The sequence below is a fragment of the Methanobrevibacter woesei genome (assembly GCF_003111605.1).
Taxonomy (GTDB): domain Archaea; phylum Methanobacteriota; class Methanobacteria; order Methanobacteriales; family Methanobacteriaceae; genus Methanocatella; species Methanocatella woesei.
This window is the reverse complement of sequence record NZ_MZGU01000004.1, coordinates 632,127-689,797: the sequence shown is the minus strand read 5'-3', so window position 1 is coordinate 689,797 and position 57,671 is coordinate 632,127. Positions and strand designations below refer to the sequence as shown.

The following is a 57,671-nucleotide window of genomic DNA, read 5'->3' as shown; positions in this document are numbered from 1 at the left end:
TATTCTCCTTGTGAGAAAATTGATTTCATTCCATGGAATATTCCAACTTTTCCATTATTAATTGCAGCTGCATTGTAAGGTGTATCTATTCCTTTTCCACCAGCTTCACATCCAATAAGCTTTACATCTTCATCTTCAATAAAATGGTAGAAGGCACCCATTGCATTACTTCCACCACCAACACATGCTATAACGGCATTTGGTAATTTACTTTCTTTTTCAAGTATTTGCTGGCGAGCTTCCTTACTTATTACTGATTGGAAATCCCTAACAATCATTGGAAATGGATGTGGACCCATTGTAGAACCGATAACATAATGAGTATCATGAACTCTTGAAATCCATTCTCTGAAAACCTCATTTACAGCATCTTTTAGTGTTTTTGTTCCTGATGTTACTTTATGAACTTTTGCACCTAAAAGTTCCATTCTATAAACATTTAATGCCTGACGTTCAGTGTCAGTTTCACCCATGAATATTTCACATTCCATGTCTAGAAGAGCTGCAGCTGTTGCAGTAGCTACTCCATGCTGTCCAGCACCAGTTTCTGCTATTACTCTTGTTTTTCCCATTTTTTTAGCTAGTAACACCTGACCTAAAACATTATTGATTTTATGTGCTCCTGTATGGTTCAAATCTTCTCTTTTTAAGTAGATTTTCGCACCGCCAAGGTCTTCACTCATTCTTTTAGCATAATAAAGTATGGATGGTCTTCCTGCATATTCCTTTAGCAATGTGTTTAGCTCTTCTACAAATTCTGGATCATTTTTATAATGATTGTACTGCTCTTCCAGGCAAATAAGTTCATTCATTAAGGTTTCAGAGATATATTGACCACCATACTGTCCAAATCTTCCTCTACTCAAATTTTTTACCTCCATTATTTCCTTTATTTTGCTTTCATTCTTAAATCCATTAACTTCAACAGAACTGCTTAAATCTATGGCAAATGGTTTAAATTTATCAATAGCTTGGGAAATATTTTTACTGTTAATTCCACCAGCTAAAAAGAAAGGTTTTTTAATATTATTTTTAATTAAATCCCAGTTAAAGGTCTTTCCACTACCTTTACCACTGTCAAATAACAAATAATCATCCTGAGATTTATCATATTGAGAAATATCAGTTTCATCTTTAATTTCTATTGCATTTATTATTTTTAGTTTATTGTTGGTTTTATCTTTTAATGATTGGATATATTCTTCATCTTCACTGCCATGAAGCTGAGCTATATCAATAATGCCCCTATTAAATAATTCAATGATTTCTTCTTGAGGATTATCTACAAATACACCAACAGCTTTAATATCAGAGTTTAAATTGTCTTTCAATTGCTCTGCTAAGTCATGATTAACTTGGCGAGGACTTTCTGCAAACACAAATCCAATAAAATCCGGTTTATATTTGTTTACAATTTCTATATCTTCTAATCTTTTAAGTCCACAGATTTTGATTTTAACCATGCTTAAACTCCCTGATTAAAGATTTCTTATCATCACTTTTCATCAAAGTTTCACCAATTAAAACTGCATCAATATTATTTTCTATTAATTTAAGAGTATCTTCTTTTGTTTTAATACCACTTTCAGAAATAAATAAAATATCAGATGGCACTAATCTACATAGCTCAATGCTATTATTAATATTAACAGTAAAATTTTTTAAGTCCCTATTGTTAACACCAATAATTCTTGCACCTGCATCTAAAGCTCTTTTAATTTCTTTCCTATCATGAGTTTCAACAATAGCTGAGAGTCCTAATAAATCAGCTATTTCAAGATAATATCTTAATTCATCATCAGATAAAATAGATACAATAAGTAACACTGCAGAAGCCCCAATAATTTTAGCCTCATAAATCATGTATGGATCTATTGTAAAATCTTTTCTTAAAATAGGAACATCCACTTCACAAGCAATTTCCTTTAAATAATCATTACTGCCCTTAAAAAAGTAAGGTTCTGTTAAAACAGAAATAGCTGAAACACCAGCAGTTTCATATTCCTTTGCAATATCCAAATAATCAAACTCTTCTGCAATTAAACCTTTTGAAGGAGAAGCCTTTTTAACTTCAGCTATTATAGATAAACCTTCACTAGCTAATGCTTTTTCAAAGGGAAAGTCAAAATTAATTTCTAAATTAGCTACCTCTTCTTTCAAGTCATCAAATGGTTTGTTTTTCTTAGCTTCTTCAAGTCTTTCTTTAGTTTTTAAAACAATTTCATCTAACATATTAATCAGAGATTTGTGTATTTAATAAAGTTATCTAACTGTTCTTTTGCCTTTCCACTATCTATTATTTCACAGGCAAGTTCAACTCCTTCTTCAAGAGAGCTAACCTTACCTGCAACATATAACCCTGCAGCAGAATTAAAGACAACTGCATCCCTACATGGGCCTTTTTCACCATTTAAAATATCCAAAGTAATTTGAGCATTGACTTTTGAATCTCCACCTACAAGATCCTCTTTTTTGCATCTTTTAATTCCAAAATCTTCAGGTACCAATTCATAATCAAAGAGTTTACCATCTTTAATTTCACAAACTGTTGTATTAGCACTAACTGATATTTCATCTAACTTGTCTTGACCATAGACAACCATTGCAGATTTTACTCCGAGGTTTTGAAGAACTTTTGCTAAAGGTTTAACATAAGATTCATCATAAACTCCTAAAACCTGCATTGTAGCACCTGCAGGGTTTGTTAGAGGACCTAAAATGTTAAAGATTGTTGGAATTGACAGCTGTCTTCTTACACTAGCTACATACTTCATAGCTATATGATAGTTCTGAGCAAACAGAAAACAGAGATTAATCTTTTTTAAGACTTCTAAAGATTTTTCTGGCTTAATATTGATATCAACACCAAGTGCTTCCAATACATCAGCAGCACCACATTTACTTGAAGCTGCACGATTTCCATGTTTAGCTACTGGAACACCTGCAGCTGAAATAACCAAAGAGGAAGTTGTTGAGATATTAAAGGAATTGGAACCATCACCTCCAGTACCGACGATTTCTAAAACTTCTTCATCATTTAATAGTCTTATACAGTGAGTCCTCATAGCTTCAGCAGAAGCAGTTATCTCATCAATTGATGCTCCTTTAATTGATAAAGCTGTTAAATAAGCACTCATTTGCACTTCTGTTGTAAATCCACTCATGATTTCATCCATTGTATCATAAGCTTCACTGTAAGTTAAATCATTTCCTTTGGAAAGTTTTAAAATTGAATCTTTAATCATTATATTTCCTCCTTAATTAATTCTGAGAAATTAGTTAAAATTGACAATCCATCTGGAGTTAGAATAGACTCTGGATGAAACTGAAGACCATAGACATTGAATTTCTCATGTTTAACTGCCATTATTTCTCCATCATCACTTCTAGCTATTAACTTTAATTCTTTAGGTAAAGTTTTATCTTTTAAAGATAAAGAATGGTATCTTCCAACTGTAATTTCTTTATTTAAACCTTCAAAAATCAAATCATCTGATAAACTAATAATTGAAGATTTACCATGCATCAATTCTGATGCATAAGAAATTACACCTCCAAAGGCCATACAGATTGACTGATGACCTAAACAAACTCCTAAAATTGGAATTTTATCATAGAACTCTTTTACAATATCTATACAAAGCCCTGCATCTTCAGGCCTTCCAGGACCTGGAGATAAAAGAATCATTGATGGGTTTAACTTTGAAATCTCATCTAAAGTGATCTTATCATTTCTAAAAACCTTTATATCATCATCAATTTGACCAATTAACTGATATAAATTATAGGAAAAGCTATCATAATTATCTATAAGTAAAATCATTCTATCCCTCCATCAGCTAGTTGTAATGCTCTAATAACAGCTGCTGCCTTATTCATACATTCTGAAAACTCCAAATTAGGGTGACTATCTGCAACAATTCCTGCTCCAGATCTTATAAACACTTTGTTATTTCTTGCAAAAGCTAGCCTAATTGAGATACATGTATCAATATTTCCACTTAAATCAATATATCCAATAGCTCCACCATAAATTCCTCTTTTATTGTTTTCAAGCTCATTAATGATTTCACAAGCCCTTATTTTTGGAGCACCAGATAATGTTCCTGCAGGAAGAATAGAATCAATAGCTGAAAGCTCATCTAAATCCTCTCTTAAAGTTCCTGTTACTGTTGATCCAATATGCATTACATGAGAGAACTTTTCAACAGACAAATATTTCTCAACCTTAACAGAGCCTATTTCAGATATTCTGCCAATATCATTTCTTCCCAAATCAACAAGCATATTATGCTCAGCAAGCTCTTTTTCATCAGATAATAATTCCTCTTCAAGTAATGAATCTTCTTTTTCATCCTTTCCTCTTGGTCTTGTTCCAGCTAGTGGAAAAGTGTACAGTTTCCTGTCTTCAAGTTTAACTAAGGTTTCAGGAGATGCACCAACGATTTCAATATCATCACTTGAGAAATAGAACATATATGGTGAAGGATTGGTTGTTCTTAAAACCCTATAAGTATCAAATAGACTTCCACTTATGTCTGCTTCTATTCTATTGGATAAGACAACCTGGAAAATATCTCCTTCTTTGATATATTCTTTAGCTTTCATAACCATTTGACCATATTCTTCACGGGAAAATACTGGTTTAAAATCAGATTCTAAAGTTAATGGCTGAATCTTAGCCTTTTCACCATTTTTAATTAAATCAGCTATTTCACTTAGCTCCCTGCATGCATTCCTGTAGTTGTTTCTTAAATCATCAGTTTTTATATTGACTATAATCACTATTTTCTGGCGGAAGTTGTCAAAAGCTATTACCTTATCAAATAGCATTATATCTATATCTTTAAACTGATCCTGATTTTGGGCATCTAAATTCAGGGAAGGTTCACTGTATTTGATGTAATCATAGGCAAAATATCCTACAAAACCTCCAGTAAATGATGGAAGATTATCAAATTTTGGAGATTTATTTTGTTTGATTAAATCTTTAATTATTTCTCTAGGATTATCAGTTTCAATTGTAGTTACTTCACCATTAGCCAGTTTTTTACTGTCTTTAAATTCCAAATCTCCTTTAATTTGAACTATACCATCTTGACATGTAAATTCAAGTATTGGATTAAAACCTAAAAAAGTATATCTTCCCCATTTCTGTGAATCCTCTACACTTTCCAACATGTAGCAATGGTTGCTAATTCCTTTTAAAATCTTTAGTACTTCTATTGAAGTAGCTATATCTGAATACATTTCATATGCAATTGGTATATTCTTATACTCCTTGTTTTTTGCAATTTCCTGAACTTCTTCAAAACTTGGGGAAAACATTTTAATCACTTAAATTCTTTGTATATAATAATTATATTAATGTACTATTTAAAACCTTGCTGTCAATATTTGTACATTATAAAAATTAAATCTAAAAAATCAATAAAATTTACAAATAAAAAAAAAAAATTAAATTAAAGAAAATTCATGGAAACTGATAACATCATTATGATTTAAATCATACTTTTCAAATTCGCTGATAATCATTTCTTCAGGAGAATAACCATTCCAAAAAGAATCTTCACCAATTATGAAAATAAGTTCCTCAAATTCATCAATAGTAATGTTTCCATTATTATCAATATCAGTTTCATTAAATTCATCCACTATTTTTGTAGTTGTATTAAATAAGTCTGTTAATTCCTTTTTATCATAATCTTCTAAAGAAAAGTGATTTTCATCAATATCAGATAATGATAAAGCATTAACAGGCAATATCATAACTAAAAAAAAACTAAAACCATGAAAAATTTAACTTTCATAATTAATATTCATTTGTTTAGAAGATATATAATTTGTTATTAAAAATATGTTTAAGCAGTAGTTAATTTTAATCCAACAATCCCAATAATAACCATAGCTATAAATCCAAGACGTACAAAGCTTGTTGATTCATTGAAAAATATCATACCAATGATAATAACTCCAATAGCCCCAATTGCAGTCCAACATGCATAAGCAGTTCCCATAGGAATGGTTTCAAAAGAAAAAGATAAAAGAACAATACTAATAATCATGAAAACAATTGTAAGGAGTATATACTTAACTTTGCTAAAACCATCTGAAAGCTCTAAAGATAAAACCCACAACATCTCAAATATTCCAGCTATTATAAGATAAATCCATGAATTCATTATTATTTAATATTAAATAAAAATATATTTAATTTTATTGGAAATCTGATTAAAAAATAAAAAAAAAGAGAGTTATAACTTACTATACTCTTCATCACTTACAGGTTCACACCATTCATTTTCAGTGTTTTCTCCTGGAACCTCAATAGCTAAATGGCTAAACCAAGAATCTTTAGTAGCTCCATGCCAATGTTTAACATTAGGTGGAATAACAACAACATCCCCTGGAGCTAGTTTTTGAGCATCTTTACCTTCTTCCTGATAATAACCTTCTCCACCAGTTACAAGTAAAATTTGACCTCCACCATTGGTGGATTTATGAATATGCCAATTGTTTCTGCATCCTGGTTTAAAAGTAACATTTCCAATTGGAATTGGTTCCATTGTAAGCATATTTAAGTAGCTATCTCCTACAAAAAAGTCAGCAAAAGCAGTATTAGGTTCTCCTCTTTCAAAAATAATTCCATTTTTCACATTTTCATTTACCATTTTATCACTTCAATTTTAATTTCCTGTAATTTCATTAACTATAGCTAGTGCATTTAATGTTCTTGGAAATCCTATAAAAGGACATAAAACAGTAACAGCACCAATTAATACATCTTTATCATTACCAACCATTAAATTTCCTGCAGTATGGCCTCTAAGCTGATTTTCACAACCACCTAAAGTAGCTATTATTGAAAAGGTTATTAATTCCCTATCCTGATTTGATAAACCTTCTCTTGTATAAAAGTCACCAAAACAGTATCCACTTAAAAAGTCCTGAAAATAGATTTGATCATTAGGACTTGTTTTTCTCATTTCATCAATTTGGTCTTTTCCAAAGAAAGAACATTGAATTTCATAACCTTTTTGCCATCTATCCTCTTTAGTTGTTGTTGATTGACCATTTAAAGGCAATTCAATATTATTTTCTTTAAATATGTTATTCAATACTTCCAAAAAATCAAAAGCTATTCCAAATCCAACATATGGAAAAGATTGATATGTTAATTCTTTTAATTCAACAGGACTTAAAATTTCATCTTTTAAAGCTTCTTTAACCATTATTTTAAAAGGATTAACAGCATGATTTGTTATTAAAGATGAAATTATTACAATCATCCTGTTTCTAACATCTAAACTAGTATTTTCCAATACTTCACCAAATGCAAAATCATCAAATAATTCTACAAATTCATTATCATTCTTTCTAATATTTTCATATAATTCTTCATGTGACATAACAGAACCTCAATTATTCAAAGTAATCAGCAACATCTCCCATATATTCCGGAATATCTAACTGCTGAGGACAGGAATCGACACAATTTCCACAAAAGGTACAATCAGATGCATAAGCAGCTATTGATGCATATTCATTATATTCATCCAGATATTTAGAGAACTTAAAATGATTTTCTCTTAAATCTGCATTATATAATTCAAAGAATTTAGATATAGGAATATTGTCTTCACAGTTTTCAGCACAATAATTACAGTAAGTGCAAGGAATTATATTAACTCCTTTAATAATACCTGCAACATCTTGAAGGATTTTATGTTCCTTCTCATCTAAAGGTTCAAAATTATCCATTGTTTCAATGTTTTCTTTTACATCTTCAATTGAATGCATTCCACTGAAAACAATAGAAACATCTTTCAAACCAGCTACAAATCTTAAAGCCCATGAAGGAACAGACATTTCTGGTTTGGATGTTTTTAATATATCTTTAGCTTTATCTGGAACATTAACTAAAGTTCCTCCTTTTAAAGGTTCCATAACCATAATTTCCTTATTATATTTCCTACAGATTTCATAACATTTTCTTGATTGTACAGCTGAACTTTCCCAATCCAGATAATTAATTTGAAGCATTACTACTTCAATTTCAGGCATTTCATTAAGCATTTCCTCTAAGAATTCAGCATCATCATGAAAAGAAAACCCAATATGCTTTACTTTACCTTCTTTTTTTAATTTTTTAACATATTCATAAGGATTGAATTTACGAATTGCATTTAAATTTCTTTTAGCTATATCATGGATTAAATAATAATCAAAATATTCAACACCACAACGTTCTTGCTGTATATTAAAATATTTTTCCATATCCTCTTCTTTTTTAAGAAAAAATGTTGGTAATTTATCTATTAAAATAAAATCTTCACGTGAATATCTCTCAACTAAACATTTCTTTAATGTTTCTTCACTTTTACCACTATGGTAAGGATATGCAGTATCAAAATAATTGTAACCCTTTTCAATGAAATAATCAATCATTTCACAGGTTAAATCCAAATCAATACCCTTTGAAAATCTACCATTTTCTGGTAATCTCATAGCTCCAAAACCTAATTTTTTCATTTTTCACTCCTAAATACTTTTTCCAAGCTCATAAGCCTCTGTTGGATAGTTAGAGTTTTCAATATCGCTTCTAACAGTACAGTAAGTTGCAAGAATTATTCCTTTATCCTCCCAGCCCATATATTTTTCAACAACAGTTTTATAATGATCTACTAAGGCCTGCATTGTCCAGTCATTTCCATCTGCAGATGTTGCAAGTAAAATACAGTCTTTTTTATTTGCCATTATTTCACTATTATGTGCATAGAATCTGTCAATTACCATTTTAATCTGTGCTGTCATTCCAAAGTAGTAGAGAGGAGTTACAAAAACAATCATATCATCATTTATTAAATGAGGATTTAGTTTTTCCATTGAGTCTTTGTAAATACATCCATCACCTTTAAAATGACAGTGCTCACATGCTTTACATGGATGTAAGTCCTCAAAAGCTGCATCAAAACGGAAAATTTCATGTCCTGCTTCTTCAGCTCCTTCAATAAATTTATCAGCCAATAATGCAGAAGTTCCTTTTTTATGTGGACTTCCAGTTATAACAGTTATTTTCATTTTTTATTCACCTTTTAATACTAATTTTCAAATGTTAAGTGTGTTATGTAATAATTAAATTAAAATAATATATATAGTTTTTGTAAATTTATAAATATATATAAAAAATTTTAAAAAAAAATAAGGAAAAAATTAGAATAATAAATCAGGATTAGACAAATAATATTCTACTTTTTCATAAAACAACTTGAAATGCCATCCAAAAATAAAGATATGACTAGCTGTAAGAGAAATTGAAATTTTACCATCAACCAGCTTTCCCCAACTAATAGCAGGCATCAACTGATTAGGTGAAGCAATAATATTGGTCATTGAATCAAAATCAATCCAAGGAACACAAGAAAAGTTAGCTATTCCTTCAATATCCCTCAATTCAGGCTCGACAAGATACAGGTTTTCTTCAATATTCTCTTTTTTATTTTCAAGATAGCTGTTCCATTCAAGAATATCTTCAAACTCACTTGAAGGTTTAACTTCAATTTCACGAATAGAATGATCATCCTGCATGATAGGAGTTACTGCATTAATAAAATCATATTCAACAACTTCACCATCAATAATCCTATATTTAAACTCTGGAATCTCATTAATAGCTTTTAACATGCAGGCTAAAGTTAAATTAAAGAAAGAAATATTATTTTCTTTAGCTTTTAAGTAAGTTTTATAAGCATCAACTTTAACAGTCATTGAATATCTAGATGTTAAGAAATCTTTAAATGGTAAATCATCAACAGTTATGTTATCTACTTTTTTATACATTTAAATCCCTAAATCATTTAAAAATGTGTTTTATAATATATTTAGAAGATATATTCTATAAAAAGATTATTAAAAAAGAGAAATAATTAGTTATTTTAATTAATAGAAAAAAACATTTTTAAAAAAGAAGATGTAAAAATCAATGAATAAAAAAAAGAAATATAAATACTAATTTCAGAAAAATGCTAATGACTTAAAACTACTTTATACATTTATAAATAGTCAACTTTCAAAATTTAATTAAAAAATTTTTAAAATGCTACAAATAACACTGTTTTTAAGACAATATAAATTTTATAAACTTATTTTACAGAAGATTTTTATTTATGGACTATTGAATTGATAATACATATAAAAAAAAAGAGGAAAATATAAATTTTCCTTAAAATTAATCTTTTCTCATAATACAACTACCAACAAGAACCAATACCATTAAAATAGCTAATAATATCGGATTACCAGTTTTTAACATTCCAACAGAAGATTTAGTTAAAATATTTTCGTAAGAATCAGCAGATTCATCAACAACATCATTCACTGAATCTTCATCATCATCTGAAGTTATATTTTCTGGAGTTTCAGGATCAACATCTGGAATAGCACTAATAGATATATTATCATAGTTGTTTTCAAGGACTGGATCAAATACATCACTAGTTATATTGACAGCATAATCTAAACCAGAATTAATGTTGAATTTACATACAATTTCCATATAAACCTCTTCATCAACATCTAATTTAGGAATAGACCAGATTAAAGATTCTGAATCAAAGTTTCCTTTAGTTATATTAAATGCAATAATTTCACCAGATGGTAAAAATAAACCAACGGAAGTACAGTTATATGCTGTATCTGGTCCATTATTAACAACTTTAATTGTAAATATAACATTTCCACTGGAATCAGTTTTATTATCAATAATAGTAATCTCTAAATCTGCAATTGGTTCTTTAACATTAACAGTTACATTATCTTTTTTATCATTAACAACAACAATATTGGTTAAATTACCTGCAGCTATTGTTTTAATATCTACAGTTAAGTTAAGAGTTCCTTTAGAGGCAATATTTAGAATCCAAGTAACAATCCTATTATTTTCATCATATACCCCGCCATTAGAAGCACTAATAAATTCAAACCCTTCAGGCAATACATCTTGAACGATAATATTATCTGCATTAACATCAGCAGTATTTTCAACAACAATTGTATAACTTATCTCATCGCCAACAGTGAAATCTGAAGCATTAGCAACTTTATCAATATTTATCTCAGGAACAGTGACAGTAACATTAGCAGTTTTATTATTTACACTAACTACATTAGTTAAATTACCATAAGATAAAATTTTAACATTAACAGTTAATCTTTGAGTTTCAAGTGAATTTAAATTTAAAATCCAAGTTATTGTTCTTGTATCTTCATCATATACTCCACCATTAGAAGCACCAATAAATTCAACACCAACAGGAAGAACATCTGTTACAACAATATTTGATGAACTTGTAGTTCCAATATTTTCAACAGTTACTGTATACTCAATATTGTCTCCTAAATTAGGATTTGTGTCATTTACATCTTTGCTAATTGTATAATCTATTACATCAACATTTAATGATGCAAAATTATTAGATAAATTGGAATCTTCACTACCATTAATAGCTTCTGAACTAGTAGTAATCCTAGTTATTGTATTAGGAGTAACTATAATTTCAAGAGCAATTATTTCTCCAACATCTAAATCTCCAATAGTCCATACCCCACTATTTGAATCATAAAATCCTTTTTCTGAACTTGATGAAACATAACGAAGATATTCATCTAAATCAACAGTTACATTAACATTTTTATCAGCATGAGGACCATTATTTGTAATTGTTATAATGAATTTGATTGTATCTCCCATTACTACAGCAGATGCATTACTTTCAATATTAATTTCTAAATCAACAAGATTTAATACTTCAAATAATGTTTCATTTGAAATAGATTTATAAAAAAAGTCTTCATAATGATTTACTTTAATAATGTACTTTCCTGGTTCAAGTCCTTCTAATGAAAAGTTTATATCTCCATAAATATCAGTGATAAAATGGTTTTGCTCATAAATTTCCTCACCTGTTTCAATATTTTTAACCACCACATCAATTATTTGACAGTTTTCTCTTGAGTCCTGATATAAAAGAGCACCATTTTCACTATTTTCAGCACCTAGTACTGGATGAATTTCCTTATCAGTAGTTGTTTTATTTTGAACAACACCATTAATATTTGTCATATAAGTTACATTATAGAAGTAAATATCCTCTACATTTCCTAAGTTATATATTGCATTAGCAATATTATTTCCACCTTCCAATACAGCAGTTACATTAACAGTAACACCATATTTGTTTTTTGAATCTTCCACAGTAATTGGCAATGCATAAGTATATGCTTGATTTCTAAAGAAAGTAACATTTGTTAATATTGTTTCAGATGCCTGTGTGTAAATAGCTGAACCATTAACTGCATTATTGTATCTAAAATCCGTGTTAGTGTATGTATCCCCATAACCAATTGTATAAACAGCCCCTCCATGCCCATTACTTAAATCAGCAGATGGATAAGAAGTTGCATGATTAAATCTAAATAAAGAATCAGATACATTTAAATTGTCTCCAATAACATATATTGCTCCACCATTTCCCTCAGCAGTATTATTAAAGAAAATTGAATTTTTAACAGTTGTATTATTACCAATAATACCAATTGCTCCAGCTTGAGCAAAAGTAACATCAGATGCAAATGCATTGTTTGAAGTGAAATTACTATTATCAATATCAATATTATTTCCAACTACCCCTATAGCACCTGCATGAAAAGCACTATTGTTTTCAAAAGTTGAATTATAAATTTCTACATTGTCTCCACTTATAAAACCAGCACCACCATGATCTTTAGCATTGTTATTTTTAAATGTTGAATTGATTACAATTACACCATTATCTTCAATATTAAAAGCTCCACCATTCATATTAGCAGAGTTTGATATAAATGTGTTATTTGTAAAAGTTATTCTACTTCCTCTAGTTGATACTGCACCACCATTATTAGCTTTATTGCCCTCAAAATAACAATTTTCAATATTAATATATTGACCAGGAGTATTATCAGTTGTAATAGCACCTCCCCATGTAAGTGCAGTGTTGTTAATAAAAATTGAATTAGTTAATTCACCAGAAGCATGAAAAGAAGTTGCTCCTCCTTTATCTGCATGATTTCCAATAAATATACAGTTATCTACTTTACTGTTAGGCCTGAAACATAAAGCCCCTGCATGAGAACCATTATTTTGTGAATATGCATGGTTATTTATAAATGTACAGTTAGTACAGTTACCATAAAGTTGTAAAGCTCCACCATATGCCTCTGAATCTACAGTTTCTACAACATTATTCTCAAAAACAGAATTTTCTATAATATTTCTATAGCTATCTGGGTAAAATGATACTCCAACAGCAGTTCCATGTGCACTGTATACATAATTATCATAAACATTACAATTTATCATAGAACCACGAAGGTAAGCTACCCTTGCACTTGTTCCTTCACTTGTATTTAAACCAGTGGTATTAACACGATTATTGCATAATGTTGAATTAATCAAATTTACAATACAGCTATCACTTGATGCAATATGTATAGTGGCAGTTGCCTGAGCATGGTTTGATAACACTTCACAATTCATTATGATACAATTAATGAAAGTAATATCAGTTCCTCTAATAATTGCAGCTGCACCTCTTGCATCATCCTCATCAATACCAATAAATCCATTAGTTATAATCAAATTCTTCAATATTACACTATCAGACCTTATCTCCATTACTCTTGAAAGACTGTCTGCATCAATAGTTGACATTTCATCTCCAGTTCCACCATTATCCGGATTTATAGATCCATCAATAGTGATATTGTCCTTATTAATATCCAACTGTTGACCATCACCAACAAAAGTATGGTTATTCAAATAAATGTAAGTGTCTCCAGGATTATCATCTATAATTTCTTCAATATCCTTAAATTCACCATCTTTAGTTATATCTACAGTAGAAGCAAATGAAAAATTCATAAACAGGAAAATACATAAAATCGCTACCGTGATAACACCTATTTTTCTTAAATTCACTTGTTTTCACCTCTTTAATGTTCTCCATCAAATCCAATATTAATTATACAATTTTTGATGTTAATTTTATGTATGATACATTGTTATTAATATGTTTTATTTTTAAATTTCATTAAATTATATTATTATATTCATATTTTATCCAATTATAATAAAAAATAAATATTAAAGTAGTATTTTATGTAGATATTTTTTATTAAGTAAACAAGTGTTTAAAATTAATTTAATATTAACTAAAATTAGGAACAATAATTAGAAATTATAATAAAAAAATTAATAAAAAAAATATTTTAATAAAAAATTAAATTTTGCTACCTAAAGAGCAATATATTATTATATAATATAGAAATTTTTTTGTAACAAAACCTTATGCAATATAGAAATTAACTATTTTTTGATAAAAAAAAAATACTTTATAAAACTTTCAAATGAAATAGTTTCATAGAAAAGTATTTAAATGAAAATAGGTTTTAATAATATTAAAGAACACTTTCATATGAAAGAGTTTCCTATGAAATAAAGGTGTGAAAAAATGAACGTGACATCAAATTTAAAATCAATAACAGGAGATCCAAAAAAAGCTATAAACAAACTGGCTTTCCCAATGATATTAAGTATGCTACTTATGTCATTAAACAATGTAGTAGACAGCATCTGGGTATCCGGTCTTGGAGCAGGACCTTTAGCAGCAGTTGGATTTGTATCTCCAATATTTATGATATTAGTTGGATTTGGTAATGGTATTGGAGCAGGAGCAAATTCTTTAATATCTAGATTTATTGGAGCTAAAAACTACAAAGAAGCAAATAACACAGTAATCCATACAATAATATTATCCATTATACTCTCAATTGCATTTCCAGTTGTACTTTTAATATTTTTAGAACAAATTTTACAAGCAATGGGTGCCGGAGAAGTTATAGGATATGCAATGGAATATGGAGTAATAATATTAATCGGATCATTTTCAATGTTATGTCCAGCAATCTTTGGAAGTATTTTTAGAGCAGAAGGTGCTGTTAAAAAAGCAACTTACCCATTAGCATTAACTGCTATTTTGAATATAATTTTAGACCCAATCTTCATTTACACATTTAATTTAGGAGTTGCCGGAGCAGCAATAGCTACAGTATTATCTTCTACTATTGCTCTTTTATTATTAATCTACTGGTTAGTAATTAAAAAAGACACATTTTTCTCAGTTACAAGAGAAAATTATAAACAGAAATTCATCATATACAGAGAAATTCTATCTGTTGGAGTTCCAGCAAGTATTGAACAGTTAATATTATCCATAGTATCAATTGTAAACAATTACTTAATTACAATAACAGCTGGAACCTTAGCAGTAGCAGCATTTACAGCAACATGGAGATTAATATCCATTGGAATTATGCCTGCAGCAGGTGTTGGAACAGCAGCAATAACAGTTGCAGGAATTGCATATGGAGCTAGAAACTATAATAATTTAAAAACTGTTATAAAATATTCATCAATGCTTGCATTAGCAATGTCTATAATTGTATGTGTGATATTTTATGTATTTGCAGAACCAATTTCATTTATATTCTCATACTCATCAACTAGTTCAAACTTATCCCCATTAATCACTGATACATTAAGAATTCTATGTATATTCTTATTAGCTATTCCATTTGGTACAGCAGCTTCATCAGTATTCCAAGGACTTGGAAAAGGAACATTTTCACTTATATTAACAGCTATTAGAGAATTTTTACTTGTAATCGTATTTGCAGTTGCATTTATATTCCTATTTAATATGGGAGAACATGGAGTATATTGGGGAATAAACCTTGGAGCAATTATAGGTTCACTAGCTGGATTCATATGTATCATTTTATATGTCAATAAGCTCAAAAAGAATAGTGTAAAACATGACTAGGTGTTTAGATGGAAGAAAAAATACCCTTACAACTTGCAATTGTTTATCTATTTAGATCCCATACAAATTATCTTAGAAAAACCTTAAAAAACACAGGAATAACAATAGGACAATTTCCAGTTGTAGTTGAAACACATAAACATGAAACAATTTCACAAAAAGAATTGGCGGACATTCTCTTTTTAAGTGAAGGAACCATATCCAAGACTATAAAACAGCTAGAAGATAAGGGAATTATTGAACATGAAGTAAACCCAGAAAACAGAAGACAGAATAAGATTTCATTAACAGAAAAAGGCAGTGAAATAGCTGAAAAAGTAAAATATACTGAAATAAACTGGGAAAAAAAAGTAATTGAAGAAATACCCCCTGAAGAATTAGATAATTTCTTTGATAATTTAAAAAAGATTACTAATAAAGCTGTGAATTATTCTCTTAAAGAATAATAATTTTACAGCTATTTTTTTTTATTTTGATTGTTTTCCCGAAATATGCTCAATATCTATTTCAACAATTGAGAATCTATTTATTGAATTTTTTATTGTTTCCTGCCAGCTACCTTTCTGGTTTGGAGAATATTTTTCACAAAGATAAAGAATAGTTTTTGCTTTTTCTTTATTATCCTCAATAATTCTTGCCTTTCCAAATAGGATAACACTTCTATAATCTGTTGTGAATTTATCTGGAATAACTTCTTCACTATCAACAACACAAAAAGAAACTTTATTATTTTTCTTTATTGCATCTAATTTATGGCCCTTAGTAGCACAGTGAAAATAAATCTTATTATTTTTGTATGCGAAGTTTAAAGGTACTGCATAAGGATAATTGTCATCTCCATAAACAGCTAGTACACCTGAAGGTGCATTCCTTAAAATATTAATGCATTCTTCTTTAGTTAAGCTATGATTTTTTCTTCTCATTTCTCTAAACATGTGGTTCACTTTATAAATTTTGTCTGATTTTTATTTATTTGTTTCTGCTACATCCCCAGATATATATTATAATCCTAAAATAGTCTGATTTTTATTCTGATGCTGTGAAATTATCAATATTTATTGTGTAATTTCAATCCTAATATAGTCTGATTTTTATTATATTGATGACCGTGCAATATGCTTCAATGGTAGCTAATTTCAATCCTAATATAGTCTGATTTTTATAACAAGCATATTTCTGTGAGTTGATGGCTTCTTTTACATTTCAATCCTAATATAGTCTGATTTTTATACTAATATTTCACTTCAAATCTGTCTAAAAGGAAATTTCAATCCTAATATAGTCTGATTTTTATAATCCACTCTCCCAATCAAAAAGGAGGTCATAATGAAATTTCAATCCTAATATAGTCTGATTTTTATTCTGCATTCATCACTACAATATTTCCTCCTAGCATTATTTCAATCCTAATATAGTCTGATTTTTATCTTCCTTAATCTGCTCCACCAATTCTGGATCTGTATTTCAATCCTAATATAGTCTGATTTTTATGACCAATATCAACTTTATCATTGTATCTTCTGTAATTTCAATCCTAATATAGTCTGATTTTTATTGGGTCGTCATTCTTTTCTCCTTTTCTGGATTTGATTGATTTCAATCCTAATATAGTCTGATTTTTATGAGATCCACATTTGTAAAAGTGATTTTGTTTTCACCATTTCAATCCTAATATAGTCTGATTTTTATAATGTAATGTTGGAGCATATTGAAAAAGAATGGAATATTTCAATCCTAATATAGTCTGATTTTTATCTGAAACACGAACTATTTCATCACAACTTTTCAACATTTCAATCCTAATATAGTCTGATTTTTATTTCGTCCTCCTCGGATTCGATAACCTCGTTTATTAATTTCAATCCTAATATAGTCTGATTTTTATTAGCTAAGAGGTTTGTTACTTTTTCCTCTAATGACACTATTTCAATCCTAATATAGTCTGATTTTTATATCACCCTCAAAAGATTTATGGTTAGTATTCAAATTTCAATCCTAATATAGTCTGATTTTTATTAGAAAATTCGCAGATTTAAACACATCACTTGAATAATTTCAATCCTAATATAGTCTGATTTTTATCTCCATCTTAGATTCCTCCCTCTTCTTCTTGATTTCAATCCTAATATAGTCTGATTTTTATTTCCTCCAAGACCACTATATTTTTCTTTGCCGAATATAATTTCAATCCTAATATAGTCTGATTTTTATTTAACACCAGGGATAGGAGTATAATCCTCTTGACTTGATTTCAATCCTAATATAGTCTGATTTTTATTGTGCCATCATGGAAATATCCATTGGATGTACAAATTTCAATCCTAATATAGTCTGATTTTTATAGGCAGGATTTTTCCTTTAAATAGCTTAAAAACAATTTATTATTGTTTAATTTGATACTTAAAATTTTTGATTAATGATTTGTATTAAATTTTAAATAGGTAAATAAATTTCTAAAAATGTTGTATTTTGTTAAAAATGAGATTAAATAAAAGATCTATATAAAATAAAGATAATTTAATAGGAATAACTGGTTTAAAATATTAATAACTGAATATTCTTAAATTAGAATAATCCAAAAAATAACAATTTAATAAATACTATTAATAAAAATGAATAAACGAAGAATAATAAAGTCTTTAATTAATAAAAATATAACTAAAATTAATTATTTTATTAAAAAAATTTGTATTTTAAAGAATAAATTAAAAATAACTACAAAATTTCATCAATGGGTGATTTTTCCACACCTAAAACAGTTCTTTCAACTTCAGAAAAAAATTCAAATGGATAAATAATTATTGAATCTTCTTCTTCATCAATTATATCTAACAATCCATTTTTGATCTTTTGAAACTCACTTCTTGATACTTCACCTTCAAAAACTGAATTTTGAATCCAAAATAAATGTTGTCTTAAAAAACTTTTAACTTTGTTTACCCTTTCAACTTTTATATCATAAACAATAATAACATACATCTTTTACCACCATATAACAAAGGGATTGTATTTTTTTATACCTAAAATATGTTTTTTAAGTTTATATGCTTCTAATCTGATTAAACGTTGATATGAAACCTTTTTATTTAAATCTTTATGTTTAATAGTCTTTTTTAAACGTTTATTGTATTCTTTTATAAATTTATTTCTACCAGAATCATTTAATAGACAACAATTTAAATCTTGGTTAAAATCTTTTTTTGTAATCATCCTTTTATTAACTAAATAAAAAATTAAGCGGTCAACAAAAATAGGTTTAAAAATCTCACTTAAGTCTAGAGATAAAGAAAATCTGCGCTCAAAAGGCTCATGAAGATAAGAAATTGTAGGATTTAACTGAGTATTATATATCTCTGTTAAAACTGTTGAATACATCATTGAATTTCCAAAACTTATTAATGAATTAATCATGTTTTTTGGAGGCTGTCTAGATCTTCCTTCCATTTTAAATTCTTCAGGTAAAATTTCATCAAATTTAGAATAGTATTCTGACATGATTCTTCCTTCAACATTCATTATTTCAGTTATTTTATTTGTTTTGGTTAATTCCTTTAAAATTTCATTAACATTATTTTCAATTTTATAATATGATAATACTTTTAAGATATTGTTAGCTGCACCTTCAACAAATAATTTAGCTAGTTCTAAACGTTTAGATTGATTTAAATAATATTCTGCTTGTCTTACTAACAGGTCTCCAGATAAAAGTGTTTCACGAGGATAATATGAACCATTATAAAACCCATAATAGTTAAAAAAATGAATAGGAATTCCTTTTTTAGCTAAAAGACTCATTACCTGAGAAGAAAAAGTTATTTGACCATAAGCGTAAATAGAATAAATTTTATTGATTGGAATGGGTTTTTTACCTTTATTATTTACAAAATACAATGTATTTTCTTTTCTTTTTAATATTCCATCTGACAAAATATAATAATTTTTCCTAAGCATATTAACCCCACATCTATGAAAAACAAAACTCAAAATAAGCACATTTAGAACAAATTCTTGATTTTTTAGGCATTGGCATTGGTTTATTAATGATATCTTCAATATTTTCAATAATTTTCAGCAAATCTATTTCATTTTCTTCTGTTAATTCAATAGTTTTCTTTTTTCTAATACTGGGATAATTCAAAAATCCTTTAATATTTTTTATATCCTTTTCATTCTTTAGATAGAACATATAATATAACAATTGATAAATATGAGACTCTTCCATTTTCTGAGTTTTCTTAACCTCATGAATCTCAACAGAATCATTAATTTTAATGAAATCTATATTGATTAAGTCATCGATAAGAAACTCTTTTTCTTTTTTGAATGAATCTTCATGTAATTGCTTACCTAAAGCAACATTATCTGATTCATGTTCTAATCTAATATTGTGTGAAAATAGCCATAATTTAGTTTTGCAAATAAAATAATAATTAATTTGAGTTCCATTAATATTTAGAATTCAAAATACCCCCTAAAGAATAGTAGATTCTTCATTTGAAAGCAATAATCCTAAATCTTCATCATACTCAACATCAATGAAGTAATTATTTTTTTCTTCTTCAACATTTCCTTCATTCATCAATTTAATAAATTGACCTTTTCTAATTGAAAGACAAAAACTTTGAGCCTCAAAATACTCATTATTTTTAAGTTTATCCAAATATTCTTCTTTAAATTTTATTGGAATAACTTCATATGAATTAAATAATTTATAAAAAGTATTAGAGTCTTCTGAATTAATAAAAGGAACTAATTCATGATAATAATAATTAAAAGCATTAGTTACCTTATTAAAAATCTTTTTATCATTAAAATCATAACCCTCACTATAAACCTCATCAATTTTTTCCTGTATGATGCTTTCTTTTAGAATATTTACTTCATTTAAACTGTTCAATGTTTTAGAAACTAAATCTTGATTATAAATATATTTATCTTTTTCAGACCCTTCAGTAAATATATTGACTGGTTTAATAATATTATTTTCCCATCCTCTACGATTTACTCTTCCAAATCTTTGGATAAGAGCATCTAAAGGCGCTGGTTCAGAGTATAAAACATCATAATCAATATCCAATGACACTTCAATAGCTTGTGTACCTACCAATAAATCTAAATTGTCTAATTTTTCTTCAATTTTTTCCCTATCCCTTAATATAAATCTACTATGTAACAATGCAGAATTTTTGATATTGTTTAGCTTAAACCATTCATAAATCTCTTGAGACCTATCTACCGTGTTACAAACAATTAAAACCTTTTTACCATCTTTAATATCAACTAATATATTATTTAAATAACTCAAAATATTTCCAGATAATATATTTAGTTTATGCCTAGTAAAAGAATTTAATTCATCTTGATCTAAAGATATAACGTTTTTAATATCTAATTCACTACAAAAAATATTTTTTAAAAATGTAGGTAAAGTAGCAGACATTATAAATATATTCAAATGAAACTTATTTTTCAATATTTTAAGAATTTGTAAAATTAAAGCGGTAACCCTGGCATCATATGCATGAATTTCATCCAAAATTAATAAACTATTATTTAGTTCAGTAATTCCCATTTCAAAACCTTTAACACCAAAGAATAATTTAATTATCTGAAATGGAGTTATTATTTTATAAGGTCTGTAAATTTTATTTGTTAAAGACTGAATTGTTCTAACTTTATCTTTAGATTTGTCATCATTCAGATATTTATAAATAAAATATGATGATTTTCCATGGGATAAACCGACTAATTCATCACTACCTAAATCATTAATTAAACGTTTATACATTGCATTAATACTTGCTGTATAAGGTAACATAAAAAAAATTCTTTTTGAAAAATTTTTATTTTGATTAAAATCTGCCCACAAAAGAGAGGCTTCAGTTTTACCACTTCCAGTTGGAGCAATTAACAGAGCATCCCCTTCTGTATTAGCAGCAACAGCTTGTGTTTTTCTTAAATCATTAAAATGATACAAATCAGCATTTTTAACAGCATTTAGAATTCCATATTTTGATCCAGATGCCAAATAATCACAGGCATTGATAAAACCTTTTAAAAAATACCCATAGGTACCATGTAACTCATTATAATCTTCATTTTCAGTGTCAATAAAATATTTTAAAACAGTCCCTTTGTAAACACTTCTTAATTCATCAAATGATATTTTATTAGGAATTTTTAGTTCATATCCCAAATATTCTTTACTCCACTTAGGAATCAGTGCAAAATAAGATATTAACTCATCAAAATTAGGTTTTAATTGATTTAATTTTTCTAAAAACACCCTTTCATCATCTGATGTTTTCATTCTGTATTTTCTTCTTAAAAAAGGAACATCTTTATGATGGGTGATTATCCCTAATCCAATAGCATTAACATAAAATTCTGAATAGAAATCTTTTAAAGAAACTATGAAAGTAGCTGATAAAATTTCATGCCTATAATCCCAATATTTATTATATTTCAACGATTCTTGAAAACCAACAGCTGCTTTACCAAAATCGTGAAAGAATAGAGAATAAAAAAGATGTTCCCAAAAATCTGGAACACTACAAATTTCAGGAACATTGACATAACTTTCTTTTATACTTTTAAAAACTTTTAATGTATTTTCCGTATGTTCTATTAATGATTCATTAGGTTTAGCTAAAATAACCATAAAAACACCTATTTATGAATCCATACACCCCACTCATATTCTGTATCAAAATAACATTCCTCAGAATAATTAAAAAATTGATTCATTAATATAAATGGCTTTGTACCAATTGTTTTCCTTGGAATAGAATCAGTAAAATAAGTAGGTAATGCTTGAATAGTACCAAAAGCACCTTCCGTATCTAAAGGCAAAATTGTTTTTCCTAAATTTACATTAGATTTTAATTCAAGATTAACTTCCTTTATTTCAGATACCATTGCTAAATCCGAAGACCTACCTAAAAGAATTGGATATGCTGGATGATTAAAATATTCTTTATAATCTAAATTATCTAAATACAAATACAATTTTGGGTTAAATAAAAATTCCCTTTTGGTAATATTAGATTTATTTCCTTTCAATGCTTTCAATTCATATATTGTTTCCAAATCAACAGCTTTTGAATCATACTCAAAAATGAAACCTACATGAACATCATTAGGAGTAACTAATTCACCTTTAACTGCAGATAACAAACCATAAATTGTACTTAATGGAGGAACAGGCAATGTAGGTTGAAATCCACTTATAAAAGATGGAAATCTAAATGATGCAGTCCAACCATTAATAATAACCCTTAAAAATTTCATTTAAATCAACTTAGGAATTTCCTCAGCAAATTTATTAGCCATTTCTTTTATAGTTCCAACATGAATATTTTCTTTATCCTTAGCATATTCCATAATTTCCTCTTGAGTTTCTTTTAAAAATCCAGTTCTAGTACCTATAAATATATCTGATTTAATAATATCTCCATATTCTTTAACTACTTCATCAAAAGCATTTAAATCAAAAACAACTTCACCATTTTCCTCTCTGACAATATTCATAAAAATATGGTTACCCCCATCAATTGCTGTAAGCACCAATATTTTAGGAGAAACATCTGTTAAATGAGAAGAAGATTTTGCACCTCCAGATAAATAAGGTAATGAATTAATAACCTCTTGTGCTCTTCTAACTCTTGTTTCATCATCCAGAATCCATGCATCCTCTTCATTAGTTAATCCTTTTTCTTTAGCTAGTTCAACTAATTTAGGATACATATTACGATACCCTGTTTTTTCAGTTTCATTAAATACTCCTAAACATCCTAAATCAAGAGAAAATATGCCTTTTAAAACAGTTGAATAAAATTCATGTTCGAAAGGAACAGGATCTCCTTCTTGACGAGCCATAACACCAAAATCATTTGTAGGATTTTGACCAATAACAGAAACCAAAGGAGAATTCTTTAATGGAGCAATTCTTGTTACAGTTCCATCTTTATTTTTCTTTAAAGCTCTCATATATCCAAATACATCATCATCTGGATAATCAATAGGGTTTGCTTCAGTAAAAGCTATCTTTTTTTCACGGCTAATCGGAGACATTTCCCAATCAAATTTATTTTTTAATGTGTCTCTCCACCAGTATCTTAAAGCCTGACCAGAAACATAAGGATATTTTACCCTTCCTTTTTTAATTGTTTTAACTCTTACTACATTATCAGTTCTATCTCCTGCATCAGATCCTGCATTATTAAGTGCTGAATGTGGAGCATCAATTAATATTAACCCCAATATTGTATTTGACATTATTCTTCCTCCTCAAAAAACTCATCTTCATATTCTTCAACATATTTATTTTTTACCATCCAATCGTGTAATTTTTCATATATTCTAAAGAGTAGTAAATCTTGGGTTTCTTTCCAATTTTCATTACCTTCAGGAAATATGTACATTACATAATCATCAAATGTGAAAAGTAATTCATTATCTCCATTACTAATTTTATTTTTAGATACTTTTCTTAAGGTATTTCTAAAAGTATTATAATTAGATGCTTTTTCTAAATTATATAATGTTTTTTTGCTATTTTTATCTTTAATATAATAAGCTAATTTATCACCTAACTCTTTAATTGCATCTATCCTTTTTTCATCCATATTACGAACCTCTTTAATATAATGTTTCACCAACTTCCAAGTACAATATGTTTTTTTATATTTTGAACTATAAAAAAATCTTAAAATTGAATGATTATTAAGCAACCCATTATAGATATTATTTGATTTATTTTTAAAATCATTTTTATCATTAACTTTATTCCATTTTACATTGTTATATTCCTTCTTAATTATGTTCTTCCAATTTTTATATTCATTTAAAGGGATTTTAGTTAAAAAATGAAAAATTGGATTAGGTAACGAAAAAATTTCTAATTCAGACCCTTTATTAAAATTAGTAAAATAGTAAAAAGTCAATGATGGATTTTCATCTCCCCATAAATCATCTAAATTAATTATTTTATCTAGAATATTAAATATTGCATTAATTGGATTTGTGTAATTTTCATTATAACATCCCGTAAAATTGTCAAAAATAATTTGTTTGTTAATATTATTAATTGCATCTTTAGCCCAATAATCCATTACTTTTTCAGAATTTGAATGTAATAACAAAAATTGTTTTTTTTCATTTTTAGCATATGTTGGACAATTATACATAATTAATGGGGCAAATTGGATTAATATCGCACATAAAGAACAATATTCAACACCTTCATTTGCAAATGAAAAATAATTTTTTAATGAACCAGAACCAGATAAAGGAATATAATCTCTTTTAAAAGTTTTAACAGCATCCCGTCTTCCACATGAAACACATGTTCCATTATAACTAACCTCTGAAATTGACTCAATCAAAGTAAGCAACTCATTAAAATACAACTCATTTAAATTATCTTTTTTTGTTGTTTTTGGATTAACTAGAACATTATTCGGAAAAATAGAATATAAATTTTTTTTCCAAGCAGGAGTAACATAAATATCCGAAATATTTAATGCTTCCTCTTTTAAATCATCTTTTGTTATTTCATTAATCGGTTTTTTCAGTTTTCTTTTTAATGCAAAAATTCCTGCATCAACAAAAGGATTACCCGTATACTTTAATGATAAGTTGTTTGACATAATACCTCCTAACTAATTTACACCAAATTGGTCTGATTATAATACCTACCATATATTTCAAAAACAATATGATCTGATTATAAATTTAATATTTTAATTAAACTATATAAATATTTTCCAATATGATAGGTTTTATTAAATCAAGAAGCAAATAATAGCCCGAAGCCTAATGCCGTCTTTTCACCAATTCCGACATCATAAGCAAATTTTATTAAGTTTAAATCTCCCTCAAGTATTATATCCATCATATACCCTCTATTATATGTTGTTTGAGGTCCTTTCTCAATAGCTATTCTTTTTCTTTTTACAGATTTCATTTCAGAATAAATTTTAATTTTCTTATCAGTACTTCCCATATCATTAAACATCAGATATTTTCTGATAAGATTTTTTTCCAAAGCCTTAAAAAATTCATCTCCAGGAGCTAAATCCCATATTTTTAACTTTCCATCAACTTCTTTCTTTTTTCTAACAATTATAGGTGATAAAGTTTTAAATTCCATCTTATTTTGAAATTCAATTTCTTTTAATAATTCAATTTTCTCTACAAACAGTTTTTCATGTTTAAATTTAACATATAAATCCTCTAAAAAGCCATCAACAAGACTTCTAATTAAATAATCATTGGGAGAAGATATATAGAAATTCAATCTCCCATCTCTGGATAAAATTCCTTTTTTAGTTATCTTCCTGTTTGGAACATTAATCTGAGAAAAAGTGAAAAATTTAAAGGAAATAGAATTATGTAATTTATCTGCTAAATCTAAATCAGCGATTTTATTGTAAATAATTGAAGATAAAATATGATTGTAGTTAAATGGAATCATGAAATCTTCATTTTCAGATTTAAGATAAATTTTCAGCCTCATTAAAACACCATAGAATTGATTGTAAGATGTATAATTATATTTAATAATATACTATAAAAATATTTTTAAAAAAAGTTTATTAATATAAAAGTTCATTAATTTTAATAAAAAATGAATATTGATTAAAAGATAACAAATTTAATTGATTAATATCAATTTATATACAAAATTTAAAGTTATTATAAAAAAAGTAGCTAAATAGCTTCTAAAAAACTTAGAAACTATTTTTATAAATTTAAAAGTTTTCTTTGTAGAATTCTTCAATTTTATCAAAAGGAATAACATCCATTTGGTCATATAAGTCAGTGTGCACTGCATCTGGAATTAACATCAATTCCTTGTTATCTCCTTCTAATTTTTCATATGCATCTTTACTGAAATAACAGGAATGTGCTTTTTCACCATGAACAAGCAACACAGCATTTTTAATTTCATCAATGTAGGTTAAAATAGGCATGTTTAATAAAGATAATGAAGAAGTAGTATTCCAACCTTCATTGGAGTTTAAAGACCTTTCATGGTAAGCACGTACTTTATAATATTCATAATAATCTTTTACAAAGAATGGTGCATCATCAGGAAGTGGATCTACAACTCCTCCTGCTCTTTGATATTGGCCATTTTTGTAGTCTTCAGTTCTTTGTGCATTTAATTCTTCTCTTAGCTGATAACGTCCTTCTTTATCTAAAGAGTCAAAGTATCCTTGCGCAGTTACACGGCTCATATCATACATTGTACAGGCTACAGTTGCTTTGATTCTTGTATCAATAGCTGCTGCATTAAGAGAAAATCCACCCCATCCACAGATTCCCAATATTCCAATTTTGTCTCCATCTACATTGTCTTGAGTTATTAAGAAGTCTACTGCTGCCTGGAAATCCTCTGTGTTTATATCTGGAGATGCAACATATCTTGGGCTTCCTCCACTTTCTCCAGTAAATGATGGGTCAAATGCTATAGTTAAGAATCCTCTTTCAGCCAAATTCATTGCATATAATCCAGAACATTGTTCTTTAACTGCTCCAAATGGTCCTGATACTGCAATAGCTGGAAGTTTACCAGTTGCATCTTTTGGTTCATATAAATCTGCAGCCAATGTAATTCCATAACGATTATGGAAGGTTATTTTTCTATGATTTACTTTATCACTTTTTTCAAAGGTTTTATCCCATTGATCTGTTAAGTTTAATTTTTCTTCCATGACAATCATCAATATTATATATATTTTATAATAATATTTGTGTATATATACAAAGTACTATATAAAGATTTACTTAACAAAATATAAAAAAATCAGAAAAAAATAGCTATAAACAGCTATTTGAAAAATTAAAATTAATATATTGATTAATTAAGTTATTCACCTTTGAAATATTCATTAATTTCAATCATTTTATCCATAATTTCCACATTAAATGGGCAACGGCTTTCACAGTCCCCACATTGACTGCAGTCTCCAGCATTAGCAGATAAACTATCATAATGAAGTTTTAATGAATCTGGAATTTCATCATGTATTTTTGCCAGATCATAGTATTTATTAAGCATAGCAATGTCAATATTTTCACTGCAAGGAGCACAGTGCCCACAGTAAGTGCATTGTCCAAGATATGGGTTTTTAGGTGAGTTTTTAAGTACTTCTGAATAGTTTTTCATCTCTTCAGTTGCAGTTTCATAACTAATAGCTTCTTCAATTTCAGAAACTTTTGCATAACCACCCATTACTGAAGCTACTCCTGATTGAGACAAACAGTAGTGGATACACTGAATAGGAGTCAATGCCACACCAAATGGAGAGTCATTTACATTAAATAATCTTCCGCCTGCAAATGGTTTCATTATTGTAACACCAACATTGTTTTTCTCAGCACTTTCATAGAAATCTGCTCTTTGAGGATCCATCCCGTGTAATTCCTGATTAAATGATTCTTCATCAGAGAAATCATTAATATCATCAGTTGGTGCAAGCATATCAAAAGCAGGATTAGCACTAAACATTATTGTTTCAAAAACATCTGAATTCACAGCCAAATTAGCAACATCTGTATTATGAGTACTTATACCAATATGACCTATGATTCCTTCTTCATGCTGTTTTAATACATAATCAAAGAATTCACCATTCATTATTTTCTCATATTCATCTATTTCATCAACAAAATGAATCATACCAATATCTAAGTAATCTGTGTGAAAACGGTTAAGCAAATCATTAAATGCTTTTTTTACTTTATCCAAATCTCTTATACGTAGATATTGTCCGTCAATCCATGTAGAACCAAAATGACCTTGAATATACCAGTCATCTCTTGTTTCTTTAATGGCATCTCCTAAATTTGAACGGATTTCAGGGTCTGCCATCCAACAGTCTAAGAAATTGATACCATTTTCTTCACAGCAGTCCGTGAGATTTTTAACTTCTTCTAAGCTATATCCACCAACCCATTCTCCACCAAAACCAATTTCACTTACTTTTAATCCGGTTTTTCCAAGTGTTCTATACTCCATCTAATCATCTCAAAAAATAATAGTCTAATATTATTATTCTAATTAATATGTTGTTTGTGTAATTTAAAGTATTTTATAAAAAACATATCTTGAAGTTATAGATTTATTTAAATCCATAAAATTACTTTTAATAATCACTTTAAACTTGCTATAAATAGATATTATTTGAAAAAAAGAATTAATGATGATTGTTTTATTAATCATCATAACGGTCATCATAATCATCATCATAGCGATCATCATCATAACGGTCATCATAATCATCATCATAGCGATCATCATCATAACGGTCATCATAATCATCATAATGATTATTGTTTTGTCTGAGCTCATACCTATCGTCATCAACAACAGAATTATTTTCTTCTCCAAAAAACATGAAAAAAGAAGCGCCAACAGCTACTAAAACAAGGCAACAAACACCAACAATTATAAGAAGGCTAGTACGGGACATTTTAAAAACCTCATATAATATATTAAATTTTTTTTTGAAATCTACTAATTCATACACCCTAATGAGACTAGTAATTATTTTAAACTATCAATAATTTCCCACATCCATGTTGAGCAATACTCCTATAATAGCGGGAATAGCTAAAATAAAAGATAATAAAATCATATCAAAACTGAAAGGCATAAAAATTAAAAAGTAGCCAAAAATCATTGATGTTATGATAATATATGCACCAACATATCTTGCCAAACCTAGAACCAAATATTTATCATTAAAAATTCTTCCAGGCAATTGATGGGAAAAATATTTAAACATTGTCATAAAATATCACACAGTTCCCATTAGTTGTTTATTAATATGATATTAAAGTATATAAAATAATACTATTATCAGATTTCCATAAAACAAATTCATTTGATATGTCAGCCAGCTATTTTATGAAGTGATTTTTATTAAATAATATTAAAACCTATATATGTGTATTTTTATAAATTTTAATCATAAAATCTAGCATTGCTCTTTTTAAGGATTGATTTGTTATATTATTCTAATTAAAATATAAAGTTGATTGCCTAGACTTGTCCTTATTTGGAAAGTCCCTCAAATATCTGAAAACATCATCAGGTTTATTTAAAATATTATTTTCAGCTGTCTTTTTATAAAATAAGTCCATTAATTGCCTGTTATTTTCACTTTCTAAAACATAGTTACTTCCATATTTTTCAATATATCTGTTTTTAAGGCCTGGAAATGATTCATCCAGCTTTTTATAAAAATACTGGCGATTTCCATCCCTTAAAGTTAAACCTATATTAAAACAGATTATACCCTTAACATTAGTTTCAATGCAGTAATCCAAAAGTTTAGAAATATTCTCTTCTGTATCATTTACATAAGGTAAAAATGGAGTTAACCATACAACAGTTGGAATATCTGCATCATTTAACTTTTTTAAGACTTCAACTCTTCTTTTGGTTGTGCAGACATTAGGCTCAATTTTTCTGCACAAATCTTCATCAGCTGTTGTCAAGGTAATCTGTACAACGGTTTTTGCCTTTTCATTTATCTTTTTAAGCAAATCCAAATCTCTTAATATTAAATCAGATTTTGTAATGCAGGTAAATCCAAATCCATATCTGTAAATCAATTTTAAAGAGTTTCTAACAAATTCCAATTTGAACTCAAGAGGAATATAAGGGTCTGTCATAGATCCAGTTCCTATCATACATTTCTCTTTTTTAGATTTTAATGCTTTTTTCAATAATTCCAAGCTATTCTGCTTAACTTCAATATCTTCAAAATCATGATTCATATTATATATCTTACTTCTTGAATCACAGTAGATACATCCATGAGTACATCCCCTGTATAGATTCATCCCATTTTTTGAAGATATTAAACTTTTAGCTTGGACAAAATGCATAAATCCACCAATAATATTTAAAATTAAACTTTACATCTTAACTTTTATAATAGCTAACATATAAATATTAAATTATGAGAGTAGGTAGTCATAATCATTATCATAAAAAAGCTAGCGGAAATCTGTTGTATGTATTTATTCTAAACATTTTACTTAATGTAGTTGTAATCATTGGCGGATTAATAACAAATAGTGTAGCTATTTTAGCAGACTGCCTTCATGATTTATCTGATACAATTTCCGTTGGACTAGCTTGGGTTTTAGAGAGAATATCCCAAAAAGGCAGTGATAATAAGTACACCTATGGTTATAAGAGATTCTCTTTACTTGGTGCTGTGATTACCTCAGTATTCGTTGTTGTTATATCAGTTATTGTGATATATGAATCCCTATCACGTTTATTTGCTCCAGTATCTCCAAATGCAGAAGGAATGGTATTAGTAGCTATATTAGGACTTATTTTTAAGGGAATTTCTGCATTCATCCTTCATGGTGGTGAAACATTTAATGAAAAAGCTATTCTTTACCATGTTTTAGGAGATATCTTCAAATGGATAGGTCTTTTAGTAGTTAGTGTAGTTCTTATCTTCGTTGATTTGCCAATTCTTGATCCATTGGTATCCATTGTAATAAGTTTGTGGTTAATTTATAACTTAGGAAAAACTCTTATACATTCATTAACACCATTACTTCAAAGAGTGCCTTTTGATATTAATGTAGATGAACTTAAAAATGAAATATTATCCATTAAAGGAGTTAAATCAATTGAAGGTTTTCATTTATGGTCTCTAGATGGACTTGAATCTGTATTAACCATAAAATTAGATATTGATAATGGTTCTGATGAAGAGTTAATTAAAAATAAAATCAATGAGATGTGTATTGAAAAAGAGATAATTGACATTACAATTGAATTTATTTAAATAACTTTTCAACATTATCCAAGTAATATTGTGCCTTTTTGTAGAATTTAGCCAAATCAGAGCCTGCTACAAAGATGTGATTTACAGTTATTGATACTGTCATTTCATAATCCTTATCAAATTTTCCCCATGTAATTAAAGGCTGAATTTGTCTTGGATGAAGCACTGCTGTTGTAATTGAGTCAAAATCAACCCAAGGAATGCATGAGAAATTTATTATATTTTCTTCATCTCTTTTTTCCATAGGCAAGTTAAATCCATCTATTTTTTCAGATAATATATCTTTACTTAATTTTTTTACATCTTCATGCCATAATGGGAAATTAACTGGATTTGTAACTCTCATCTCACAGTAACTGTTTTTACTTTCATCCATTATTGGAGTTATACCATCCATTGATTCAAATTCAACAACTTCATTATTGATTATTCTATATCTTAATTTTTCAACATCATTGGCTGCCTTTAATAAACTAGCTAATGTAACTAAGAAAAAGGAATAATTTTCATTTTTAGCAAATTCATAGGCTTTTTTAACATTAACACGTGCAGACATTGAATATCTTGATGATTGAAAATTATAGAATGGATTTTTTTCCAAATTAAAGTCAATTTTATGCATTTAATATCTCCAATATCTATTTTTCATTTTTACATCATTTATAACTAACCTCATCAAGTTATTAACAGTATTTTTATAAGTATAAATAAAAGTACTATTAAATATATAAGATGTTAATAAAATAGTAATAATGGTGTATTGTGATGGATAAAAAGGAAATAAAGTTGTATTTAGAAAATTTACTAAAAAATATAGAAAAATTTATTGAAAGTAAATTAACAACAATGGGCAATGACATTAAGAAAAGAGAAGAGTATTATATACTTAAAAATTCAATTGATTTATTCTTAAATGATGATAAAACAAACAGATTTTTTATAATGTCTGGAATTAGGGGCATAGGGAAAACAACAATTCTCTACCAGTTATATGATTATTTAAAATCTGAAAAACATGTACCTTCAAGAAACATTTTATATTTAAATCTCAATAGACTTCGTGATTTAGGAGAATATGAAATTTGTGACTTTTTTAATGTTTATAAAAATGATTTCGGCTTTAAAAAAGATGAAAAAATAGTAATTTTCGTAGATGAATCACAATATCTTGATAATTTAAATTCTGTAGAGAAATGGATAAACTCTGATGAAAACAAAAATATTTTCATTATTTTCGCAGGATCTAATGTCATTAGCTATGAACTAGACAGCAATTCCCTTGAAGACACCATTATTAAAATGTATCCTCTTAATTTCATAGAATACCTTAATTTAAACTATAACTACACTATTTCCCTTGATGTTAAAAAGAATCTAAAAAATCTTATTTTAGAAGGTGAAACTGGTAGTTTAGAAGAAATTCCTTTAAATCCATATATTAAAAAACATAAAGATGAATGGATGAATCATATACAGTACTCTTCATTTCCTAATTTAGCTCAAAACAATGTACTTCAAATCAGTTCAACTTTAGACATTAAAAATGAGATTATTGAAAAAGACCTAGATTCCATTAGTTCATTTACAAGACTTTCAAGATTATTAGCTTATCCATTGCTTAACTTACTTGTCATGGAAGATATTAAAGATTTAGCATTAAATAAACTAGCTACTACGTTAAATATATCCAAAAAGAATGTAAGTAATTTATTATTTGCTTTTGAAAATATTCAAATTTTATTCCATGTAGAACCTTATGTTTCATCTGGTAAATCTGTAAGAAAAGCCTGGAAATACTTCTTTATTTCAACACAGTTTAAATCAGCAATTTATCAAATTTCTAAAGATATTTCAACAAATTATGGGGAGTATTATGATAGCATTGCTAAAAATTTAGTTGCATCAGCATTATTTAAATTAAAAGATAATAATTATAATCTTTATTATGATGCAACTGTAGATGGTGTTGAATTTATTGTAAAAAGCAATGAGAAGATAGTGCCTGTTGATGTTAACTCAAATGAGGATAAATTAAATAAAGCCATTGAAGAGTATGATGCTGAATATGGTATTTTAGTTATAGATAATTTATCCAATATTGAAATCAAAAACAACATCATTTATATCCCATTACCTCTTTTCTCTCTTATTTAGAGAGTTTTTTTATTTTTTAAAAATTTTATATATATATATACATAACATATAAAAAGTTATATATAATGAAATTAATTAAATACATATATAAAATAATTTTTAAAAAAAATATATATGTAGCTAATTTTAGAAATAATATACAACTAAACTTAAAAGGAGCATACATATGGTTAGATTTAATGAAACTACATGTGTAAAAATCAATAAAGAAAAAAAAGACCTCGCAAAGTCAAAAGGTCTTAAACTTCAAGACATATTAGATAATGCGCTAAATGATGCATTAAGTATTGAAGACATTGAATGTAATGATATAAGAGTTGAACAAATAGATAATCAGATTGAAAAATTAAAAAAGACAAAAGAAAAAGCTATTGCTGACTGTGAAAAGAAAATAAACTTATTAATGAAAAGTTTAAATGAAATGAAAGACAGAGAAGCAGAAAACTTTGATAAAGAGATTCATTATCTTGAATTAGAAAAAGAATTTATTTTAAAAGAGATTAATGGTGAACATTAATGAGTAAAAACATTTTAATTCTTCAGAGTAGTCCTAGAATTGGTGGAAATTCCGATATTTTATGTGATGAATTTATTAAAGGTGCAGAAGAAGCAGATCATAGTTGTGAAAAAATATACCTAACAAAAAAAGACATTAAATTATGTACTGGCTGCCTTACCTGTGATGAAACACATAGCTGCGTAATTGATGATGATATGAGAGAAATACTTGAAAAAATGGTAAATGCAGATGTTATTGTAATGGCCACTCCAGTATACTTCTTTACAATGTCTGGACAAATGAAAATGTTAATAGATAGAACCACACCCCGTTTTTCAGAAATGAAAGATAAAGAGTTCTATTTTATATTTACTGCAGCTACACCTAATGAAAAACATTTGGTAAATGTAAAACGTGAATTTAAATCATATTTAAACTGTTTAACTAATCCTACAAACAAAGGCATAATTTATGGCCTTGGTGTTGGTAAAGTAGGAGATGTAAAAGAAAAAGAAGAAACTTTATTAGAAGCTTATAATTATGGAAAAATTGTCTAAGGTGATAAAATGATGGACTTTGGATTTGGATTAATGAGATTACCAATAAAAAGTGAAGATTATGCTGATATTGACTATGAACAAGTTAATGACATGGTTGACAAATACATAGAAGCAGGATATAACTATTTCGATACTGGATATGGATATCATGAAGGGAAAAGTGAAATAGCTATTCGTGAATGTGTTATTAAAAGATATCCTAGAGAAGATGTATTAATAGCTGATAAATTACCATTATATGAATTAACTAAAGAAAGTGATATTGAAGCTATTTTTAATGAACAGTTAGAAAGATGTGGTGTAGATTATTTTGATTATTATCTTGTTCACAACACCACTGATGTATTTAAACCTGTATGTGACTATTTAGACTGTTTTGGTTTTGTACGTGATAAAAAAGAAAAAGGTTTAGTTAAAAAGATTGGATTTTCCCACCATGACAGTGCTGAGCTTTTAGATGAAATCTTAACTGAAAATCCTGATGTTGACTTTGTTCAGTTACAAATTAACTACCTTGACTGGTATAATAATGAAAGTATACAAGCAAAAGAATGCTACGAAGTTGCACGTAAACACGATGTTGATGTAATTATTATGGAAGCTGTTAAAGGAGGAAACCTTGTAAATCTTCCTGAAGAAGCAGAGAAAAAATTCAAAGATTACAATCCTGATGCATCTAATGTTTCATGGGCAATAAGATTCTGTTTAAGCCTTGATGGAGTAATTTGTACTTTAAGTGGTATGAGTGCTCTTGAACAGATGGAAGAAAACTTAGAAATTGTTAAAGATTTCAAGCCATTAAATGATGAAGAAAAAACAATCATTGACGAAGTTGTTGAAATCATTAATCAGTCAATAGCTATTCCATGTACCTACTGTAACTACTGTGTTGAACACTGCCCTAATGATATTCCAATTTCCAAGTTCTTTGAGCTTTACAATGATGCTAAAAGTGCAATTGAAATACAGCCTCTTTATTATATCTATTATAACAACTATGCAGAAAGAGGAGCACCAGCATCTGACTGCAGCTTCTGTGGAGACTGTGTAGATCAATGTACTCAACACCTTGACATTCCAGAATTATTGGAAGATGTTGTAGACTTATTGGAAGGTAAATTCTAGGTGTAGCATATGGTAGAGTTAATTAAAGGTCCCTTAAACACAAAAGGAGATTCAAGTTGGGAAGATGCAGCTAATCTACTATGGGAAATTAATAATCTCCCACCTAACCAACAAAAAAAGAAAAATGAACTATTTAAAGAATTGTTAGGTGAAGTTGGAGAAAATACTTTTATTTACACTCCATTTCAATGCAATTTAGGTTTTAATATTAAATTTGGTAAAAACTGCTTTGCTAATGTTAACTGTGTATTTTTAGATACAGATACCATTGAAATTGGAGACAACACCATGTTAGCTCCTGGAGTTAACATTTTCACAGCAAATCATCCTGCAAAAACCACAGAAAGAATTGTACCATTAGATGATGATGTGGAGTTTAATGGAGAATATGACGATTCCGTTGACTATACCTTTACTAATTACTCAGAGCCTGTAAAAATAGGTAAACGCTGCTGGATTGGTGCAAATGCAATAATTCTTCCAGGAATAACCATTGGAGATAACTGTGTCATTGCTGCTGGAAGTGTTGTTACAAAAGATGTCCCATCTAACTGTACTGTTGCTGGAGTTCCTGCACGTATAATTTCAAAAGAAGAATAATTCTTCTTTTTTCTTTTTTTATTAAAAATATTTATTCATCAACAGTTATTGTTATATCTGAAGCATCTGGAACATCAGCAGGCTCTTCAAGAAACAGATCATCAGGAAGTTCTTTATTAGAAACTTCAACTTTATTTTCACTTAACAGAACTGCTTTTTCATCATCAGATTGATCTTGTGATGGTTCACTTTCCATATAAACATAATGAGTAGGTCCCTGAACCTCAATAATATCAACATTACCTGATGAATACTTAACAGAACTATTGTTATCATTTTCATGTGCTATATTAACAAATAAAACTGCACAGATTACAATACAAACTGTAATTATTAAAATTAAAGATAATGTTAAAATAAACTGACGACTAGCCATAATATCCTGTTTTATTTATTTAATTCTTTTTTAATAAATTTTTGTGCATGTGGACAAATATTCATGCATATCCCACACATTGTATCTTCCCATCTAAAAGCTTTTTTGGATAATTTTTTAGCTGTTTCTTCACATTTCTTATGATTGTAAAAATCATCTCTTGATAAAGAAGAATTCCAAGCTTTTCCACTGATTGCATCACCAGGACATGCATCACAACAGATCATACACTCACCACATAAAGATGAATCAATAGGTATACCACATTCCAATTGAGCATCAGTTAAAATAGAAGATAAACGTAAAGCAGGACCATACTCTTTTGTTATGAAAAGTGCTGATTTTCCAATCCAACCAAGTCCTGCAAGAGTAGCTATTGTTTTATTTGGAAGTTCTGCAGAGTTATTTTTTATTGTGTCTACAATTCTTCTTGTAGTTTGCCCATAAGCATTAAAACCTCTCTCTATAAGATATTCTTCACCTTTAATAGATATTTCATCAAGTTTTCTGTTTAATTCTCTATGCCCTTCCAAATAAGCATATGTAGGTCCATCAACAACAGTGTTTAAATTCTCTGCTTCATGATTAATATAAAATACAATTCCTGTGTTTAGTCCTTTAATAGGAGTTATTTCAGATATATCTGCAAAACCTACAGAGCAAGCACCTAAACTTAATAAATAATCTCTAATATCATTGGTCAAATCCATTTATTCTCCCTTTAAGAATTTTTTTATTAATAAATTATGATTATTATTTGATTTAAAAATTTGTAATTTAGAAATATTTATATAAGAATAAAAAGTTAAACTACAATTAAGTAATACTGACTATATAAATAAAATTAAAAAAAGTAATACTTTTTATCTTTTTCTTAGGTATCAAAAGAAAAAGCAACTTCTCATTGAAAGTCAGTAATACTGACTATATAAATAAAATTAAAAAAAGTATTACAAAAGGAGATAAAATATGATAAAAAGAGTAATGGAATTCCTTGAAGGATTAAAAATGACCATCATATCTGGAGTATTCCTTCTAATATCAGCAATAATTATGATATTTGGAGTAGATGTTCCAGTTTACCTAAATCCAGCTTGGATAACCGTAATAATCAGTGGATTACCTCTACTATACTTAGCTATAACACGTTTAATCTTTGAAAAATGGGTGTCCTCAGCACTACTAATTACAATAGCTATGATAGCTTCCCTATCAATAGGCGAACTCTTTGCAGCAGGAGAAGTTGCATGGATTATGGCTTTAGGTGCACTCCTAGAAGATTGGACAGTTGAAAGAGCTAAAAAAGGATTAAAAAATCTTATTAACCTAACACCACAAAAAGGGAGAAGAATTGTAAATGAAAAAGAAGAAATTGTTGATGTAGATGAAATAAAACTTAATGACACACTTAGAATACTTCCTGGAGAAACAATACCTGTTGATGGAGTAATAATCGATGGAAACACATCTGTTGATCAGTCTGTAATGACTGGAGAATCACTACCTATTGATAAAAAAGAGAAAGATAAAGTTTTCTGTGGAACAATGAACCTTTATGGATCCATTGATATAAAAGCCACAAGTATTGGAGAGGATTCATCACTTCAGAAACTAATAAACCTTGTAAAAGAGGCAGACAATAAACAGGCACCAACACAGAGAATAGCTGATAAATGGGCTACATGGCTAGTTCCTGTTGCACTTTTAATAGCTATTGGAGCATGGATAATTACTGGAGATGTTGTAAGAGCAATAACTGTTCTTGTTGTATTCTGCCCATGTGCTTTAATACTTGCAACCCCTACTGCAATTATGGCAGCTATTGGTCAGGCAACAAAACATGGAGTAATCATTAAATCTGGAGAAGCACTTGAAGTTTTAGGTGGATTAAGTACCTTAATTTTTGACAAAACAGGAACTTTAACCTATGGTAAATTGGAAGTATCTGACATTATCCCTACAGAGAGTAATTTATCAAGGAAAGATTTACTGAAATTAACAGCATCATCAGAGCTTAAAAGTGAACATCCACTAGCTAAATCCATAGTCAGCTATGCCAAAGATAAAAATATTGAACTTGAAAATCCAAAAGACTTTAAAATGTATCCTGGAAAAGGTATTTTAGCTTCAACTTCATATGGTAAAATCCTTGCAGGAAATGCTGAATTTTTATCTGAAAATAATATTAAAGTAACATCTGAAATTAATACATTACTTGAAATGTTAAGGAATGAAGGTAAAGCTTCAATTATAATAGCAAAAGATTCACAAACTATTGGAATTATTGCACTTTCTGATGTTATACGAGAAGATGCTTCAAGAATTATAAATAGATTACATGACATGGAGATAAACACAGTTCTTTTAACAGGAGATCACAAAAAAACAGCAGATTACTTTGCAGACAAAGTTGGAATAAAAGAAGTTCATGGAAATCTGTTGCCTGAAGATAAGTTAAATTGGATTGAAAAACTAAAAGTAGAGAATAACAAAGTCTGCATGATAGGAGATGGGGTTAATGATGCACCAGCTCTCAAAAGAGCAGATGTAAGTATTGCAATGGGTGGTATTGGAAGTGACATAGCTATTGACAGTGCAGATATTACACTGCTTGGAGATGATATTGGTAAAATCCCATATCTCAAAAAGATATCAAATACAACACTCTTTACTATTAAGTTCAATATTGGATTATCACTTGTAATTAATGCAATAGCTATTGTATGTTCTGTTTTAGGATTATTAAATCCAGTAACAGGTGCATTAGTTCACAATGCAGGATCTTGTCTCGTTGTAATCAATGCAGCATTACTTTACGACAGAAAATTTGACAAAGATTTAAAAGAAATAAATAAAACACCAGAAAAAACAGTTAATAACGAATTAGAACATATACATATGCATTATCATGATGACAGCGAACATACTCACTCCCATGATAATGTTGAAATTTTAAATGAAATTAAAACAGAAAAAGGTATTAAACACAGCCATATTCATAAGCACAGCTATTCAAGGGCTTGTGAGAAATACCACAATATTTAATTTCTTTTTCTTTTTTTAATCAAAAATATCTAGGAAAATAAACATAATGCATTCCACTACTTTTATCACTACTTGAATGAGTGTAATAATGATGGGAATCTACATAATCATCAACCATTTCTCCCATTTGATATTGAGTTAAAGCATCATCTAAGGTAGAGTAAAATTCTTCACTTGATAATGTAGAATCAGGAGAATTTGTTATCATTTCTCTAATATAATCATGAATAGTGTTACCTTCAAATGCAATTACATAAATTATATCAGCACAGGCAAAAAAGACTGCAGAGTTATTGGTTTCAGAGGAAGGATTATATTTAAAACAGTAAACCACATCATGAGATCCAATAGTTATATTTTCATTTTCTGCATTGGACATCCTATATCCATAAATATTGTCTAAAGATGTTTCAAGAGAATGAATTGAGAAAACATTATTGTTATCAAAGATATATCCATCTTCTATTGTTCTACCATCCTGAAACTGGCTAGGAATATCAAAAGTTACTCCATCAATTGTAACAGATTCATAACTGGCAGAAACAGATGGAATAGCTATTAAAAAAAGAAGTGTTAAAAAAAATAAAAAAAATTTGTTCATATTAAAACCTTAACGTTGACCATATCTATGTTGTTGGCCGTTTCCATCTCCGTAGCCCGGACCGTTGCCTCCAGGATTTCTGTTTGCATAATTACAGTCTTCTCTGTAAGGACAGTCTCCATTATAAGGACAATCATTACTATTATAATTAGGACATGTTCCTTGGTCATAGTACGGGCAGTCAGCTTGGTATCTGTTACCTGCACCATTTTTATAAGACTGATCCTGTGCACTGCTGTCACTAGAGTCTGATTGGACAGCTACTTGAGAATTACTTTTCTCATTTGATTTTACTGCACTATCAACAGTTGCAGTGGTAGACTCTTCATTAACATCTGCAGTATCACTAACTACATATGCATAGGAACCTACAGAAAAAATAGCAACTATTAATATAACAATTCCAATAGCTACTTTTTTATTCATGTTAATTTATAATTAGCTCCTTATATATTAGGTTTTTTATTTTATTTTAAAAAAAGAAAAAAGAATGATTTAAATCTTAGTATACACTACCAAAACCAAAACCATGTGTTCCAAAATGACTGAAATGGTATCTGCGATTAGATATTTCATCTAATTCTTTTATCATTGAGTCTTGTTTTTGATATTCATATTCTTGTTGTTCTGCAGCTAAATCTTCAACATACTGATTATTTGCATTATCAAATATGTTCGAAAGTTCATCACTAGAATATGAAGAATCAGGTGTTTTTTCAATTATATTTTCTATTTCAGGAGTTATGGAATCTCCTTCCCAGCTAATACAGAAAATCTTTTCACCAGATGCAAAAAAAGCATATGATACTTCCTTATTGAGTATTTCTGTTAGCACGTAATAAACCTCATGAGATCCAATGGTTACTACTTCATTGGATTTGGCTTTTTCAATAGCATATCCATATTCATCAACTAAATAGTCATTATAGTACATTGACCTTATTGCAAAGTCAAATACAGTATCTAACATGTAAACATGCCCATTAGAGTCAACAGAACTGCCTTGATACTTTTGTGGTAGTTCAAAGGCAACTCCGTCAACAGTAATGTTTTTTGTTGTATTATCTACTGAAAATACCGGAGCTATTGTTGATACTAACATTAAAATAAAAAATATGCTAATAACTTTTTTATTCATGTGGTTATTATGTATCTAATATTTATTTATAATTTGTTAATTAATCATGAAAATAGCTAAAGATATCTTCACGAGCCATATGGTCTAATTTTAGCTTAAAGTTAACAATAGGTAATGTTTCACCATTATCATTTAAAATTGTTGTTTGTTTAGCATCAATAGGCTCTGCTTTACCCATATAATAAAAATCAGTCCCTTCACCATCACTTTTCTTAATAAATAAATGGACATCCATTTTTGATGCATCGTAATTTATTAATGGTTGAAGCTCATTACTTTCTAAAGTACGTTTAGATCTAGACATCCAACTGAAAAGTTCATAATCAATAAATTCATCTTGATAATCTGTACTTTTTGATATATCATCACTTTTATGATAAGTCACAAATATAGGGCAAGTATTATGCTTAATTTTATAACCATACATTGTGCTGCTTTCATCATTTGACCAGTTTAAAAGCCTACAAACATCCCTTCTAGAATATTTTTCATATAAAACTAAGTTGGTATCATCATAATAATCTGAATACTCCTCTTCATATTTTAACAGAGAATACTTAATTACATCATTTAAAAATAATTTAAAATCTTTATTTTTAAGTAACTCCAAAAATTTAGAAGAAATATTATATTCATCACTGAAAAATCTAAAATCATTAAATTTCTTTTTATCTTTATTATCGAAATCAAAATTAAGAAGATTAATTGCACTTTTTACTGAATCAATATCTGAAAAAATGTGATAATGCTTTTCTAATTCATTAGATATTTCTTCAATGGAAAATCTTAAATTATCAATTAATTTAGTTAATATAATTGCTTCATGCGGCCTTTTTCCATTAGCTATTTTTTGTGAAATAAACTCCAATATTTTAACTTCCAAATCATCTAAATAATAGGTACAATCTACTTCATATTTAGATAGAAATTTATAATAACTCTTAAGTGAGCTATGTTCTAAAATTAAAATAGGATCAATTTCTCCATGAACATAAAAATCAACAAGCATTGGAATCTTTCCAAGCTTAAATTTTAGGTTATTATACTTTTCTTTAAATAATTGAATATTCTTAAAGTTAGTTTTATCAATAGATTCGTAAATTCTCTCTTTTGAAATTACATCAAAATTAACAGTGGAATTTCCAGGAATAACTCTTGCCCCTTCCATTATATACTTTCTTAAGTTATCTTTATTATAGGTTCTATCTCCAGAAAGTGCAATAGGAATCATGAAGTTATTAGCATAATTTGATATAAAATCAAGAACAACAACAAATTCTTTACCCTTACTCTTCCTAAGGCCTCTACCTAACTGTTGGATAAAAATAATTGGAGATTCAGTTGGTCTTAACATAACAATTTGATTAATTTCAGGAATATCAACACCCTCATTAAATATATCAACAGTAATAATATATTCTAAATAATCAAGCCTTTCATCAGAAACTAATCTATCAATAGCTTCTAAACGTTCCTTTTGACTATTATCCCCAGTTAAATATTTTGTTCTTAATCCTTTTTCATTGAACTTTTCAGACAATACTTTTGCTTCTTTTTTAGTACTGCAAAATATTAATCCTTTTGGACGATTACCACTATATCCATAAAATTCCATTTTTTCAATAATGTTTCTTACCCTAACATCAGATACAAGATTATTAAAATCAGAACCCTCAATATAATTATCACTAATACCAAAATAGTGGAATGGACATAAAATATTCTCTTCAAGAGCCTGTTTTAATCTTAACTCATATGCAATGTTATGATTAAATAAACCATAAATATCAAATCCATCACTTCTATCAGGGGATGCAGTCATCCCTAAATAAAATTTAGGCTTAAAATAATCCATAATTTTTTGATATGATTTAGCACCAGCCCTATGAACTTCATCTATAATTATATAATCAAATTCATCTGGTTGGAATCTTTCATAAACTTCTGGTTTTGACATCATCTGAATTGTTGAAAATAAGTAATTAGCATTATAATCTTTAGAATTTCCAGATAAAAGTCCGAATTTTTTAGTGTTACCAAATACATTTTGAAAACTATTTTTTGCTTGTTTTGCAATTTGTTCACGATGAACTAAAAATAAAGCTTTGTTAGGTAATGCATCTTGAAGAGCAAAAGCAGCAGCATAAGTTTTACCAGTACCAGTAGCTGAGATAAGTAATGCTTTATCTTCACCTTCTGATTGGATTTCTTTTAAGTTTTCAATAAATGAATTTTGCATTAAATTAGGTTTTAGTTTATTAAAAGAAGGTTTTGGAAGATTTTCTTGATTTAAGATAATTTTTCTTTGCTGATAATACTTTTCATAGTTATCAAGAGAATTTTCTAATAAATCAGATTCCTCCCATAAACTATTAAACTCATTTAAAATATCTCTAGCTATTTCACCTTCTTCAAGTGAAGAAAAAGATAAATTCCATTCTTTATTCACTGTCAATGCATTTTGAGTAATATTTGAACTGCCCACTATTATTCTGTAGAAATCATCATTTTTAAATAGATATCCCTTAGTATGTAATCCTGGTTTATCATTACCTACTTTATACATACGAACTTCAATATTATCTAACGAATTTAATCTTTTCAATGCTTTAGGTTCACTAAAATAAAGGTAATCTGTAGTTAATATCTTACCCTTGACATTCTTAGATTCCAGTTCTTTTAAGTCCTGAAGTAAAGGTGTAATACCACTTTCTGTAATAAAAGCAACACTTATGCAAAATTCATTACAAGTAGATAATGCTTCTTTTAATGAAGATAATACTTTTATACCTTTTTTATAATCATTAGACAAAAATGTTGGTTTAAACAGAAAATTAGAGTTAAAAGATTTATCAATGAATGCAGTTTTTGATGCATCAAGGATATTATTGTTAATGTTATCCATCTAAACCCCTACAAATAATTTTTTAAAAAATCAATAACTTCAATATCCGCAGGAAGCCAATTTACAGTATTAAATTCATTTTTTTCAAGCCATTTTGCATCATTATGTTCCAATAAGGTAATGCTGTCTTTTAATGAACAGATATAACAATGCATTGTTAAATGAAAAGTAGGATATGTATATTCAACTGTTAATGCAAATTCATCAATTTTAATATCAGCATCTAATTCTTCTTTTATTTCTCTTATTAATGCTGCTTCATTAGTTTCCCCAGACTCAATCTTGCCACCAGGAAACTCCCACATATTAATAAATTCACCATATCCTCTTTTAGTAGCTAAAATTTTATTTTCTTTTTTAATTATTGCTGCTACAACTTCTATTGATTTCATACAAAAATCCTTTTAAAATTAATTAGTAATACTTTTTGCTTTAAGATCATAAAAGTGTTTCTAAAAAAAGATAAAAAAATAGTGAGATTAAATAGGGAAGAAAAGAATATGGATTTTAAAAAATGTTTCCTATTTATCAAAATCTCAGGGTACTGATCTTTTCTCCCCGATGTGTAATATAATTATCATTGTATTTAAATCTTTTTATAGAAATAATATCAATTATTGCTAAAATACTAGACAAAAAAGAAACTATAATTTTTAAAAAAGCAAAATGTAAAGAAAATATTACTTTTTTAATGATTAAACTTGATTACAGAAAAAATTAAAAATAACTATAATAAGAAAACAGAATATCAAAAAAAAAAAAGTTATAAAGAAAGACTTAATTCATCTAAATCAAAAGATTCACAATAAGCCTTTGCTTCAATTAAAGTTTTAAGTTTAGAAAAAGAAACATCAAATCCTCTACTGTTAACTTCATTAACGAATGATTTTAAATCCTCATATTCAACTTTTAAGGAAATAATCTCCTCTTTTAAGTTATACAAATATTTAATCCTAATATCCTGGCTAAAAGAGACATCCTGAATATTCAATGTTAGTCTCTTATGAGCAATTTTATAAGGGAATTTAATATGCTCATAATTTATAATTTTCATTCCAATAGTTCCAAATTCAAGAGCTAAAAGAGATGAAATCTCCTCAAGAGATTCATCTGGAAAATCTACAAAGATAATATACTCCATTCTTCCTTTTTTCGTGTATGCATTAATAATATGAATATTTTTAGCACCATTATCCATCACTTTATCAGTAATGTAAGGAATACCCTCTGGAGGCATATCATCCACAGTAGCCATTATTAACATTTGAAATCGCCTATGACATATCTTTTACAATGGTAGCTGCTCTTTTAGCAACATCACGAGCTCTTTCAATACCACCAGGAATAGCTGATGTTATATATGCCTCCCTAGTTGCTTTTTTAGCTATTGTGTCAATATCATCAATGCCCATTGCTCCTGCAACAGCTGCTGGAACAACAATATTCACAATAGAGTCGCATTTGGAGGGAAAATTAAAGATTCAATAAAGAAAAATCTTGTTATTTCCAGCAATATGGGCATTAGTAATAGGATTAATATTAAATAATCTGAGTATCACTTTAGATTCAACAATAATAGATTTCCTAACCTACTTAAAAGAAATGACAATCCCATTGATTATGATTTCTCTTGGAACATCCCTAAACTTTAGAAGCATTAAAGAATATTACAAAGTTATTGGATTAACATTCTTATTAAAATCATTGTTATATCCAGCAGTAGTGTTAATATTATGCATAGTATTCTCATTACCCTCTTTATAAACAAATATTTCAATAATTGAAGCTGCAATGCCTTCTGGAATGTTGATATTGGCATTAATGACTGAATATAAACTAGATTTAAATATGGGTTCAACATGCATTTTCATAAATACATTGCTCTGCTTAATCCTAATACCAGTTCTAGTGGGAATCTTATAAGAAAAATCTCTAGAAATCAGCTTCAATTGATTTAATTATGTTATAAATAGTTTTATTGACACTTACATCAACATCATATTTTTCACCTAGTTTAATGACCATACCATTTAATGAATCAATTTCAGTTTTCTGCTTTTTGCTAATATCCTGGTAAGTTGATGAAAAATGATTATAAGTGTCTGGAACTAATTTAGAGTAAAAAATATCCTGATATTCCTCTGGCTTGTCCCAATTGGTACTGTATCCTGCAGCTTTTATTACATTAAAGATTTCTTCAATGAGTTTATTCATAATAGCTATTGAATAATCATTTTCAGTTAATTTACCATAGTTAACACCTAAAATTGCACCTAATGGATTTAGGGCACAATTGTAAAGCATTTTAGCCCATAAAAATTTATCTAAATTCTCATTGATCTCAGATGGGATTCCAGACTTTGAAATCATTTCAGCTATTGGTTTTAAAACTTCAATATCTGCACCTTGTAGAGACCCAAGTAAAATAGGTTCAGTGTGTACTGTAACTTCACTTATATTTCTCTCAGGCCTGCTAAAGCCAGTAATTACACGTGCACAGAATACCTCATCCTTATCAAAGTATCTGAGATAAGGCTCATCATTACCAAATCCATTTTGGAAAATAATAATTTTTGCACCTTCTTTCAAAATATTTCTATGTTCATTTAAATTATTACTAATATCATCATTAGCTACTGTTTTACTGCAAACAAAGACAAAATCAAAGGAATCTTCAGGTAAATCATTATAATCAGTGTATACTTCATATGAATCTGGTGAAAATGAAAGATGATTAAATATTCCAATTCTTTTAATTCCTTCAGTTAACTTATCTGCAGTTCTTTGACTTGCATAAAAAGAAACATTTGCATTTTGAGAAATCATAGAAGCCCCAAGAGCAATTCCTATAGCACCAGCACCTTCAATTAAAATATTCATTTCATAATCCTTCTTTAAACTTAATTAATTATACTATTTGATTTTATAACATATATTTTTAGCTTAACAGTCAGTACATAATAATCATTTATTTAATAAACAAACTACATAATTAATTTGAAGTAGTTATATGTCCCTAATAAAAGGTGAACTACTATGAATGAAAAGATATTAAAATTAATGGAAGAATATATTGAAATTGAAGAAAGTGAAATCGAGTTCCAGGATGTTAAATTAGCTATGGTTGGTCACGAAATCGATCATGCTGTTTTAGATTCCAAGTTAATAGCTATTACCAATAAAACTGAAGAATACAAAGAAATTTTAAGATTAACAGTAGAAGATGCAAATAATAGCTATTTCATTCCTGTTTTTACAAGTGAAGATGAAGCTGAAAAATGTATTGAAGAAATGGGTCTTGATTCACTTGATTTTGACTATGAACTTGAAGTAATGGAAGGTGTTGATATTTTTGAAATAGGTCTTGATGATGAAACTTTTGTTGGACTTGTAATTAACCCATATGACACTGATTTCATTGTTCCAAAAGAAGACCTATTACATACAAGTCAATGTAACCACAATTCCAGTGATGTAAATGAAAATTAATGATTTAACTAGAATAAATAATGGAGAAATAGTTAAGGAAAGTGAACTTAAAGATAAAATTGATGAATTTCTTCAAGGAAATGTAGATGTAGAAAGTGAAATTCATAAACTTCTACAGGAAGAAGTGTTGATTTTACTTGTTAATGAAAGTGATGATCCAATTAGTATTGAAGCATACAAAAATTCAAAAAAATTTATCATACCTGTATTTACTGATTTGGAAGAATTCAACGCAGGTATAATAAAATTAAACTTCAATAAACTAAATTTTAAAACAAAAGCATTTTATGCAACCTTAGAAGTTATTAAAGAATATGGAAAAAATCAGGAAAACTTCGAAGCAATTACAATTAATCCTCATTTCCAGAATTACCTAGTTAATAAAAAGCAATTGTGATTTACTATGAGAATGAAAGATTATGAAACCTATAAAGAATCTGGTGATAAAGTAGGTAAAAGTAAATTAAAAGATTTCATAAATACCTATGCTGAGATTACTAAAAAGATTAAGGATGAATCATCAATTGAATTAGATGTAATGAAAGAAAATATCAAAGAAACCTATCCAACTGAAGTTTATTTAACCTTAATTGATGAAAAACCAGAATTAGTTCGCTTTAATGTAACTGAAAGAAGTAAAGATTATTTTATACCTGTCTTTACTGATATTAAAGAATTTGATGATGGCTGTGAAAAAATTTCAAAATTATTCCTTGACAAACTTGAAATGAAGCTAATTACACCAGAAGATATTAAAAAATTAGCTAGTGAAGATGATAAATTCAAAGGAATTATTATAAATCCACATAGCCAAAACTTTTCAATAGATTTAGATAACCTAGGAGATTAAAAATGGAAATAAATATAGAAGAATTAAAAAAAGTAACCTTGTACTGCCCTACTTACAAAGTAGATGACGATATGAATTTTATAGCTTTTGGAGATGAAAATAACTTTAAAATAGCTGTTTTTACTACTGAAGAAAAATATGAAGCAGGATATGAATATTTAAAGTTAGACCAGCAAGAACAGGAATATTCACTTTACACAACAGATATGGAATTATTTATTGAATTAGCTGTTAACGATGATGGATTTTCTGGCTTAATCGTAAATCTCCCAGAAGATAATATGATTGTGGATAGTGAAAAATTAGCTAGTTTAAAATAAAAAAAAGATTTAAGAATCATCTTCATCTGATTCTTTATCTTCATTTGACTCATCTTTTTCATCATAATTTTGCATATACCTAAATAACAATGGCCTGTCCAATGGACTAGGTTTAGGATGAGTTTTTTCTTTATTAGGTTTAGTTTCTACTTCTTTTTGAGTTTCATGCATCATAACTGGACGATGCCTATCAATTCTCCGAATTTGACCATATTTAAATACTCTTTTTCGAATTAACCTTTTTCTTGGTTTAAGTGATGGTTTTCTAAAAGATCGTAACATAAATTCAACCTATTGTTTAGCAGCTGATTTATCTAAAGTAGCTTGAATTTCATCAATCCTATCAACAACAACTCTAATTGAATGTTCACCTTGACGAGTTGGATTAATACCTTGTTCAACAAGTAAAGCATCCCTAATATCTCTTAATCTGTCAATAGAATCAATTTTCATTATTGTACTGTAAAACATACTTAATTTTCCTCCAATAAATATAAACTTCTTATATAATTTTAATATAAACAACATTATATAAAAAGGTTTTTGTACAATAATCCAGTAAGTTAAGAGTTACATATTAACTTTTCTATGAATTTTTTATAAAAAGCTATTAATTAGTAATGAAATTTATAAAACTTTGAACATTGTGTAAAAACATCCATAGAATTTAATAAAATAGCTACTAAAAGAGATAAAAATAATTCAAATTTTAATTTCAACTGATAATATATTATAATTGTTAAGAATAATAGAAAAAATCACATTATAAATTAAATAACTCCCTTTAAATAACTCCTTTATAAAATTCCTAAATTAAAAATTTATATATGTTAGATAGAATAAATTTTGAATTATAGGAGGTATTATATATGGAATTAGATTCATCAAAGGTTGAAAAAAAGATTGAAGAGTTGAGAGAAACAAAAAGCTGTTCTCAATCTACATTAATGGGACTTTGTGAAGATACTGAATACTCTCAAGATGATCTATCAAAAATAGCTAGTGGTTTTTCTGGTGGAATTGGTGGAACATTTGCAGAAGGAAGCTGTGGAGCAGTAACTGGAGCTACTCTTGCAATAGGATTATTAGAAGAAGATGAAGATAAAATAAAAGCATATACAAAAGAACTGTTTGAAGCATTCAAGGATAAATACACATCTGTTCGTTGCGATATAATCTCAAAAAATGGAGAAGACAAAACATTATGTACTGAATGCTGTGTATTTGCAGGAAAAAAAGTTTGTGATTTAATAAATAAATAAAATGGATTTTAGTGTATAAAACACTAATCCATAATACTTATTTTTTAGTAATTTGTAGCTCTTTCTTCAAAGTAAGCTATTGGGTGGTTACAACATGGACATACTTCAGGAGCTTCTTCTCCAACATAAATAAATCCACAGTTGTCACATTTCCATTCGATTTCTTCATCTCTTTTAAATACAGAGTCATTTTCTATATTTTCAGCTAATTTTCTGTATCTTTCTTCATGTTTTGCTTCAACTTGACCTACTAATCTAAATTTAGCAGCAATTTCATCAAAACCTTCTTCTTCAGCTATTTCAGCAAATTCCGCATACATTTCAGTCCATTCGTAGTTTTCACCATCTGCAGCATCTTTTAAGTTGGTTATAGTGTCTGGTACTGCACCATCATGCAAATATTTAAACCACATTTTAGCATGTTCTTTCTCATTTCTTGATGTTTCAGAGAAAATAGCTGAAATTTGTTTATAACCTTCTTTAGATGCTTGGGAAGCAAAATATTGGTATTTTGTATGAGCTTGGGATTCACCAGCAAAAGCTGCTTCTAAGTTCTTTTCAGTTTTAGTTCCTTTTAAATCGACCATATTATCCGCTTTTATAAGTTAATATAATCATATCTATAAAGTTATCAATTATATATATCTTTCTAAGTTAATACTAATTTTATTTACTCATACCTAAAAAAATCCAAAAAAATTCAATTTAAAAAAAAAAAAAAATAGTTCTTATAAGAACTGTTCGGTTCGAAACTTTTATTAATATATAAACAATTATATAAACATGAGGTTATGCAAATGAATTCCAGACAAAGAAACTTAATGGAAAAAATGGATCTGATTCCTTTAATCTCTGTCATATACAAAAATGAACAAAGATACCTTGAACACAAGATTAAAGAGTTAGATATTAATTCTACACAAGTATCTTGCCTAATGGAAATATATTCACATGGCGATGTAGAAGATCAACATAAACTCTGCCAAAAAGATCTAGTGGAAATATTAAACTTTAGTAAATCCACAATATCTACATCCTTAAGTAAATTAGAAGAATTCGGTTATATAAACAGGAAAATTGACCCAAATAATCGAAGAAAAAACATGATTTATTTAACAAAAAAAGGATGTTCAGTAATTCCAAAAATAATTGAAATAGATAAAATGTGGGAACAAGATATGGATTGTGAATTAATCACTGAAGAACTCAAAGCAGACCTTAGAAAAATAGCTATTCAAAGCTGGAAACTTAGAAAAAGTATTAAATAAAGGAGAAATGAAAATGAGAAAATTAAAACTTCAAGATTATGTTATATTAATCACTTCAATAGCATCCTTTTTTGTTGCTTTTATATCCTCAGCTCCAGCAGTAGCACTTCCACAATTAGCAACTGAATTTTCATTAAACAATATTATGCAAAATTGGGTAATTAACATCTTTTTATTCACAGTAGCGATTGTTGCAGTGCCTTTTGGTAAATTCTCAGGAATGTATGGAATTAAAAAATCTTATAACATAGGATTAATTCTATTTTTAATTGGTTCTATTTTATCTGCAATTGCATTTTCAACAGAATCATTATTAATATTCAGAGCATTCCAGGGAATCGCTGCAGCTATTTTGTATAATACAGTAACTTCACTTGTTAGTGTTGCAGTACCAGAGCAAATAAGAGGAAAAGCATTAGGAATTATGGTATCTGCCGTTTATATTGGACTTGCAGTTGCACCATTTATTGGAGGAATACTAACTGATTACTTAGGTTGGAGAGCAATATTTTACTTCTCAATTCCGTTTATTTTAATTACTTTATTAATTTCATTTACTAAAGTTAAAGATGAATGGAGTATGTATGAAAATGAAACCTTTGATATCAAAGGATCCATACTTTATGGAGTATCAATTTTCTTATTAGTCTATGGATTCACAATAATAAATGAACCAAATGGACTAATATTAGCAATAATTGGAGCTATACTCTTAATAGCATTTATTTACTTAGAGTTAAGAGTTAAATATCCTGTATTTAATGTACGTGTATTTAAGAATACAAAGTTCTTATCTTCAAACCTAGCATCAATAATAAGTTATATTGCAACATTTTTAGTAACTTATGTGTTAAATTACCACTTCCAATACATTTTAGGATATAATGAAACATTAACTGGTGTTCTATTGCTAGTAACCCCCCTATTAATGGCAATTGCATCACCAATTTCTGGTAATCTCTCAGATAAAATTAATCCTCAAAAATTAGCAGCTATTGGAATGGCCTTTGTAACTTTGGCTTTATTTATATTAATATTCTTAAATGCAGAAACACCACTCTATGTAATTATAGTAGCAATGGTTTTACAAGGTATAGGATTTGGAATATTTGCCTCACCAAATACAAATCTTGTTATGAGTACAGTTGAACCAAAAGAAACTCCAACAGCATCAGTTACAATTACTGTAATGAGAGTAGTTGGTCAGACATTAAGTTTAGCTATGCTAACTGTAATATTTGCAATAATTATGGGTAATGTAGCTTTCGTTCCAGAGAATTTCCCTCAATTAATTGAAAGCTCAAGCACAGCTTGCATAATCTCAACAATTTTATGCGCAATAGCTATTTTGGCCTCACTTTGGGGTTTAAAAAGTAAAAATATAAATTAAATTTTATTTTTACTTTTTTTCTTTTTTTATAATGTTAAAAACTTATTTATTATAATTGATTCTAATTAATAACTATGGATGCAGAAAACATAAAGAATCAAGAAATTAAAAATCACATAAATATGATTTATCTTCATGAAGAAAATGGTAATGAAGAAAAAATAATTAAAGAAAGAGAAGCTTTAAAAGAATCATTAAGCAAATCCACTTTCATAAGTGTGAAAGAAGATGGAAAATTTGTTAAAATACCATATGGGCTTGAAGATAAATACTTAATCCCTATTTTTTTAGATTTAAGAGAATTTGAACGTGGAATAGAATACTTCAGATTAAATGAAATGGATAAAAATAAAGAAATGACAGTTGAAACTGTAGATAGTTATAAAAAAATAAAAGAAGATCCTAATTTCTTAGGATTTGTAGTTGATATAGCTAATCTAAATTACAACATTGATGCTGATTTAATTTAATCTTCTTTATTTAAGAATTCATCATCTATTTTTTTAGCAATATCCATAAATTCTTTACCAACTTCAGCATTAGAATTTAAGGATACCATAGATTTTCCAAGATTAGCAGAATCTGCAACTTTAGGAGTTAATGGTAAATCTCCTAAGAATGTAATGTCCATTTCTTCTGCAAAGTCTTCACCGACATTTTCTCCAAACATCTTAACTTTTTCTCCACAGTTTGGACATTCATAATAAGCCATGTTCTCAACTAAACCAATATGGTCTACATTAAGCATTTCAACCATTTTAACACATTTCAATACATCATCTTGGGATACTGCATTAGGTGTAGTTACCATTACAACAGCATCAATATTTGGTATAGTTTGAAGAACAGTTAAAGGTTCATCTCCAGTTCCAGGAGGATTATCAATAATTAAAACATCTAAATTACCCCAACTTACATCAGCAATTAACTGTTTAATTGTTCCTGATTTTTGTGGTCCTCTCCATATAATTGGAGTATCTTTAGAATCTAATAAAAATGCCATGGACATAACTTTTAATCCACTTTCTGCTTCAACAGGAACCATAGCATTATTTTCATCAAGTCCAATAATTCCTTTTTCAACACCTAACATTTTAGGAATATTTGGACCGTGAATATCTGCATCTAAAATTCCGGTTTTATATCCATGTTTTTGAAAAGCTTCAGCAATATTTGCAGCCACAGTAGATTTTCCCACTCCACCTTTTCCACTCATAACTGCAATTTTATATTTGATTTTGCCTAAATTTCTTGCAATTTTTAATTCTTGTTCAATCATTTGTTTTTGCTGTTCAGGGGTCATTTGACCTCCATGAGCATGATGACCATGTTCCGCCATTTTATCAACTCTCTCTATTTATAATTAATTATTTAGTTACTTAAGGTATTTAAAAGTTATCATATTAGTTACTTAAAGTTTTTAAAAGATAAATGTAATAAAAAAAGATAACAAAGAAGAATATTAGTTAAATTTCTTACTAACTTCTTCAACAGCAATAACTAATGGATCAGTTACCATAGAAACAGGAGGAGCATAAGCAAACTCCATATTACTTAAATCAAAACAAGTTAAGCCTTCAGTAATAGCTAAAGTCATTGTATCAATCCTTTCAGCTACCCTTTCCTCAGCTATTATCTGACAACCAATGATTCTTCCATCAGCATCACAAATAACCTTAATATCCATTGGTTTTGCATTAGGATAATAACGAGCCCTGGTAAGAGCTTCCACTTTTTCAACAACTGGTTTAATGTTATTTTGTTGAGCAAAACTAGTTGTTAAACCAACCGCACCAAATTCCAATTTACCTACTTTTGAAACCATAGAATTTAAAACTGGGTTAAATTTAGATTTTCTACCAGTGATAGTGCGTGCAAGAGTTTTGGATTGACGAACAGCAGTTGTTCCTAAGTGAGATATAGTATTTGCACCTAAAATTAAATCTTGAGATTCAACACAGTCCCCAACTGCATAAACATCTTCAACTGAAGTTTCCATTCTTTCATTAACTAAAATAGCCCATCTTCCAATTTCACATCCTGCCATTTTAGCCAATTCAAGTTCAGGCCTAACACCAGTAGCTAATATTACCATATCTGCATCAATACAGGTTCCATCTCCAAAACAGGCAGATTTTACTTTTTCTTCACCATTTAAATCTGTGATTGGTTGACCTAATACAACATTAATTCCTTCTAACTCAAGATAATTAGTTAAAATATCAGCCATATCCTTATCTAAAGAACGAGGAACAATTTGAGGTAACATTTCAGTAATAGTAACATTTAAACCTAATTTTTTAAGTCCAAATGCAATTTCAATACCAATTAAACCAGCACCTATGACAATAGCATTCTTTGAATCTTTAGCCCATTCTTGAACCTTAATACCATCTTTAATGTTTCTTATTTGGAAAACACCTTCTAAATCAGATCCATTCATTGGAGGGATAAAAGGATTTCCACCAGTAGCTAAAACTAATTTATCATAATCAAGTTTAATTTCTTTACCCTCTTTTACATAAGTAACTGCTTTTTTATTACTGTCAACAGAAGTTACTTCTGCTTCAGTGATAACATCAATATCTTTTTCCTTATAATCTTCTGGCTTTTTCATTATAATATCATCAAATGATTTGATTTTTCCAGCCAATACATAAGGTATAGCACATGGAGAATATGCTACATTATTATCACGGGTTAAAACAGTTATTTCTATATTTTTATCAATTTTACGAATATTTGAAGCTGTTGATATACCTCCAGCTCCACCACCAACAATAACAACTTTCATTTTTTCAAGCCCTTTTTAAATAAATATAATATTCTCAAAGCGATAATAATTTATCTAACTTAAAATATAAAAAAGTAACTATTAATTAATAAAAATAAGTAAATTTTTAAATAAGTAAACCTAATTGTTTATTTAACTATAAAAAAAGAATTAATTGTTTAAAAATAAAAAATAAAAATAATAATATTAAATAATATTATTAATATTTATTTTTAACTGTTCATAAAAAGAAAAAATTTTATTCAAAATCAATTCCAGTAAGTCTAAATCCACCATAATGGGATTTGTATTTAATATTTAATCCAATTAATAATGGAGTGATTGATTCAATCAAATGAGCTTTTTCAAGTTTACCAATATCAACAACTCTTAAATCTGGAATCTTTTCAATAATTTCACTAGCTATTTCCTTAGATTCTGCATCATCACCACAAATAAGACAATCACAGTCAATAGGTTCTGGAATATTAGCTAAATGAAAATTACTAATGTTACAAAAAGCAGAAACAACTTTTACATCTTCATTAGCTAAAAATTTTGCAGTTCTTTCAGCAGCAGATCCTGGATTTACATGTAACAAATTAGAAACATTTCCACCAATAGCAGTTTCTAATGGTACAGTTGCATCTAAAATAATCTTACCTTTAACAAATTCTTTAATAGTTTTTAAAGTAGCTATTTGTGCTTCTAAAGGAACAGTTAAGATTAATAAATCAGCATCTCGAGCAGCATCTTCATTAGCTTTTCCAACCATTTTATTTGAAGTGTATTCACTAATATCTGAATTTGCTTCTTCAACAACTCTAACTGCTTTTTCTTCTTTTCTAGATCCTACAATTACATCAAAATCAGCGATAGCTAAACGTTTTGCAATTCCAAGACCTTGAGAACCAGTTCCACCTATAATTCCAATTAACATATAACATCCTCCTTATTATTTCTTATCATAAAGTAAACCACCAACAAACATTAAATATTCAGGTAATTTACCATCTTTTGGATATTTAATTTCAATATCAAAAACTTCTTTAATCATATCATCAACATTTCCACCTAATGATTCAATAGAATACCTTAATTTAAATGGCATCTTACAAGGCATACCAAAAGATCTGGTACACATTGGACAAAGATTACATGGACCCATACCTAAACCCATTGAATTTTCATCTTCCATCCTATATATGACATTCATTAATTTAACTTTTGTTCTATCTAACCTTTTTAAAAAGATATTAAGTTGATCTTCTTCAAAAGTTTCATCTAATAACTCCTTGGAGAAGTTATATTTAAATGCAACAACTTTAAGTTTGTTATAGGATTTCCAGATATCATTCGGGTCAAAATCATATGGTGGGCAACTCCAATTTGTTGCATAATCAGAGCATTCCTTACAATATTCTAAATACTTTTCAACATCCACGTACTTTTCATAGTATTCATCTACATCTAAATCAGCAGTCAATTGCTCTACTTCAAATAAAGCCATAGATATATCACACTCATTTTATTAATATATTTAAAATCTGTTTTTAAATAATAAAAATATTT

Annotated in this window: 64 protein-coding genes and 1 CRISPR repeat array (1 of these 65 only partly in view); of the genes, 18 read left to right on the top strand and 46 right to left on the bottom strand. The window is 28.2% G+C overall.

Features of this window, described 5'->3' with window-relative positions; translation table 11 throughout:
- The 13 genes from trpB to MBBWO_RS06085 all read right to left on the bottom strand — a co-directional run.
- A protein-coding gene (gene trpB, locus MBBWO_RS06145; protein ID WP_116669997.1) for a tryptophan synthase subunit beta crosses the window boundary here: on the bottom strand, nucleotides 1–1,463 show its 5' portion. It extends 319 nt beyond the left edge of the window; the window shows 1,463 of its 1,782 coding nt (coding positions 1–1,463); the start codon lies at nucleotides 1,461–1,463; its stop codon lies beyond the left edge, outside the window.
- On the bottom strand, nucleotides 1,456–2,232 hold the full coding sequence (gene trpC / locus MBBWO_RS06140; RefSeq protein ID WP_116669996.1) for an indole-3-glycerol phosphate synthase TrpC: 777 nt from the start codon (nucleotides 2,230–2,232) through the stop codon (nucleotides 1,456–1,458). Before trpC ends, trpB begins: the two co-directional genes overlap by 8 nt.
- A 5-nt stretch (nucleotides 2,233–2,237) precedes the next feature.
- Nucleotides 2,238–3,245, bottom strand: coding sequence for an anthranilate phosphoribosyltransferase (gene trpD / locus MBBWO_RS06135; protein WP_116669995.1), 1,008 nt, complete (start codon nucleotides 3,243–3,245; stop codon nucleotides 2,238–2,240).
- Nucleotides 3,245–3,823: an anthranilate synthase component II gene (locus MBBWO_RS06130; protein WP_116669994.1), complete on the bottom strand. Its 579-nt coding sequence runs from the start codon at nucleotides 3,821–3,823 to the stop codon at nucleotides 3,245–3,247. Before MBBWO_RS06130 ends, trpD begins: the two co-directional genes overlap by 1 nt.
- Nucleotides 3,820–5,328 carry an anthranilate synthase component I gene (gene trpE / locus MBBWO_RS06125; RefSeq protein ID WP_116669993.1) on the bottom strand — a complete coding sequence of 503 codons (1,509 nt, stop codon included), beginning with the start codon at nucleotides 5,326–5,328 and terminating at the stop codon, nucleotides 3,820–3,822. Before trpE ends, MBBWO_RS06130 begins: the two co-directional genes overlap by 4 nt.
- A 129-nt stretch (nucleotides 5,329–5,457) precedes the next feature.
- A complete protein-coding gene (locus MBBWO_RS06120) occupies nucleotides 5,458–5,769 on the bottom strand; it encodes an EF-hand domain-containing protein (protein ID WP_116669992.1) in 312 nt (103 codons plus the stop codon).
- 92 nt (nucleotides 5,770–5,861) lie between these two features.
- Complete coding sequence (locus MBBWO_RS06115) at nucleotides 5,862–6,182, bottom strand: DMT family transporter (RefSeq protein ID WP_116669991.1); 321 nt, start codon at nucleotides 6,180–6,182, stop codon at nucleotides 5,862–5,864.
- A 72-nt stretch (nucleotides 6,183–6,254) separates the two neighbouring features.
- Nucleotides 6,255–6,671 (bottom strand): cupin domain-containing protein, encoded by a 417-nt coding sequence (locus MBBWO_RS06110; protein ID WP_116669990.1) that lies wholly within the window; start codon nucleotides 6,669–6,671, stop codon nucleotides 6,255–6,257.
- 15 nt (nucleotides 6,672–6,686) lie between these two features.
- Complete coding sequence (locus MBBWO_RS06105; protein ID WP_116669989.1) at nucleotides 6,687–7,409, bottom strand: carboxymuconolactone decarboxylase family protein; 723 nt, start codon at nucleotides 7,407–7,409, stop codon at nucleotides 6,687–6,689.
- Nucleotides 7,410–7,422: 13 nt separating this feature from the next.
- The gene (locus tag MBBWO_RS06100) at nucleotides 7,423–8,532 is read right to left on the bottom strand and encodes an aldo/keto reductase (protein ID WP_116669988.1); all 1,110 of its coding nucleotides are present in this window, start codon (nucleotides 8,530–8,532) and stop codon (nucleotides 7,423–7,425) included.
- 9 nt (nucleotides 8,533–8,541) lie between these two features.
- Entirely contained in the window at nucleotides 8,542–9,081 is a 540-nt protein-coding gene (locus tag MBBWO_RS06095) for a flavodoxin family protein (RefSeq protein WP_116669987.1), read from the bottom strand.
- A 132-nt stretch (nucleotides 9,082–9,213) separates the two neighbouring features.
- Nucleotides 9,214–9,840, bottom strand: coding sequence for a CatA-like O-acetyltransferase (locus tag MBBWO_RS06090; RefSeq protein WP_116669986.1), 627 nt, complete (start codon nucleotides 9,838–9,840; stop codon nucleotides 9,214–9,216).
- Nucleotides 9,841–10,228: 388 nt separating this feature from the next.
- Nucleotides 10,229–14,014, bottom strand: a complete 3,786-nt coding sequence (locus MBBWO_RS06085; protein ID WP_133241509.1) for a DUF11 domain-containing protein — start codon at nucleotides 14,012–14,014, stop codon at nucleotides 10,229–10,231.
- A 532-nt stretch (nucleotides 14,015–14,546) separates the two neighbouring features.
- Between MBBWO_RS06085 and MBBWO_RS06080 the strand changes: the two genes are divergently transcribed.
- Both MBBWO_RS06080 and MBBWO_RS06075 read left to right on the top strand, forming a co-directional pair.
- On the top strand, nucleotides 14,547–15,917 hold the full coding sequence (locus MBBWO_RS06080; RefSeq protein WP_116669984.1) for an MATE family efflux transporter: 1,371 nt from the start codon (nucleotides 14,547–14,549) through the stop codon (nucleotides 15,915–15,917).
- Between the two features lie 8 nt (nucleotides 15,918–15,925).
- Nucleotides 15,926–16,363, top strand: a complete 438-nt coding sequence (locus tag MBBWO_RS06075) for a MarR family winged helix-turn-helix transcriptional regulator (RefSeq protein WP_116669983.1) — start codon at nucleotides 15,926–15,928, stop codon at nucleotides 16,361–16,363.
- 21 nt (nucleotides 16,364–16,384) lie between these two features.
- Here the strand turns inward: MBBWO_RS06075 and MBBWO_RS08280 are convergent, their stop codons facing one another.
- The 14 genes from MBBWO_RS08280 to MBBWO_RS06005 form a co-directional block, all read right to left on the bottom strand.
- Nucleotides 16,385–16,852, bottom strand: a complete 468-nt coding sequence (locus MBBWO_RS08280; RefSeq protein WP_455429686.1) for a pyridoxamine 5'-phosphate oxidase family protein — start codon at nucleotides 16,850–16,852, stop codon at nucleotides 16,385–16,387.
- A 65-nt stretch (nucleotides 16,853–16,917) separates the two neighbouring features.
- A CRISPR array of direct repeats spans nucleotides 16,918–18,259; the repeat unit is 30 nt; unit sequence ATTTCAATCCTAATATAGTCTGATTTTTAT.
- Nucleotides 18,260–18,632: 373 nt separating this feature from the next.
- A complete protein-coding gene (cas2, locus tag MBBWO_RS06065; protein WP_116669981.1) occupies nucleotides 18,633–18,896 on the bottom strand; it encodes a CRISPR-associated endonuclease Cas2 in 264 nt (87 codons plus the stop codon).
- A 3-nt stretch (nucleotides 18,897–18,899) separates the two neighbouring features.
- Complete coding sequence (gene cas1b / locus MBBWO_RS06060; RefSeq protein WP_116669980.1) at nucleotides 18,900–19,868, bottom strand: type I-B CRISPR-associated endonuclease Cas1b; 969 nt, start codon at nucleotides 19,866–19,868, stop codon at nucleotides 18,900–18,902.
- A gap of 13 nt (nucleotides 19,869–19,881) precedes the next feature.
- Nucleotides 19,882–20,337 carry a CRISPR-associated protein Cas4 gene (gene cas4 / locus MBBWO_RS06055; protein WP_243408479.1) on the bottom strand — a complete coding sequence of 152 codons (456 nt, stop codon included), beginning with the start codon at nucleotides 20,335–20,337 and terminating at the stop codon, nucleotides 19,882–19,884.
- Nucleotides 20,338–20,388: 51 nt separating this feature from the next.
- A complete protein-coding gene (cas3, locus tag MBBWO_RS06050; RefSeq protein WP_116669978.1) occupies nucleotides 20,389–22,578 on the bottom strand; it encodes a CRISPR-associated helicase Cas3' in 2,190 nt (729 codons plus the stop codon).
- An 8-nt stretch (nucleotides 22,579–22,586) separates the two neighbouring features.
- Nucleotides 22,587–23,207, bottom strand: coding sequence for a type I-B CRISPR-associated protein Cas5b (gene cas5b / locus MBBWO_RS06045; protein WP_116669977.1), 621 nt, complete (start codon nucleotides 23,205–23,207; stop codon nucleotides 22,587–22,589).
- A complete protein-coding gene (gene cas7i / locus MBBWO_RS06040) occupies nucleotides 23,208–24,194 on the bottom strand; it encodes a type I-B CRISPR-associated protein Cas7/Cst2/DevR (protein WP_116669976.1) in 987 nt (328 codons plus the stop codon).
- Nucleotides 24,194–25,567: a type I-B CRISPR-associated protein Cas8b1/Cst1 gene (gene cas8a1 / locus MBBWO_RS06035; RefSeq protein WP_116669975.1), complete on the bottom strand. Its 1,374-nt coding sequence runs from the start codon at nucleotides 25,565–25,567 to the stop codon at nucleotides 24,194–24,196. Before cas8a1 ends, cas7i begins: the two co-directional genes overlap by 1 nt.
- Nucleotides 25,568–25,707: 140 nt before the next feature.
- On the bottom strand, nucleotides 25,708–26,436 hold the full coding sequence (cas6, locus tag MBBWO_RS06030) for a CRISPR-associated endoribonuclease Cas6 (RefSeq protein ID WP_116669974.1): 729 nt from the start codon (nucleotides 26,434–26,436) through the stop codon (nucleotides 25,708–25,710).
- A 235-nt stretch (nucleotides 26,437–26,671) separates the two neighbouring features.
- Nucleotides 26,672–27,637, bottom strand: coding sequence for an alpha/beta hydrolase (locus MBBWO_RS06025; RefSeq protein ID WP_207771578.1), 966 nt, complete (start codon nucleotides 27,635–27,637; stop codon nucleotides 26,672–26,674).
- Nucleotides 27,638–27,792: 155 nt separating this feature from the next.
- Nucleotides 27,793–28,944: an aldo/keto reductase gene (locus MBBWO_RS06020; RefSeq protein ID WP_116669972.1), complete on the bottom strand. Its 1,152-nt coding sequence runs from the start codon at nucleotides 28,942–28,944 to the stop codon at nucleotides 27,793–27,795.
- A 196-nt stretch (nucleotides 28,945–29,140) separates the two neighbouring features.
- Entirely contained in the window at nucleotides 29,141–29,398 is a 258-nt protein-coding gene (locus tag MBBWO_RS08200; protein ID WP_207771577.1) for a hypothetical protein, read from the bottom strand.
- An 87-nt stretch (nucleotides 29,399–29,485) separates the two neighbouring features.
- Nucleotides 29,486–29,719 (bottom strand): hypothetical protein, encoded by a 234-nt coding sequence (locus MBBWO_RS06010; RefSeq protein ID WP_116669971.1) that lies wholly within the window; start codon nucleotides 29,717–29,719, stop codon nucleotides 29,486–29,488.
- Nucleotides 29,720–29,945: 226 nt separating this feature from the next.
- On the bottom strand, nucleotides 29,946–30,821 hold the full coding sequence (locus tag MBBWO_RS06005) for an SPL family radical SAM protein (protein ID WP_116669970.1): 876 nt from the start codon (nucleotides 30,819–30,821) through the stop codon (nucleotides 29,946–29,948).
- A 74-nt stretch (nucleotides 30,822–30,895) separates the two neighbouring features.
- Between MBBWO_RS06005 and MBBWO_RS06000 the strand changes: the two genes are divergently transcribed.
- Nucleotides 30,896–31,744 (top strand): cation diffusion facilitator family transporter, encoded by an 849-nt coding sequence (locus MBBWO_RS06000; RefSeq protein WP_116669969.1) that lies wholly within the window; start codon nucleotides 30,896–30,898, stop codon nucleotides 31,742–31,744.
- Here MBBWO_RS06000 and MBBWO_RS05995 read toward each other — a convergent pair.
- On the bottom strand, nucleotides 31,737–32,366 hold the full coding sequence (locus MBBWO_RS05995; RefSeq protein WP_116669968.1) for a CatA-like O-acetyltransferase: 630 nt from the start codon (nucleotides 32,364–32,366) through the stop codon (nucleotides 31,737–31,739). The genes MBBWO_RS06000 and MBBWO_RS05995 overlap by 8 nt on opposite strands.
- Before the next feature lie 143 nt (nucleotides 32,367–32,509).
- Here MBBWO_RS05995 and MBBWO_RS05990 point away from each other — a divergent pair, with 143 nt between their 5' ends.
- The 5 genes from MBBWO_RS05990 to MBBWO_RS05970 all read left to right on the top strand — a co-directional run bounded on the left by MBBWO_RS05990 (nucleotide 32,510) and on the right by MBBWO_RS05970 (nucleotide 36,682).
- On the top strand, nucleotides 32,510–33,898 hold the full coding sequence (locus MBBWO_RS05990; RefSeq protein WP_116669967.1) for an AAA family ATPase: 1,389 nt from the start codon (nucleotides 32,510–32,512) through the stop codon (nucleotides 33,896–33,898).
- A gap of 166 nt (nucleotides 33,899–34,064) precedes the next feature.
- Nucleotides 34,065–34,415 (top strand): hypothetical protein, encoded by a 351-nt coding sequence (locus MBBWO_RS05985; RefSeq protein ID WP_116669966.1) that lies wholly within the window; start codon nucleotides 34,065–34,067, stop codon nucleotides 34,413–34,415.
- A complete protein-coding gene (locus MBBWO_RS05980) occupies nucleotides 34,415–34,954 on the top strand; it encodes a flavodoxin family protein (RefSeq protein ID WP_116669965.1) in 540 nt (179 codons plus the stop codon). The genes MBBWO_RS05985 and MBBWO_RS05980 overlap by 1 nt, the downstream gene beginning before the upstream one ends.
- 9 nt (nucleotides 34,955–34,963) lie before the next feature.
- Entirely contained in the window at nucleotides 34,964–36,082 is a 1,119-nt protein-coding gene (locus MBBWO_RS05975; protein ID WP_116669964.1) for an aldo/keto reductase, read from the top strand.
- A 9-nt stretch (nucleotides 36,083–36,091) separates the two neighbouring features.
- Nucleotides 36,092–36,682 carry a sugar O-acetyltransferase gene (locus MBBWO_RS05970; RefSeq protein ID WP_116669963.1) on the top strand — a complete coding sequence of 197 codons (591 nt, stop codon included), beginning with the start codon at nucleotides 36,092–36,094 and terminating at the stop codon, nucleotides 36,680–36,682.
- Between the two features lie 31 nt (nucleotides 36,683–36,713).
- On the opposite strand, the gene MBBWO_RS05965 is transcribed toward MBBWO_RS05970, so the two are convergent.
- On the bottom strand, nucleotides 36,714–37,058 hold the full coding sequence (locus tag MBBWO_RS05965; protein ID WP_116669962.1) for a hypothetical protein: 345 nt from the start codon (nucleotides 37,056–37,058) through the stop codon (nucleotides 36,714–36,716).
- Between the two features lie 11 nt (nucleotides 37,059–37,069).
- Nucleotides 37,070–37,768 carry a 4Fe-4S double cluster binding domain-containing protein gene (locus MBBWO_RS05960; RefSeq protein WP_116669961.1) on the bottom strand — a complete coding sequence of 233 codons (699 nt, stop codon included), beginning with the start codon at nucleotides 37,766–37,768 and terminating at the stop codon, nucleotides 37,070–37,072.
- Nucleotides 37,769–38,027: 259 nt separating this feature from the next.
- Here MBBWO_RS05960 and MBBWO_RS05955 point away from each other — a divergent pair, with 259 nt between their 5' ends.
- The gene (locus tag MBBWO_RS05955) at nucleotides 38,028–40,103 is read left to right on the top strand and encodes a heavy metal translocating P-type ATPase (RefSeq protein ID WP_116669960.1); all 2,076 of its coding nucleotides are present in this window, start codon (nucleotides 38,028–38,030) and stop codon (nucleotides 40,101–40,103) included.
- A gap of 19 nt (nucleotides 40,104–40,122) precedes the next feature.
- On the opposite strand, the gene MBBWO_RS05950 is transcribed toward MBBWO_RS05955, so the two are convergent.
- From MBBWO_RS05950 to MBBWO_RS08130, 7 genes are all read right to left on the bottom strand, one after another.
- A complete protein-coding gene (locus tag MBBWO_RS05950) occupies nucleotides 40,123–40,704 on the bottom strand; it encodes a hypothetical protein (protein WP_116669959.1) in 582 nt (193 codons plus the stop codon).
- Between the two features lie 9 nt (nucleotides 40,705–40,713).
- On the bottom strand, nucleotides 40,714–41,130 hold the full coding sequence (locus MBBWO_RS05945) for a hypothetical protein (protein ID WP_116669958.1): 417 nt from the start codon (nucleotides 41,128–41,130) through the stop codon (nucleotides 40,714–40,716).
- A 76-nt stretch (nucleotides 41,131–41,206) separates the two neighbouring features.
- Nucleotides 41,207–41,842, bottom strand: a complete 636-nt coding sequence (locus MBBWO_RS05940) for a hypothetical protein (protein ID WP_133241508.1) — start codon at nucleotides 41,840–41,842, stop codon at nucleotides 41,207–41,209.
- Between the two features lie 40 nt (nucleotides 41,843–41,882).
- A complete protein-coding gene (locus MBBWO_RS05935) occupies nucleotides 41,883–44,747 on the bottom strand; it encodes a DUF3427 domain-containing protein (protein WP_116669956.1) in 2,865 nt (954 codons plus the stop codon).
- Nucleotides 44,748–44,755: 8 nt separating this feature from the next.
- Complete coding sequence (locus tag MBBWO_RS05930) at nucleotides 44,756–45,139, bottom strand: (deoxy)nucleoside triphosphate pyrophosphohydrolase (RefSeq protein ID WP_116669955.1); 384 nt, start codon at nucleotides 45,137–45,139, stop codon at nucleotides 44,756–44,758.
- A gap of 371 nt (nucleotides 45,140–45,510) precedes the next feature.
- On the bottom strand, nucleotides 45,511–46,011 hold the full coding sequence (gene larC2, locus MBBWO_RS05925; RefSeq protein ID WP_116669954.1) for a nickel pincer cofactor biosynthesis protein LarC2: 501 nt from the start codon (nucleotides 46,009–46,011) through the stop codon (nucleotides 45,511–45,513).
- Nucleotides 46,012–46,021: 10 nt separating this feature from the next.
- Nucleotides 46,022–46,195 (bottom strand): hypothetical protein, encoded by a 174-nt coding sequence (locus MBBWO_RS08130; protein WP_165807934.1) that lies wholly within the window; start codon nucleotides 46,193–46,195, stop codon nucleotides 46,022–46,024.
- Nucleotides 46,196–46,244: 49 nt separating this feature from the next.
- Between MBBWO_RS08130 and MBBWO_RS08275 the strand changes: the two genes are divergently transcribed.
- Nucleotides 46,245–46,511, top strand: a complete 267-nt coding sequence (locus MBBWO_RS08275; protein WP_165807933.1) for an AEC family transporter — start codon at nucleotides 46,245–46,247, stop codon at nucleotides 46,509–46,511.
- On the opposite strand, the gene MBBWO_RS08080 is transcribed toward MBBWO_RS08275, so the two are convergent.
- Together MBBWO_RS08080 and MBBWO_RS05915 are read right to left on the bottom strand one after the other, a co-directional pair.
- Nucleotides 46,415–46,618: a hypothetical protein gene (locus tag MBBWO_RS08080; RefSeq protein WP_133241507.1), complete on the bottom strand. Its 204-nt coding sequence runs from the start codon at nucleotides 46,616–46,618 to the stop codon at nucleotides 46,415–46,417. The genes MBBWO_RS08275 and MBBWO_RS08080 overlap by 97 nt on opposite strands.
- Before the next feature lie 61 nt (nucleotides 46,619–46,679).
- Nucleotides 46,680–47,627, bottom strand: coding sequence for a ketopantoate reductase family protein (locus MBBWO_RS05915; protein WP_116669952.1), 948 nt, complete (start codon nucleotides 47,625–47,627; stop codon nucleotides 46,680–46,682).
- A 156-nt stretch (nucleotides 47,628–47,783) separates the two neighbouring features.
- Here MBBWO_RS05915 and MBBWO_RS05910 point away from each other — a divergent pair, with 156 nt between their 5' ends.
- Genes MBBWO_RS05910 through MBBWO_RS05895 form a run of 4 tightly spaced genes read left to right on the top strand, consistent with a single transcriptional unit; the run spans nucleotide 47,784 to nucleotide 49,406 of the window.
- On the top strand, nucleotides 47,784–48,236 hold the full coding sequence (locus MBBWO_RS05910; RefSeq protein WP_116669951.1) for an SseB family protein: 453 nt from the start codon (nucleotides 47,784–47,786) through the stop codon (nucleotides 48,234–48,236).
- Complete coding sequence (locus MBBWO_RS05905; protein WP_116669950.1) at nucleotides 48,226–48,633, top strand: hypothetical protein; 408 nt, start codon at nucleotides 48,226–48,228, stop codon at nucleotides 48,631–48,633. The genes MBBWO_RS05910 and MBBWO_RS05905 overlap by 11 nt, the downstream gene beginning before the upstream one ends.
- A gap of 6 nt (nucleotides 48,634–48,639) precedes the next feature.
- The gene (locus MBBWO_RS05900) at nucleotides 48,640–49,086 is read left to right on the top strand and encodes a hypothetical protein (protein WP_116669949.1); all 447 of its coding nucleotides are present in this window, start codon (nucleotides 48,640–48,642) and stop codon (nucleotides 49,084–49,086) included.
- A 2-nt stretch (nucleotides 49,087–49,088) separates the two neighbouring features.
- Nucleotides 49,089–49,406 (top strand): hypothetical protein, encoded by a 318-nt coding sequence (locus tag MBBWO_RS05895; protein ID WP_116669948.1) that lies wholly within the window; start codon nucleotides 49,089–49,091, stop codon nucleotides 49,404–49,406.
- 9 nt (nucleotides 49,407–49,415) lie between these two features.
- Here the strand turns inward: MBBWO_RS05895 and MBBWO_RS08075 are convergent, their stop codons facing one another.
- Both MBBWO_RS08075 and MBBWO_RS05890 read right to left on the bottom strand, forming a co-directional pair.
- Nucleotides 49,416–49,688 carry a hypothetical protein gene (locus tag MBBWO_RS08075; protein ID WP_133241506.1) on the bottom strand — a complete coding sequence of 91 codons (273 nt, stop codon included), beginning with the start codon at nucleotides 49,686–49,688 and terminating at the stop codon, nucleotides 49,416–49,418.
- Nucleotides 49,689–49,697: 9 nt separating this feature from the next.
- Entirely contained in the window at nucleotides 49,698–49,877 is a 180-nt protein-coding gene (locus MBBWO_RS05890) for a hypothetical protein (RefSeq protein ID WP_116669947.1), read from the bottom strand.
- A 398-nt stretch (nucleotides 49,878–50,275) separates the two neighbouring features.
- Between MBBWO_RS05890 and MBBWO_RS05885 the strand changes: the two genes are divergently transcribed.
- Nucleotides 50,276–50,668 (top strand): C-GCAxxG-C-C family protein, encoded by a 393-nt coding sequence (locus MBBWO_RS05885; protein ID WP_116669946.1) that lies wholly within the window; start codon nucleotides 50,276–50,278, stop codon nucleotides 50,666–50,668.
- Nucleotides 50,669–50,712: 44 nt separating this feature from the next.
- Here MBBWO_RS05885 and rbr read toward each other — a convergent pair whose 3' ends face one another.
- Nucleotides 50,713–51,255, bottom strand: a complete 543-nt coding sequence (gene rbr / locus MBBWO_RS05880; protein WP_116669945.1) for a rubrerythrin — start codon at nucleotides 51,253–51,255, stop codon at nucleotides 50,713–50,715.
- A gap of 210 nt (nucleotides 51,256–51,465) precedes the next feature.
- Here rbr and MBBWO_RS05875 point away from each other — a divergent pair, with 210 nt between their 5' ends.
- The 3 genes from MBBWO_RS05875 to MBBWO_RS05865 all read left to right on the top strand — a co-directional run bounded on the left by MBBWO_RS05875 (nucleotide 51,466) and on the right by MBBWO_RS05865 (nucleotide 53,796).
- On the top strand, nucleotides 51,466–51,936 hold the full coding sequence (locus MBBWO_RS05875) for a MarR family winged helix-turn-helix transcriptional regulator (protein ID WP_165807932.1): 471 nt from the start codon (nucleotides 51,466–51,468) through the stop codon (nucleotides 51,934–51,936).
- A 13-nt stretch (nucleotides 51,937–51,949) separates the two neighbouring features.
- The gene (locus MBBWO_RS05870; protein ID WP_243408475.1) at nucleotides 51,950–53,326 is read left to right on the top strand and encodes an MFS transporter; all 1,377 of its coding nucleotides are present in this window, start codon (nucleotides 51,950–51,952) and stop codon (nucleotides 53,324–53,326) included.
- Between the two features lie 74 nt (nucleotides 53,327–53,400).
- Nucleotides 53,401–53,796, top strand: a complete 396-nt coding sequence (locus MBBWO_RS05865; RefSeq protein WP_116669942.1) for a hypothetical protein — start codon at nucleotides 53,401–53,403, stop codon at nucleotides 53,794–53,796.
- Here MBBWO_RS05865 and MBBWO_RS05860 read toward each other — a convergent pair.
- The 4 genes from MBBWO_RS05860 to MBBWO_RS05845 all read right to left on the bottom strand — a co-directional run bounded on the left by MBBWO_RS05860 (nucleotide 53,793) and on the right by MBBWO_RS05845 (nucleotide 57,609).
- Nucleotides 53,793–54,665, bottom strand: a complete 873-nt coding sequence (locus tag MBBWO_RS05860; RefSeq protein ID WP_116669941.1) for an Mrp/NBP35 family ATP-binding protein — start codon at nucleotides 54,663–54,665, stop codon at nucleotides 53,793–53,795. The two genes, MBBWO_RS05865 and MBBWO_RS05860, sit on opposite strands and share 4 nt — an antisense overlap.
- Before the next feature lie 123 nt (nucleotides 54,666–54,788).
- On the bottom strand, nucleotides 54,789–56,120 hold the full coding sequence (locus MBBWO_RS05855) for an NAD(P)/FAD-dependent oxidoreductase (protein ID WP_116669940.1): 1,332 nt from the start codon (nucleotides 56,118–56,120) through the stop codon (nucleotides 54,789–54,791).
- 238 nt (nucleotides 56,121–56,358) lie between these two features.
- The gene (gene npdG / locus MBBWO_RS05850) at nucleotides 56,359–57,039 is read right to left on the bottom strand and encodes an NADPH-dependent F420 reductase (RefSeq protein WP_116669939.1); all 681 of its coding nucleotides are present in this window, start codon (nucleotides 57,037–57,039) and stop codon (nucleotides 56,359–56,361) included.
- 15 nt (nucleotides 57,040–57,054) lie between these two features.
- The gene (locus tag MBBWO_RS05845; RefSeq protein ID WP_116669938.1) at nucleotides 57,055–57,609 is read right to left on the bottom strand and encodes a DUF2284 domain-containing protein; all 555 of its coding nucleotides are present in this window, start codon (nucleotides 57,607–57,609) and stop codon (nucleotides 57,055–57,057) included.
- Between the last annotated feature and the right edge of the window lie 62 nt (nucleotides 57,610–57,671).

Coding starts and splice junctions, on each gene's coding strand:
- trpC (WP_116669996.1), bottom strand. CDS start 2,232: ATGTTAGATGAAATTGTTTTAAAAACTAAAGAAAGACTTGAAGAAGCT.
- trpD (WP_116669995.1), bottom strand. CDS start 3,245: ATGATTAAAGATTCAATTTTAAAACTTTCCAAAGGAAATGATTTAACT.
- MBBWO_RS06130 (WP_116669994.1), bottom strand. CDS start 3,823: ATGATTTTACTTATAGATAATTATGATAGCTTTTCCTATAATTTATAT.
- trpE (WP_116669993.1), bottom strand. CDS start 5,328: ATGTTTTCCCCAAGTTTTGAAGAAGTTCAGGAAATTGCAAAAAACAAG.
- MBBWO_RS06120 (WP_116669992.1), bottom strand. CDS start 5,769: ATGATATTGCCTGTTAATGCTTTATCATTATCTGATATTGATGAAAAT.
- MBBWO_RS06115 (WP_116669991.1), bottom strand. CDS start 6,182: ATGAATTCATGGATTTATCTTATAATAGCTGGAATATTTGAGATGTTG.
- MBBWO_RS06110 (WP_116669990.1), bottom strand. CDS start 6,671: ATGGTAAATGAAAATGTGAAAAATGGAATTATTTTTGAAAGAGGAGAA.
- MBBWO_RS06105 (WP_116669989.1), bottom strand. CDS start 7,409: ATGTCACATGAAGAATTATATGAAAATATTAGAAAGAATGATAATGAA.
- MBBWO_RS06100 (WP_116669988.1), bottom strand. CDS start 8,532: ATGAAAAAATTAGGTTTTGGAGCTATGAGATTACCAGAAAATGGTAGA.
- MBBWO_RS06095 (WP_116669987.1), bottom strand. CDS start 9,081: ATGAAAATAACTGTTATAACTGGAAGTCCACATAAAAAAGGAACTTCT.
- MBBWO_RS06090 (WP_116669986.1), bottom strand. CDS start 9,840: ATGTATAAAAAAGTAGATAACATAACTGTTGATGATTTACCATTTAAA.
- MBBWO_RS06080 (WP_116669984.1), top strand. CDS start 14,547: ATGAACGTGACATCAAATTTAAAATCAATAACAGGAGATCCAAAAAAA.
- MBBWO_RS06075 (WP_116669983.1), top strand. CDS start 15,926: ATGGAAGAAAAAATACCCTTACAACTTGCAATTGTTTATCTATTTAGA.
- MBBWO_RS08280 (WP_455429686.1), bottom strand. CDS start 16,852: ATGTTTAGAGAAATGAGAAGAAAAAATCATAGCTTAACTAAAGAAGAA.
- cas2 (WP_116669981.1), bottom strand. CDS start 18,896: ATGTATGTTATTATTGTTTATGATATAAAAGTTGAAAGGGTAAACAAA.
- cas1b (WP_116669980.1), bottom strand. CDS start 19,868: ATGCTTAGGAAAAATTATTATATTTTGTCAGATGGAATATTAAAAAGA.
- cas3 (WP_116669978.1), bottom strand. CDS start 22,578: ATGGTTATTTTAGCTAAACCTAATGAATCATTAATAGAACATACGGAA.
- cas5b (WP_116669977.1), bottom strand. CDS start 23,207: ATGAAATTTTTAAGGGTTATTATTAATGGTTGGACTGCATCATTTAGA.
- cas7i (WP_116669976.1), bottom strand. CDS start 24,194: ATGTCAAATACAATATTGGGGTTAATATTAATTGATGCTCCACATTCA.
- cas8a1 (WP_116669975.1), bottom strand. CDS start 25,567: ATGTCAAACAACTTATCATTAAAGTATACGGGTAATCCTTTTGTTGAT.
- cas6 (WP_116669974.1), bottom strand. CDS start 26,436: ATGAGGCTGAAAATTTATCTTAAATCTGAAAATGAAGATTTCATGATT.
- MBBWO_RS06025 (WP_207771578.1), bottom strand. CDS start 27,637: ATGGAAGAAAAATTAAACTTAACAGATCAATGGGATAAAACCTTTGAA.
- MBBWO_RS06020 (WP_116669972.1), bottom strand. CDS start 28,944: ATGGAGTATAGAACACTTGGAAAAACCGGATTAAAAGTAAGTGAAATT.
- MBBWO_RS08200 (WP_207771577.1), bottom strand. CDS start 29,398: ATGTCCCGTACTAGCCTTCTTATAATTGTTGGTGTTTGTTGCCTTGTT.
- MBBWO_RS06010 (WP_116669971.1), bottom strand. CDS start 29,719: ATGACAATGTTTAAATATTTTTCCCATCAATTGCCTGGAAGAATTTTT.
- MBBWO_RS06005 (WP_116669970.1), bottom strand. CDS start 30,821: ATGCATTTTGTCCAAGCTAAAAGTTTAATATCTTCAAAAAATGGGATG.
- MBBWO_RS06000 (WP_116669969.1), top strand. CDS start 30,896: ATGAGAGTAGGTAGTCATAATCATTATCATAAAAAAGCTAGCGGAAAT.
- MBBWO_RS05995 (WP_116669968.1), bottom strand. CDS start 32,366: ATGCATAAAATTGACTTTAATTTGGAAAAAAATCCATTCTATAATTTT.
- MBBWO_RS05990 (WP_116669967.1), top strand. CDS start 32,510: ATGGATAAAAAGGAAATAAAGTTGTATTTAGAAAATTTACTAAAAAAT.
- MBBWO_RS05985 (WP_116669966.1), top strand. CDS start 34,065: ATGGTTAGATTTAATGAAACTACATGTGTAAAAATCAATAAAGAAAAA.
- MBBWO_RS05980 (WP_116669965.1), top strand. CDS start 34,415: ATGAGTAAAAACATTTTAATTCTTCAGAGTAGTCCTAGAATTGGTGGA.
- MBBWO_RS05975 (WP_116669964.1), top strand. CDS start 34,964: ATGATGGACTTTGGATTTGGATTAATGAGATTACCAATAAAAAGTGAA.
- MBBWO_RS05970 (WP_116669963.1), top strand. CDS start 36,092: ATGGTAGAGTTAATTAAAGGTCCCTTAAACACAAAAGGAGATTCAAGT.
- MBBWO_RS05965 (WP_116669962.1), bottom strand. CDS start 37,058: ATGGCTAGTCGTCAGTTTATTTTAACATTATCTTTAATTTTAATAATT.
- MBBWO_RS05960 (WP_116669961.1), bottom strand. CDS start 37,768: ATGGATTTGACCAATGATATTAGAGATTATTTATTAAGTTTAGGTGCT.
- MBBWO_RS05955 (WP_116669960.1), top strand. CDS start 38,028: ATGATAAAAAGAGTAATGGAATTCCTTGAAGGATTAAAAATGACCATC.
- MBBWO_RS05950 (WP_116669959.1), bottom strand. CDS start 40,704: ATGAACAAATTTTTTTTATTTTTTTTAACACTTCTTTTTTTAATAGCT.
- MBBWO_RS05945 (WP_116669958.1), bottom strand. CDS start 41,130: ATGAATAAAAAAGTAGCTATTGGAATTGTTATATTAATAGTTGCTATT.
- MBBWO_RS05940 (WP_133241508.1), bottom strand. CDS start 41,842: ATGAATAAAAAAGTTATTAGCATATTTTTTATTTTAATGTTAGTATCA.
- MBBWO_RS05935 (WP_116669956.1), bottom strand. CDS start 44,747: ATGGATAACATTAACAATAATATCCTTGATGCATCAAAAACTGCATTC.
- MBBWO_RS05930 (WP_116669955.1), bottom strand. CDS start 45,139: ATGAAATCAATAGAAGTTGTAGCAGCAATAATTAAAAAAGAAAATAAA.
- larC2 (WP_116669954.1), bottom strand. CDS start 46,011: ATGTTAATAATGGCTACTGTGGATGATATGCCTCCAGAGGGTATTCCT.
- MBBWO_RS08080 (WP_133241507.1), bottom strand. CDS start 46,618: ATGAAAATGCATGTTGAACCCATATTTAAATCTAGTTTATATTCAGTC.
- MBBWO_RS05915 (WP_116669952.1), bottom strand. CDS start 47,627: ATGAATATTTTAATTGAAGGTGCTGGTGCTATAGGAATTGCTCTTGGG.
- MBBWO_RS05910 (WP_116669951.1), top strand. CDS start 47,784: ATGAATGAAAAGATATTAAAATTAATGGAAGAATATATTGAAATTGAA.
- MBBWO_RS05905 (WP_116669950.1), top strand. CDS start 48,226: ATGAAAATTAATGATTTAACTAGAATAAATAATGGAGAAATAGTTAAG.
- MBBWO_RS05900 (WP_116669949.1), top strand. CDS start 48,640: ATGAGAATGAAAGATTATGAAACCTATAAAGAATCTGGTGATAAAGTA.
- MBBWO_RS05895 (WP_116669948.1), top strand. CDS start 49,089: ATGGAAATAAATATAGAAGAATTAAAAAAAGTAACCTTGTACTGCCCT.
- MBBWO_RS08075 (WP_133241506.1), bottom strand. CDS start 49,688: ATGTTACGATCTTTTAGAAAACCATCACTTAAACCAAGAAAAAGGTTA.
- MBBWO_RS05890 (WP_116669947.1), bottom strand. CDS start 49,877: ATGTTTTACAGTACAATAATGAAAATTGATTCTATTGACAGATTAAGA.
- MBBWO_RS05885 (WP_116669946.1), top strand. CDS start 50,276: ATGGAATTAGATTCATCAAAGGTTGAAAAAAAGATTGAAGAGTTGAGA.
- rbr (WP_116669945.1), bottom strand. CDS start 51,255: ATGGTCGATTTAAAAGGAACTAAAACTGAAAAGAACTTAGAAGCAGCT.
- MBBWO_RS05875 (WP_165807932.1), top strand. CDS start 51,466: ATGAATTCCAGACAAAGAAACTTAATGGAAAAAATGGATCTGATTCCT.
- MBBWO_RS05870 (WP_243408475.1), top strand. CDS start 51,950: ATGAGAAAATTAAAACTTCAAGATTATGTTATATTAATCACTTCAATA.
- MBBWO_RS05865 (WP_116669942.1), top strand. CDS start 53,401: ATGGATGCAGAAAACATAAAGAATCAAGAAATTAAAAATCACATAAAT.
- MBBWO_RS05860 (WP_116669941.1), bottom strand. CDS start 54,665: ATGGCGGAACATGGTCATCATGCTCATGGAGGTCAAATGACCCCTGAA.
- MBBWO_RS05855 (WP_116669940.1), bottom strand. CDS start 56,120: ATGAAAGTTGTTATTGTTGGTGGTGGAGCTGGAGGTATATCAACAGCT.
- npdG (WP_116669939.1), bottom strand. CDS start 57,039: ATGTTAATTGGAATTATAGGTGGAACTGGTTCTCAAGGTCTTGGAATT.
- MBBWO_RS05845 (WP_116669938.1), bottom strand. CDS start 57,609: ATGGCTTTATTTGAAGTAGAGCAATTGACTGCTGATTTAGATGTAGAT.